Source organism: Blastococcus sp. CCUG 61487 (assembly GCF_005222955.1).
Taxonomy (GTDB): domain Bacteria; phylum Actinomycetota; class Actinomycetes; order Mycobacteriales; family Geodermatophilaceae; genus Blastococcus.
Map to the genome: position 1 here is coordinate 1 of NZ_LWUA01000012.1, position 53,289 is coordinate 53,289.

Genomic DNA, 53,289 nt, shown 5'->3' on the forward strand with positions numbered 1-53,289 from the left:
CAGCCTCACAGTCACCTGATCCCAGCCGGGCGGCTCAGTGGCTGTGGCCGTGCCCGTGCGAGTGGCCGTGCGTGTGGTGCCCGCCGGCGTGCTCGTGCTCCTCCTCGGGGGCCTCCACGACCGCCGAGTCGGTGGTGAGCACCATCGCCGCGATCGAGACGGCGTTGCCCAGCGCGGCCTTGGTGACCTTGACCGGGTCGATGACGCCCTGCTTGGCCAGGTCGCCGTACTCACCGGTCGCGGCGTTGAAGCCCTGACCGCTCCCGGCCTCGCGGATCTTGCTGACGACGACGCGGCCCTCGAAGCCGGCGTTCTCGGCGATCTGCACGGCCGGGGCGTCCAGCGCGGTGCGGACGGCGCGCGCACCGGTCAGCTCGTCCCCGGACAGGTCCAGGGCGTCGATCGCCGTCGCCGCGTGCACCAGGGCCGAGCCGCCGCCGGCGATGACCCCCTCCTCGACCGCCGCGCGGGTGGCCGCGATGGCGTCCTCGATGCGGTGCTTGCGCTCCTTGAGCTCGACCTCGGTGGCCGCGCCGACGCGGATGACGCCGATGCCGCCGGCCAGCTTCGCGAGACGCTCCTGGAGCTTCTCGCGGTCCCAGTCGGAGTCGGTCGCGTCGATCTCGCGGCGGATCTGCGCCACGCGGTCGGAGATGGCCTCCGACGTGCCGCCGCCGTCGACGATCGTGGTGGCGTCCTTGGTGACGGTCACCCGCCGGGCGGTCCCGAGCACCTCGAGGCCGACGGACTCGAGCGACAGGCCGACGTCCTCGCTGACGACCTGGCCACCGGTGACGACGGCGAGGTCGGTCATGAACGCCTTCCGGCGGTCGCCGAAGTACGGCGACTTCACCGCGACGACCTTGATCGTCTTGCGGATGGAGTTGACGACGAGCGTGGACAGCGCCTCGCCCTCGACGTCCTCGGCGACGATGAGCAGCGGCCGCGCCCCGGAGCCGAGGACCTTCTCCAGCAGCGGGAGCAGGGTGGCCAGAGCGCTGATCTTGCCGCTGACCAGCAGCACGAGGGCGTCGTCCAGGACGGCCTCCATGGCCTCCTGGTCGGTGACGAAGTAGGGCGAGAGATAGCCCTTGTCGAACTGGACCCCCTCGGTCACGTCGAGGTCGGTCTCGAGGGTGTTGCTCTCCTCGACGGTGATGACGCCGTCGTTGCCGACCCGCTCCATGGCCTCGCCGATGAGCTCGCCGACGGTGGCGTCCTGGGCGGAGATGGTGGCGACGCCGGAGATGGCGGCGCGGTCCTCCACCGGGATGGCGGCGGCGTCGAGCGCGGCGTGGACCGCGTCGAGGGCGGCGCGCATGCCGCGGCCGAGGGCCATGGGGCTCGCGCCGGCGGCGACGTGCTTCATGCCCTCGTGCACCAGGGCCTGGGCCAGGACGGTGGCGGTGGTGGTGCCGTCGCCGGCGACGTCGTTGGTCTTGGTGGCGACGTTCTTCGCCAGCTGCGCACCGAGGTTCTCGTAGGGGTCCTCGAGATCGACCTCCCGGGCGATGGTGACGCCGTCGTTGGTGATCGTCGGTGCGCCGAACTTCTTGTCGAGGACGACGTTGCGGCCGCGGGGGCCGAGGGTCACGCGGACGGCGTCGGCGAGCTTGTCGACGCCGGTCTCGAGGGCCCGGCGGGCGTCCTCGTTGAACTTGATGATCTTGGCCATGGGCTTGTCCGATCAGTAAGGCAGGGCGAAAGACGACCGCCCCGGGACCCGGGATGCGGGCCGCCGGGGCGGTCGGAGTGCTTCGTGGAGAAGGGCTACTTCTCGACGACGGCGAGCAGGTCGCGGGCGGAGAGCACGAGGTACTCCTCGCCGCCGTACTTGACCTCGGTGCCGCCGTACTTGGAGTAGATGACGACGTCGCCCACGTTCACGTCGAGCGGAACGCGGTTGCCGTTGTCGTCGATGCGGCCGGGGCCGACGGCGACGACGGTGCCCTCCTGGGGCTTCTCCTTGGCGGTGTCCGGGATGACCAGACCGGAGGCGGTGGTGGTCTCGGCCTCGTTGGCCTGGACCACGACCCGGTCCTCCAGCGGCTTGATGCTGACCTTGGTAGCGGTCGTCACGTCGGTGACGCCCCCTTCGGTGTCGGACGGCAGGTGGCAGGTACTACTGGTGGTGCTGATGCTGTGGCACGGGATCCGGGCACCCGCCGTCGCGGGGGTCGGGTGCCAGCCCGTGTCGATTGGCACTCTACCTACGAGAGTGCCAACCACTCAACCGGGTCCCCGTGGTGGGTGACCGGCCGCCGATGGGCGACGCTGTTCCCGTGCACCCGTCCGAGGACCAGGCCGCCGACACGGTGCGGCAGCTGCGCGCCCTCGCGACATCCGAGGGCGCGGTCGCGCTGGCCCGGGCGGCGGAGCTGCTCGACGCGGGCAGCGATCCGGTCGCCGGGCTGACCCGGTTGCGCGCCGAGGTCGGCACCGACCTCGCGGGCCCCGCCTGGGGCATCGCCCGGCAGCGACGGAAGGCACGGTCGACCTTCGGGGCCGACGCCGACCGGCTGCTGTTCACCGCCGACACCCTCGAGCAGGCGGGCCGGCCTGAGCTCGCCGCCCGGCGCGCGGCCCGCCTGCTCGCCGGGGGCGCGGACTCCGTCGCCGACCTGGGCTGCGCGGCGGGCACCGACACGATCGCCCTCGCCCGCGCCGGGGCCCGGGTGCTCGCCGTCGACGTCGACCCGGTGGCCCGCGCGCTCACCGCGGCCAACGTGGCGGCCCTCGACCTGGCCGACGACGTCTGGGTGCTGCCCGGCGACGCCGTCGAGCTGGTGGCGGCCGCCCGGGGCGGCGAGATCGCGGGCTGTGCCGCCGCCGTCCTCGACCCCGCCCGTCGGGCCGACGGTCGACGCCTGCTCGACCCCGACACGTGGTCGCCGCCGTGGGCGACGGTCGTCGCGCTGCTGGAGAAGGTGCCGACGTCGGTGGTGAAGGTGGCGCCGGGGCTGGACCACGACCGCGTGCCCGCGGGCGTCGAGGCGGAGTGGGTGTCCGTCGGCGGCTCGATCGTCGAGGCGCTGCTCTGGGGCCCGGCGGTGGCGACGACGTGGCGGCGGGCGACCACCGTGCGGGACGGCGTCGTCTCCGAGCTCACCGCCGACGCCGACCCCGGTCGCGCCGCCGCCGGACCCGTCCGCGGGTGGCTGCACGAGCCCGACCCGGCGGTGATCCGCTCCGGCCTGGTCGCCCTCGTGGCCGAGGAGCTCGAGGCCACGCTGGTCGATCCGACGATCGCCTACCTGACCAGCGACCAGGCGGCCGACTCCCCCTGGGTCACCAGCTACCGGGTCGACGAGGTGCTGCCGTTCAACCTCAAGAAGCTCAAGGCACTGCTGCGCACCCGGGGCGTGGGCCGCGTGGTGGTCAAGAAACGCGGCTCGCCGATCGAGCCCGAGACCCTGTCCCGGCAGCTCCGCGGTGCGGGCAGCGGGACCGCGACGGTCGTCGTCACCCGCGTGGCCGGCGCCCCCACCGTGCTCGTCTGCGACGTCGTGGCGTGACGAGGCGCCGCCGGCGGTCCCGCTAGCGTGCGGACGTGATCATGGCCGTCGCGGTAGCGGGTGTCGTCGTCCTCGGGTGCCTGGCGGTCTTCCAGGCACTGCTCGTGGCCGGAGCCCCGCTGGGCAGGTTCGCCTGGGGCGGTGGCCACGTCGTGCTGCCGGTGATCCTGCGCATCGGCAGCGCCGCCTCCATCGGGCTCTACGCCTTCGTCGCGCTGCTCGTGCTCCAGGCAGCCGGCGCCGTGGACGTGTTCCCGGCCGGCGTCGTCGACATCGGCATCTGGGTGCTGACCGCGTACTTCGCGATCGGCGTCGCCATGAACGCCGTCTCGCGCAGCCGCGCGGAGCGGATGGTCATGACGCCGGTCGCCCTCGCCCTGGCCGTCATCTGCCTGGTGCTGGCCCTGCAGTGAGCTCCGACAGTCCTGGTGTGCGACGTGAGCCGGGGGGCCAAAAGCGCGCTTGTGGCCCTAGGGGGTCAGCGGGAGACGACGTCGACCGGCAGGGAGCTGTCCGCGCCGAGGTCCGGTGCCGACGGCGCGACGCCGGCGGCGACCAGCCGCGACCCGAGCGCGGCCACCATGGCGCCGTTGTCGGTGCACAGCTTCGGGCTCGGCACCCGCAGCACGATGCCGGCCGCGGCGCAGCGCTCCTCGGCCAGCGCCCGCAGCCGCGAGTTGGCCGCCACTCCCCCGCCGAGCACCAGGTGGTCGACGCCGTGGTCGCGGCACGCGCGCACGGCCTTGGCGGTGAGGACGTCGGCCACCGCCTCCTGGAACGAGGCGGCGACGTCGGCCACCGGCACCGGTTCCCCCGCCCGCTCGCGCGCCTCGATCCACCGGGCGACGGCGGTCTTCAGGCCGGAGAAGGAGAAGTCGTAGGGCGCATCGCGCGGGCCGGTGAGCCCGCGGGGGAAGGCGATCGCGTCCGGGTCGCCCTCGCGGGCGGCGCGGTCGATCGGCGGTCCACCCGGGAAGGGCATCCCCAGCACCCGCGCGACCTTGTCGAAGGCCTCACCCGCGGCGTCGTCGATGGTGCGGCCGAGCGGCTGCACGTCCTGGGCCAGGTCGGGCACGAGCAGCAGCGAGCTGTGCCCGCCCGAGACGAGCATCGCGATCGACGGCTCGGCCAGCGGGCCGTGCTGCAACTCGTCCACGGCCACGTGCGCGGCCAGGTGGTTGACCCCGTACAGCGGCTTGTCCAGCGCCAGCGCGTACGCCTTGGCGGCGGCGACGCCGACCAGCAGCGCGCCGGTCAGCCCCGGGCCGGAGGTGACCGCGACGGCGTCGACGTCGGAGGCCTGGATGCCGGCCTCGGCCAGCGCCCGGTGCACCGTCGGCACCATCGCCTCCAGGTGCGCCCGGGAGGCGATCTCGGGCACCACCCCGCCGAAGCGCTCGTGCTCCGCCATCGACGTGGCCAGCGCGTCGGCGAGCAGGGTGTGCCCGCGGACGATGCCGACGCCCGTCTCGTCGCACGAGGTCTCGAACCCCAGCACCAGCGGCTCCTGCGTCACCGCCGCTCCCTCCTCATGACCACGGCATCGGTGCCGCTCGGTTGGTAGTAGCCGCGCCGGCGGCCGATCTCGGCGAACCCGCGCCGCCGGTACAGCCCCTGCGCGAGCTCGTTGTCCGCCCGGACCTCGAGGAGCACCACCGGGCTGCGCCGCCGGTCGGCCTCGGCGAGCAGCGCGTCGAGCAGCTGCGCGCCGATCCGCTCGCCCTGGCGGGTGCCGGTGACGCCGATCGTGGCCACGTGCGCCTCGTCGTCGTAGGCGATGAGGCCGGCGTACCCGACCACCTGCCCGTCGTCGTCGGCCACGAGGTAGTGGCGGGTGTCGGTCTGCGCCAGCTCGTCGCGGTACATGGCCGCGGTCCAGGTGTCCGGCGCGAAGAGCTCCTCCTCGAGCGCCATCACCGCCGGCAGGTCGGTCGGCTGCATCGGGCGCAGCCGGATCACTGCGACACGGCCTTGATCGCCGCCGGTGGGGTGGCGTCCGGGCGGCGCAGGTACAGCGGCACGAGGGGCGCGGCCGACGACGGATCGGCCAGCTGGGGGGCGGCCGCGCGGAGCAGCCCCGCCGTCGTCACCTCCGCCGGCTCCACCTGGGCGTCCAGCCGGGCCGCGAAGGCGGGGTCCCCCACGAAGGGGCCGGGGCGGCCGAGCTCCTCCGGCCGGACGACTCCCGGCCCGTCCACGCGGGCCCCCCGGCCGTCGTAGGCGGCCCAGTAGACCTCCTTGCGGCGCGCGTCGGTGACCACGGTGCGGGCGCCGGAGCCGATCGCGTCCAGGGAGCACACCCCGACCACCGGCAGGCCGCGCGCGTCGGCCAGCGCGGCGGCCGTCACGATGCCGACCCGCAGCCCGGTGAACGGCCCCGGCCCCAGGCCGGTGACCATCGCCTGCACCTCGGCCAGCGCGAGCCCGGCGTCGGCCAGCACGGCCTCGATCGCCGGGGTGAGCAGCTCGGCGTGCCTGGTCCCGGACGGGACGGCGCGCTCGGCCAGGACGTCGACGCCGTCGGGCGACCAGCGGGCCACACCGGCGACCAGGGTCGGGGTGGCGGTGTCGAGCGCGAGGACGAGCACGAGAGGCCAGGGTAGTGCGCGGGAGCGGACGGGAGAGAATGCACGGGACGCCGGCAGGAGGCCGGAACCCGGACGAGGGTCGGGTACGGCTCACGGGGAGGACACGAGGGTGTCGGCGGACGGCGCGACGGGACCGGCGCGGCCGGGTCTGCGGACCCAGCTGGTCCGCTTCGTCCTGGTGGGCGGCTTCAGCGCCGTCGTCGACCTGACGGTGTACTCGCTCGGCCTGCACCTGGGGCTGGCCACCTACGTCGCCCGGGCGCTGAGCTTCGTCGTCGGCACGACCACCGCGTACGCGCTCAACCGGCGCTGGGCCTTCCAGGTGGACGGCGGTGCCCGGCGGGCCGGGGGGTTCGCGCTGCTCTACGGCACGACGTTCTTCCTGATCCTCGGCGTGAACGCCCTCGCGCTGGCGGTCCTCCCGGACTCCTCGTGGCGGGTCACCCTGGCGTGGGCGTTCTCGCAGGGGCTCGGCACGGCCTGGAACTTCGTCATGCTGCGGTTGGTCGTCTTCCGCTCCTGACGGCCGACATCGCGGTGCTCGACCACATCGGCCACCCCACGAGCAACGCACCGTCACATCAAGAGCACGCTGCGTCGATACGTAACGGTACGGTCCGGTAGCGCTCCCCCGCAGCTGCTCGGGGACGACCGATCCCGAGATTGCGAGCCATCGATGCCCGACGCAGCCAGCGGCGCGCAGCACCCGTGACCGTTCTCGACCCGACGGTCCGGTTCACCCCGACGACGGCGGTGCGCCCGGTCCCGCCACCGGTTCGCGCACCTCGACCTGCCGCGGAACACGCCACGGAACCGGCGGGGCCGGCGAGCCACTTCCGCGCGGACATCCAGGGGCTGCGCGCGATCGCTGTCGGCCTGGTCGTCCTCAACCACGTCACCGGCTGGCCCGGGGGCGGCTACGTGGGCGTCGACGTCTTCTTCGTCATCTCGGGCTTCCTCATCACCGGGTTACTCCTCCGGGAACGGGAGCGGTCGGGCCGGATCTCCTTCCGCGACTTCTACGTGCGCCGGGCCCGCCGCATCCTCCCGGCGGCGATCGTCGTCCTGGCCGTGACGAGCGTCGCCAGCCAGGTGCTGTTCCTCGGCGACCGCGCGAACAGGGTCGTGGAGGACAGTCTCTGGTCGCTGGCCTTCGCCGCCAACGTCGGCTTCGCCCTGCAGGGGACCGACTACTCCGACAGCAGCACCGCCCACTCACCGATGCAGCACTTCTGGTCGCTCTCGGTGGAGGAGCAGTTCTACGTCGCCTGGCCGCTGCTCATCCTCGCGGTGACGGCGCTCGTGGTGGGTCGGCGCCGCCGGGTCGCGCTGGGGGGCGCGATGCTCGCCGTCTGCACCGCATCGTTCGCCTGGTCGGTGCACGCCACCGCCGCGTCCCCCACCACCGCCTACTTCTCCACGTTCACCCGCGCCTGGGAGCTGGGGGTGGGCGCGCTGGTCGCGGTGTCCGCCGCGTCCCTGCACCGGCTCCCGGACGCCGTGCGCGCCGTCGCGGCGTGGGCCGGGCTGGGCGGCATCGTCGTGGCGGCGCTCGCCTACTCCTCGCAGACGCCCTTCCCCGGCGCCGCGGCGGCGCTACCCGTCCTGTCGGCCGCCGCGCTGGTGGCGTTCGGGAACGCCCCGGGCGGGCCCGGCCGTCCGTGGCTGCTCACCAGCCGGCCCATGCGCTTCGTCGGGGACGTCTCCTACTCGCTGTACCTGTGGCACTGGCCGGTCGTGGTGCTCCTCGGCGTCGTGATCAGCACGGGCACCTGGACGTTCGCCGCGACGGCGATCGCGCTGTCGGTGCTCCTCGCGGTCGCCTCCTACCTGCTGATCGAGCGCCCCCTGCTCACCGCGGGTTCCCGGCGGGCCGTGCCCGCCGGTGCGCAGCCGCGCGGGGCCGTCGTCGCGCACCGGGTGAGGAGTGCCGCAGCGCTGACGGTGATCGGCGCCGTGACCGCCGTCGCCTGCGTCGCGCTGCTCCCCGACCGCCGCCCGACCGGCGGTGCCCTCGGCGCGATGCCGGCAGCGGCCGATGCCTCTCTCGCCCCGCTCGCCGAGCAGATCCGGAACTCGCTCGAGGCCACCGAGTGGGGTCCGCTGCACCCCGCGCTCAGCGACCTGTCGACGGCGCGGGCGCCGGAGTGGGGCATCGACCTGTGCCTCGACGTCGACGGGAGCAACGTCGCGCGGTGCAGGTACGGGAGCCCGACCGCTCCACGACGCGTCGCCGTCCTCGGTGACTCGATCGCCCTCAGCTGGGTCCCCGGTCTGCGTGCCGCACTACCGGCGGACCAGTGGGCCGTCCAACTGCTGACCTGGCGCGAGTGCCCCAACATCACCGCCCCGACGCGGGGCATGAAGGAGCCGGTGCACACCTCGTGCATGGAGCACCGGGAGTGGGCGCTGGACCGGATCGCCGAGGATCCACCGGACCTGGTCGTGATGAGCAACAACTACGGCGCACCGCTGGTGGACCCCGTCGCCGACCCCTCCGCCGTGTGGCGAGCGGGCACGGAGGAGATCGTCGCCCGGGTGCACGCGACCGGCGCGAGGGCGCTCGTGCTCGCCGCGCCCCCGACCTCGGTGGCACTCGAGGAGTGCGCCACCGCGCTGAACTCTCCGGCCGACTGCGTCCTGCCCGTCCCGGACGCGTACGACCTGAGCGCCTCCGTCGAGCGTCGTGCCGCGGAGACGCAGGGCGCCACGTGGGTCGACACCAGGGACTGGTTCTGCTTCGAGGGCCGATGCCCCGCCGTCGTCGGGTCCACGCCGGTCTACATCGACCACATGCACCTGACGGCCGAGTACTCGCGCAGGCTGGCTCCGCAGCTCCTCCAGGCGCTGCTCGGCACGGCCTGACGGGGCGTCAGCCGATCCGCTCGTCCCAGCCGGGGCCGTGCGGCACGAGGACGACGGTGCGGATATCGTCGTCCCGGCGCTCGAGCCGCACCTCGAGGTGCTCGTCGGCGAGCTGCTCGACCAGACCCTGCCCCCACTCGACGACGGTCACCGAGTCGGCGACGGTGACGTCGAGATCCAGGTCGTCGACGTCGGCCATCCCGCCGAGCCGGTAGGCGTCGACGTGCACCAGCGGGAGCCGCCCTCCCTGGTGCACCCGGGCGATCACGAACGTCGGCGAGGTGACCGGCTCGCGCACGCCGAGCCCGCGGCCGATACCGCGGGTGAGCGCGGTCTTGCCGGCACCCAGCGGCCCGACGAGCACGACGAGGTCGCCGGGGCGGAACAGCGCCGCCAGCTGCTCGCCCAGCCGCTCGGTGTCCTCGACCGTCGGCAGCTCGTGCGCGGCCTTCACGTGTCCTCCTCCAGCGACCGGGCGACGGCGGTGAGGTCGGCGAGCAGCCCCGCCCGCGGTGCGCCGTTCGGTCCGAACCTGATCGCCGCCGACGGATGGTAGGTCGCCCAGACCGCTCGGCCGTCGACGTCGTGCGGGCGCCCGCGCGCGGCGGCGAGCACGGTCTTCGGTCCGAGGAACCACTTCGCCGACGAGAGCCCCAGCGCGACCACCACCCGGGCGTCCAGCAGCCTCAGCTGGCGGTGCAGCCATCCGCTGCAGCGAGCCACCTCCGGCGCCCGCGGCGTCCGGTTGGCCGGGGGCCGGCACTTCACGACGTTGAGCACCGCGGCCTGCACCCGGTCCAGCCCGGCCGCGGCGAGCAGCTCGTCGAGCAGCATCCCCGACTTCCCGACGAAGGGCCGGCCGGTCTCGTCCTCGCTCGCCCCCGGCGCCTCGCCGACCAGCACCAGCCGGGGCCGGCCGGCCGCCGGTACGTCGCCGACGACCACGTGCTGCCGGGTGGCCGCCAGCTCGGGGCAGGCGACGCAGCCGCTCGCGACCTCGGCCAGCCCCGGCCAGTCGGCGGCGGCCGCCGCGGCGCGCGCTACCTCCTCGGGCGGGGCATCCGGTCCGGGCGGCCGGGGTGCGGCCACCGTCAGCGCTCCGCCGACTGGGCGGCCGCGACGCGCCGCACCAGGCGGGCGAGGGCGTCGTCGACCACGTCGGGCTTCTCCAGCAACACCATGTGCCCGGCCTCGGGGACGACGACGAACTCGGCCTCCGGGAGCCGCTCGACGATCAGCTCGCTGTGCTCCTTGGGGATCATCCGGTCGGCGTCGCCGGTGAGCACCAGCGTGGGGATGCGGCGCAGCGGCGCCAGGGAGCCGGTCTCGTCGAGCCCGGCGAGCGCCGGGTAGAACTCCGCGATCACGTCGACCGGCGTCCCGGCGATCATCGCGTCGACGTAGTGCACCAGCGCAGGGTCGACGTCGGCCGAGGCGAACGACAGCGACCGGGTGAGGACCGAGACGAGGTCGGCGGCCACGCGCCGGGCGCCCTCGGCGAACGCGGGGCGGCGCCGCATCGTCCAGGCCGCGAGCGGCAGCGTCACCGCGCGCACCCGGGTGAGGAACTCGGGGAGCCCGAAGTTCAGGTCGGCCAGGTTTCCGCTGGAGGTGGACAGCAACGCCGCGCCGACGACGCGGCTGCCGAACAGCTCGGGGCGCAGTGCGGCCAGCCCCATGATCGTCATGCCGCCCATCGAGTGCCCGACCAGCACGACGGGGCCGTTGGGCACCCGCGCCTCGAGCACCGCGGCGAGGTCGCGGCCCAGCTGCTCGATGGTGGAGCGCTCGCTGCTGCCGCGCTCCGAGGCCCCGTGCCCGCGCTGGTCGTAGAAGACCAACCGGGCAGCCGGCCGGTGCCCGTTCGCGGTGGCCAGCTGCGCGCCCAGGGTGCGCCGTTGGAACGCCCAGGAGTGCAGCGACAACGTGTAGCCGTGCACGAAGACGATCGTCATCGGGGCGTCCTGGGGGCCGACCTCCTCGACGTGCAGCAGCACGCCGTCGTCGGTGCGCACCCGTGCGGTGCGGTCGGCGCGCAGCGCCCGCGTGCCGAGCGGATCGCTGGCGAGGAGCTCCGCGTCCGGGACCTCGGCGAGGTCGGCGGGCCGGGGACCGGCGACGTCCAGACGGCGGCGGGCCATCCGGGTGAGCGCGACCCCCGCCGCCGTGCCGGCAGCGGCCAGGCCGACGACGGCGCCCACGACGCCGACCCTCTGCGCGGTGGGGTGGGCACGCCGCGACTCCCCCGCCATCAGACCGACCCCACCATCACACCGACCCCGCCGAGCCGACGTAGCGCCGGACGAAGCGGCCACCGATCCGGGTGACCAGCTCGTAGTGGATGGTCTCCGCGACGTCGGCCCACTGCTGGGCGGTCGGTTCGCCCTCGTCGCCGGGGCCCCACAGGACCACCTCGTCGCCGGGCGCGACGTCGTCGTCACCGACGTCCAGCACGAACTGGTCCATGCACACCCGGCCCGCGATCGTGCGCTGCGCGCCCGCGGCCAGGACCGGCGCGCGGTTGCCCATCGCGCGGGGCACGCCGTCGGCGTACCCGACCGGCACCAGGGCCAGGGTGGTCTCGCGCTGCGCGGTGTAGGTGTGGCCGTAGGAGATCCCTGCGCCGGCGGGCACCCGCTTGGTGAGGGCGACCCGGGCGCGCACCGTCATCGCCGGCCGCAGGCCGTGGCGGGCCGGGTCCCCGCCCAGCGGGTCGAGGCCGTAGAGGGCGATGCCGGGGCGGACGAGGTCGTACCAGGTCTCGGGCAGGGCGAGGGTCGCCGCCGAGTTGGCCAGGTGCCGACGGGCGTCGGTGAGCCCGGCCCCGCGGGCGAGCTCCACCGCCTCCTCGAAGACCCGCACCTGCGCACCGATCGTGGGGTGGGTCGGGGCGTCGGCGTAGGCCATGTGGCTCCACAGCCCGACGACGGCGATGTCCCCGTCGGCCTGCGCGCGCGCCGCGGCCGCGACGAGGTCCGGCCACTCCCCCGGCGGAGCGCCCTCCCGGGAGAGCCCGGTGTCGACGGCCAGGTGCACGCGGGCCGTCCGGCCACCGGCGCGCGCCGCGGCGAGGACCTCGGCCAGCCCCCACCGGGCGTTGACCGACAGCTCGACGTCCGCGGCCAGGGCGGCGGCGACGTCGGCGCCCGGCCCGTTGAGCCAGGCGAGGACCGGTGCGGTGATGCCGGCCGACCGCAGGGCCAGGGCCTCCTCGATGACGGCGACACCGAGGCTGTCGGCGCCACCGGCGAGCACGGCGCGGGCGGCAGGCACCAGACCGTGCCCGTAGCCGTCGGCCTTCACGACCGCCATCAGCGGCCGCCCCACCCGCCCGCGCAGCACCGCGGTGTTCGCGGCGATCGCGTCGAGGTCGACCACCACCTCGGCGCGGGCGGCGCCCGGAATCGCGTTCGTCACCCGGCCGAGTCTTCCAGCCCGGAGCCCGCGCGCCCCTGCACGCGGCCGATCGCCTCGGGCAGGTGCCGGATCAGGTCACCGGCCACCAGCGGCCCGCGCCGCGCGGCGAGCTGCCCGGCGCGCCCGTGCAGATGGGCGGCGACGGCGGCCGCCACCGCCGTGTCCAGGCCCGTCGTCCCCTGGGTGGCGAGCACCGCACCGGCGATCCCGCTGAGCACGTCACCGGTGCCCGCCGTGGCCAGCCACGGCGTCCCCGTGGCGTTGACGTAGGCCGTCCCGCCGGGATCCGCGACGACGGTGGCGTCGCCCTTGAGCAGGACGACCGCGCCGAGGTCGGCGGCCAGCCGGCGGGCGGCGCCGATGCGGTCGGGGCCGACCGGCTCGCCGAACCGCTCGAACTCGCGGTCGTGCGGGGTCAGCACCGTGGGCGCCGCGCGGCGGCGCACCAGCTCGGGCTCGGCGGCCAGCAGCGTGAGGGCGTCCGCGTCGACGAGCACCGGCAGATCGGTGGCGAGCACCTGCACCAGGGCATCCCGGGCCGCGTCGTCGGTGCCCGCCCCGGGGCCGATCACCCACGCCTGCACGCGCCCCGCCTCGGCCGGCGCGCCGTCGGTGACGATCGCCTCGGGCCAGGCGGCGCGCACCCCCTCGGCGGCACTGCCGGCGTAGCGGACCAGGCCCGGCCGGGTGCGCAGCGCGGCGCCGGTGCACAGCACCCCGGCGCCGGGATAGGTGGCCGATCCGGCGACGACCCCGACGACCCCCTGCGAGTACTTGTCGTCGCCCGCCGACGGCGGCTCGAGGCGGGCGGCGACGTCGGGGTCGGTGAGCTGCCACGCCGTGGCGGGCGGCAGGTGTGGGCCGAGCCCGATGTCGACCAGGTGGACCCGGCCCGCGTGGCTCCTGCCCTCGCCGACCACCAGGCCGCGCTTGACCGCCCCGAACGTCACCGTGTGCATCGCGGGGAAGGCCACTCCGTCGACCGCGCCGGTCGAGGCGTCGATGCCGCTGGGCACGTCGACGGCCACGGTGATGCCGGCGCCGTCCGCGGCGGCCCAGGTCAGCTCGACGGCCTCGCGGCGCAGCCCACCGCGCCCGCCGATGCCGAGCATCCCGTCGAGCACGAGCTCGGCCCGGCCGACGACGCGCTCCACCTCGCGCTCGGCTGCGGGCAGCGCGCGTCCACCCGCACGCCGGAGCGCCGCCAGCCCCGCGGGATGCGCCCTGTCGGGGTCCAGGAGCACCGCGGTGACCCGCGCCCCGCGGGCGGCCAGGGCGGCGCCGGCGAAGAGGGCGTCCCCGCCGTTGTTGCCGGTGCCGACCAGCAGGGCGACCCGGCGTCCGTAGACCCGGCCGAGCAGCCGCACGCAGAGGCCGGCCAGCCCCGCGGCGGCGCGGTGCATGAGCGTGCCGTCGGGGGTGGCGGCCAGCAGCGGCGCCTCGGCAGCTCGCACCTCGTCGGCCGTGTAGAGCCCGATCATCCGGCGCCCCCGCGGGGCACGCCCTCCGCGATCACCACGGCCGACGCGATGCCGCCGTCGTGGCTGAGCGAGACGTGCCAGCTCTGCACCCCGAGCTGGGCGGCGCGGCCGGCGACGCTGCCGCGCACCTCCAGGTGGGGTCTGCCGTGCTCGCCGACGATCACCTCGGCGTCGTGCCAGCGCAGGTCGCCCGGCGCGCCGAGGGCCTTGGCCAGCGCCTCCTTGGCGGCGAACCGGGCAGCCAGCGACTCCCCGGTGCGCGGGTTGCCGGAAGGGGTGACCTGCTCGGCCGGCGTGAACAGCCGGTCCCGCAGTCCCGGTGTGCGGACGAGCGTCGCGGCGAACCGCTCGACGGGCACGACGTCGATCCCGACCCCGATGATCACGCGCTCAGTGTGCCGCGCCGCCGTCGGCAGCGCTCCGGCGACGTCGGCACTACGAGTGAAGGCCCCTTCCTACCTCGCCGTCCAGGGACCTCCCTCCCGGTCCACCACGAGGGAGGACCCGTGATGATCAGGTTCCCTGATCATCACGGGGGTCACTCGACGGTGACGGACTTCGCCAGGTTGCGGGGCTGGTCGACGTCCAGACCGCGGGAGTCGGCGATCTCGCACGCCAGCACCTGCAGCGGCACCGTGGTCACCACCGGCGCGAGCAGCGTCGGCGTCCGCGGCACCCGGATGAGGTGGTCGGCGTAGGGCACGACGTCGTCGTCGCCCTCCTCCGCGATCACGATGGTGCGGGCGCCCCGGGCGCGGACCTCCTGGATGTTGGAGACGACCTTGCCGTGCACGGACTCGCGGCTGCGCGGCGACGGGACGACGACGACCACCGGCGTGCCCTGGTCGATGACCGCGATGGGGCCGTGCTTGAGCTCCCCGGCGGCGAAGCCCTCGGCGTGGATGTAGGCCAGCTCCTTGAGCTTCAGCGCACCCTCGAGCGCGACCGGGAACCCGACGTGCCGGCCGAGGAACAGCATCCGGTCCTCGCCCGCCAGCGACCGCGCCAGCCCGCGCACCGGCTCCATCTCGGCCAGCACGCTGGCGACGGCGTCGGGCAGCGCGCGCAGGTCGTCGACGACCGCGGCCACCTCGTCCTCGAACTTCATCCCGCGCACCTGCGCGAGGAACAGCCCGACGAGGTAGCAGGCCACGACCTGGGTGAGGAAGCCCTTGGTCGAGGCGACGGCGATCTCGGGTCCGGCGTAGGTGTAGAGGACGGCGTCGGACTCGCGGGGGATCGTCGAGCCGTTCGCGTTGCAGATCGCCAGCACCCGGGCCTTCTGGTCCTTGGCGTGCCGCAGCGCCATGAGCGTGTCCATCGTCTCGCCGGACTGGCTGATGACGATGACCAGCGTGGAGCGGTCCAGGACCGGGTCGCGGTAGCGGAACTCGCTGGCCACCTCGACCTCGACGGGGATGCGGGTCCAGTGCTCGATGGCGTACTTGGCGATGAGCCCCGCGTGGTAGGCGGTGCCGCACGCGACGACGAAGATCTTGTCGACGTCGCGCAGCTCCTGGTCCGACAGCCGCACCTCGTCGAGGGCGAGCTCCCCGTTCGGGCCCAGCCGCCCCAGGAGCGTGTCGGCGATCGCCTGCGGCTGCTCGGCGATCTCCTTGAGCATGAACCAGTCGTAACCGCCCTTCTCGGCGGCGGCGGCGTCCCAGTCGACGGTGTAGGCGGTGGGCTCGACCGGGGCGCCGTGGAAGTCGGTGACCGTCACGCCGCGCGCCCGGTCGATCTCGACGACCTGGTCCTGGCCCAGCTCGAGGGCGTTGCGGGTGTGGCCGATGAAGGCGGCGACGTCGGAGCCCAGGAAGTACTCGGCGGCGCCGTCGTCGGTCTCGCCGATGCCGACGACCAGCGGGCTGCTGCGGCGGGCGGCCACGAGCGTGTCGGGCGCGTCGACGTGCGTGGCGACGAGGGTGAAGGCGCCCTCGAGGCGGCGGCAGACCGCGCGCATCGCGTCGGCCAGCCGCGTCTCCCCCTCCGGCGCCTCCCGGTAGGCGGCGGCCAGCAGGTGGGCGGCCACCTCGGTGTCGGTCTCGGAGGCGAACTCGATCCCGGTGGCCTCGCACTCGGCGCGCAGCGGGGCGAAGTTCTCGATGATCCCGTTGTGGATCACCGCGACGCTGCCGTCGGCGGAGACGTGCGGGTGGGCGTTGGCGTCACTCGGACCGCCGTGCGTGGCCCAGCGCGTGTGCCCGATCCCCGTGGTCGCCGCCGGGAGGGGCCGGTCGGCGAGCACCTTCTCCAGGTTGGCCAGCTTGCCGGCCTTCTTCGCCGTCGACAGGGCGCCGTCGGCCAGCACCGCGATGCCCGCGGAGTCGTAGCCGCGGTACTCCAGTCGGCGCAGCCCCTCGAGGACGACGTCCCGGGCGTCCTGCGGACCGACATAACCCACGATTCCGCACATTCGTCCGAGAGTACCGGCGTCGGCGGGCCCGGCGGGCCGGACGCCCGGGACCGGACACCCGTCGGAGGCAGGGGCCGAACCGGCCCGTGAGGGCTACTCCACGCGGGCGACGACGCCGGCCAGCCGCTCGGCCACCGCCTCGGCCTGGTCCTTCGTGGGCGCCTCGACCATGACGCGCACCAGCTGCTCGGTGCCCGACGGGCGCAGCAGCACCCGCCCGTCCTCGCCGAGCTCCGCCTCGACCGCGTTGACCGCCTCGGCGACCTCGGTGCTCTCCGCCACGGCGATGCGATCGGCGACCGGCACGTTGACGAGCACCTGCGGCAGCTTCTGCACGACCGCGGCCAGCTCGGCCAGCGGGGCGCCCGTGGCGGCCATCCGCGACATCAGCGCCAGGCCGGTGAGCAGGCCGTCGCCGGTCGTGGCGCGGTCGAGGAAGACCAGGTGCCCGCTCTGCTCGCCGCCCAGGCTCAGCCCGCGGGCGCGCAGCGCCTCGAGCACGTAGCGGTCGCCCACGGCGGTGGTGTGGACGGCGATGCCGGCGTCGCGCATCGCGTGGTGGAAGCCGAGGTTGCTCATCACCGTCGCGACGACGGTCGCGTCGGTGAGCGCCCCCCGCTCGTGCATCGCCAGCGCGCAGATCGCGAGGATTGCGTCACCGTCGACGACGTCGCCCTCGGCCGTCACGGCCAGGCAGCGGTCGGCGTCGCCGTCGTGGGCCAGGCCCAGGTCGGCGCCCCGGGCCCGCACCTCCGCGATCAGCGGCTCGAGATGCGTGGAGCCGATGCCGTCGTTGATGTTCCAGCCGTCGGGGGCGCAGCCGATGGCGTGCACTGTCGCGCCGGCCCGCCGGTAGACCTCCGGCGCGATCTCGGCGGCCGCGCCGTGCGCGCCGTCGACCACGAGGGTCAGCCCGTCCAGCGGGTGCTCCACCGAGTCCAGCAGGTGCGCGACGTAGTCGTCGGCCGCTGCTGGCAGGTCGCGCACCCGGCCGATCCCCGCGCCGGTGGGCCGGTGGTCGGCGGCGGGACCGGCCGCCATCGACTCCTCGATGGCCGCCTCGACGGCGTCGGGCAGCTTGTGCCCGCCCCGGCTGAACAGCTTGATGCCGTTGTCCGGCATCGGGTTGTGGCTGGCCGAGATCATGACGCCGAGGTCGGCGCCGGTCGAGCCGGCGAGGTGCGCGAGGGCCGGCGTGGGGACGACGCCCGCGCGCAGCACCTCCGCGCCGGCGCTGGCCAGGCCCGCCACGACCGCGGCCTCGAGCATCTCCCCGCTGGCGCGCGGGTCACGGCCGACGACCGCGACGGGACGCGAGGTCCCGTCGCGGTCGGCGAGCACGCCCGCGGCCGCGTGGGCCAGCGAGAGCGCGAGCTCCGGCGTGAGGTCGGCGTTGGCCAGACCCCTGACGCCGTCGGTCCCGAAGAGGCGACCCACGGAGGTGCCGGTCAGCGCTTGGAGTACTGAGGCGCCTTGCGGGCCTTCTTCAGCCCGTACTTCTTGCGCTCGGTGACGCGGGCGTCACGGGTGAGGAAGCCGGCCTTCTTCAGCGTCGGGCGGTCCTCGGCCTCGATCTCGACCAGCGCGCGGGCGATCGCCAGGCGCAGCGCGCCGGCCTGGCCGGTGACGCCGCCGCCCTTGAGCAGGCCGACGACGTCGTACTGCTCGCCCTTCTCGAGCATGACGAGCGGCTCGCGGATGAGCTGCTGGTGCACCTTGTTCGGGAAGTAGTCCTCGAGGGTGCGGCCGTTGAGCTTGAACTGTCCGGTGCCGGGCAGGAGCCGCACGCGGACGATGGCCTCCTTGCGGCGACCGACGGTCTGGATCGGACGCCCGTCGGCGTCGGTCACGGTCTGCGCGCTGGTCACTGGGCCACCTGCTTGATCTCGAAGGTCTGGGGCTGCTGCGCAGCGTGGGGGTGCTCCGGTCCGGCGTAGACCTTGAGCTTCTTGAGCATCTGACGGCCCAGGCTGTTGTGCGGCAGCATCCCCTTGACGGCGCGCTCGATGACGCGGTCGGGGTGCGTGCGCAGCTGGTCGCCGACGTTGATGGTCTTCAGCCCACCCGGGTGACCGGAGTGGCGGTAGGCCACCTTGTCGTCCCGCTTCGACCCGGTCAGCGCGACCTTGCCGGCGTTGACGATGACGACGAAGTCGCCGACGTCCACGTGCGGGGCGTACTGGGGCTTGTGCTTGCCGCGCAGGAGCTGCGCGGTCTGGCTGGCCAGTCGACCGAGCACCACATCGGTGGCGTCGATGACGAGCCAGGCCCGGTCGACCTGACCGGGCTTAGGGGTGTACGTGCGCACGGCGCTCGTGTCCTCCGTCGTCGTCGGGATGGCTGGTGGTTCGCCTCACCGAGCACGGGAGACGGATCTGCACGCGCGGCACCAGCCGGCACACGCGCCAACAGGGCACCTTACCAGCCGCCGGCGCGCCTCTTCCGGGCGGAACGAGGACCGCCCGCCGACGTTGACAGCCTGCCGCCGCGACGATGCGATGAGCGCTCCGACCCCGGGACGAGAGGCGGGCAGGACATCGTGCGGTGGGTGACGTACCTGTCGGCAACCGACGGAGCCGAGCGGGTCGGCCTGGTCGACGGCGAGGAGATCCGGGGACTGCGCCGGCCGGGCCGGCTGGTCGACCTCCTCGGTGACGACGGCGAGCGGCTGGCCCGCGCCGCCGAGGACGCCCGGCGGGACCCGCTCGAGGTCCTCCCCCTGTCCTCCGCGACCCTGCGGGCGCCGGTTCCCGTGCCGCCGTCGATCCGCGACTTCATGGCGTTCGAGGCGCACGTCCGCAACGCCCGCGGCGGGAGCGAGCTGGACCCGGCGTTCTACGACGCCCCGGTCTTCTACTTCACCAACCCGGCCGCGGTGCTCGGTCCGCACGACGACGTCCCGGTGTCCCCCGGCTCGGTGGCCTTCGACTACGAGCTGGAGCTGGGGGCGGTGGTCGGCCGCGCCGGAGCCGACCTCGATCCCGCCGAGGCCGAGCAGCACATCGCCGGCTACCTCGTCTTCTGCGACTGGAGCGCCCGCGACCTCCAGCGCGCCGAGATGCGCCACGGGCTCGGCCCCGCCAAGGGCAAGGACGGCGCCACCACGCTGGGGCCGGTGCTCGTCACCCCCGACGAGCTCGCCCCGTACCGGCGCGGCAAGGGATTCGAGTTGCGGGCCTCCGTGACGGTGAACGGCCGGCCGTTCACGACGTCGAGCGCCGAGGACCCGCTCTGGTCGTTCGGCGAGATGCTGGCCTACGCCTCGCGCGGCACCCGGCTGGTCCCGGGCGACGTCGTCGGCAGCGGCACGGTCGGGACGGGCTGCATCCTCGAGCTGTCGACGCTGCACGGCGCGGAGGCCTATCCGTGGCTGCGGCCCGGCGACGAGGTGCACGTCTCCGTCGAGGTGCTCGGGGACCTCCGGGTGACCGTGGTCGAGGGTGCCCCGGTACGGCCGCTGCCCCGCGCCGCCGGGCGGGGCTGAGAGGAACCGACGTGTCCGGACACGGCATCGACGCGGCGTTGCCCGATCCGCGGGTGGAGGAGGTGGCCGACGGCACGTTCGCCTACATCCAGCCCGACGGCAGCTGGTGGATCAACAACACCGGCTTCGTCGTCGGGAGCTCCCGCGTGTTCGCCATCGACGCCTGCTCCACGGAGCGGCGCACCCGCGGCCTGCTGGCGGCGATGCGGCGGGTGACCGACGCCCCTGTGCGCACCCTGCTCAACACCCACCACCACGGCGACCACACCTTCGGCAACGGGTACTTCCCCGAGGCGACGATCCTCGGCCACGAGGAGACCCGCCGGCTGGTGCTCGGCCAGCAGCCACCGCCCGACGGGGTCGTGTTCGAGCCCGTCCAGTGGGGCGAGCTGCCACCCGCCGCACCGTTCGTCACCTACCGCGACGGGGTCGACGTGTGGGTCGACGACCGCCGCGTCGAGGTCCGCCACGTCGGCACGGCCGCGCACACCACGAACGACTCGATCGCCTGGTTGCCGGAGCAGCGGGTGCTGTTCACCGGCGACCTCGTGTTCAACGGCGGCACCCCGTTCCTGCTGGCCGGCTCGATCGCCGGGGCGCTGGACGCCCTCGACCGGCTCCGGGCGCTGTCGCCGGAGGTCGTCGTCCCCGGTCACGGAGCCGTGTGCGGACCGGAGATCTTCGACCGGACCGAGGGCTACCTGCGGTTCGTCCAGCGCACCGCGGAGCAGGCGCGGGCCGCCGGACTCTCCGCGCTGGACGCCGCCCGGGAGACCGATCTGGGCGAGTACGCCGAGTGGCTGGACCCGGAGCGGATCGTCGGGAACCTGCACCGCGCCCTGCTGGAGGCCGACGGCGGCGAGCGCGGCGCGGACCTCGACGTGCTCGGGGCGCTGCGTGACATGGTCACCTACAACGGCGGCCCGCTGCGCTGCTACGCCTGACCGAGAGCGAGTTCCATGACCGAGCCGACCGACAGCCAGGACCTCACGCCCGGACAGGTGCTGTGGCGGCCCGACCCGGAACGGGTCGAGGCGTCCCGGCTCACCGCGTTCGCGCGCGACGTGGAGGCGCGGTACGGCGTCTCGTTCGACGACTACGAGTCGCTGTGGCGCTGGTCGGTGGAGAACCTCGAGGAGTTCTGGGCCGAGGTGTGGCGCTTCTTCGACGTGGCGCCCGGGACCTCGTACGACACCGTGCTGGCCGACCGCCGCATGCCCGGCGCGACCTGGTTCCCCGGCGCCCGGCTGAACTACGCCGAGCACGTCCTGCGGGCCGGTGCCGGGCGCGGCGGCGACACGGTGCTGGTCGCCGTCGGCGAGGACGGCGACCAGCGCGAGCTGACCTGGGCGGAGCTCACCGAGCAGGTCGGCGCGGCCGCCGCATGGATGCGCCGGCTGGGCGTGCGGGAGGGCGAGCGGGTCGTCGGCTACCTGCCCAACGTGCCCGAGGCGATCGTGGCCGTCCTCGCCGCGGCGAGCATCGGCGCCGTGTGGTCGGCGTGCGGGCCGGAGATCGGGCTGCGCAGCGCCGTCGACAGGTTCGGCCAGCTCGAGCCGGTCCTGCTGATCGCGACCGACGGCTACCGCTTCGGCGGCCGCACGCACGACCGGCTTGAGCTCGTCGAGGAGCTCGCGGCCGCCCTGCCGTCCCTGCGCGCCGTCGTCCACGTGCCTGTCGTCGGAGGTGACCGGTCCGGTGGAGGCACGCCGTGGGCCGACGTCGTCGCCGAGCCGGCCGAGGTCGCCCCGGTCCAGGTGCCCTTCGACCACCCGCTCTGGATCGTCTACTCGTCGGGCACGACGGGCCTGCCCAAGGGCCTGGTGCACGGGCACGGCGGGGTCCTGCTCATGGCGTTGGCGCAGGGCGGCCTGCAGGGCGACGCCCGGCCCGGCGATCGCGGGATGTCGTACACCTCGACCACCTGGATCATGTGGAACTCCACGGTGAGCGGCCTGCTGCACGGCGGCACCGCGGTGCTCTACGACGGCAACCCGATGCACCCCTCGGTGGACCGGCTGTGGGAGCTGACCGCCGAGCACCGGCTCACGAGCCTCGGGGTCAGCCCCGGCTACCTGGCGGCCTGCGCGAAGGCCGGACTGCACCCCGGCCGCGACCACGACCTGTCCACCCTGCGCAGCATCGGCGTGACCGGGTCCCCGCTGCCGGCGACCTCCTACCGCTGGGTCCACGACGAGGTGGGCTCCGACGTCCGGCTGCGGGTGTTCAGCGGCGGGACCGACTTCGCCGCGACGCTCGTCGGCAGCGCGCCGTGGCTGCCGGTGTACCTCGGCGAGATGTCGGGCCGGCAGCTCGGCGTCCACGTCGAGGCGTGGGACGCCGAGGGCCGGCCGGTGGTCGACGAGGTCGGGGAGCTGGTCATCCGCTCCCCCATGCCGTCGATGCCCCTGCGCATCTGGGGTGACGACGACGGACGCCGCTACCACGAGGCGTACTTCGACACCTATCCCGGCGTGTGGCGGCACGGCGACTGGCTGACCGTCACCAGCCGCGGCACCTGCATCATCAGCGGCCGCTCGGACGCCACGCTCAACCGGCACGGCGTGCGCATGGGCAGCGCCGACATCTACCAGGCCGTGGAGGCGCTGCCCGAGGTCGCCGAGGCGCTCGTCGTCGGCGTCGAGCAGCCCGACGGCGGGTACTGGCTCCCGCTGTTCGTCAGGCCGGCCGAGGGCGCGGAACTCGACGACGCCCTGATCGACCGGATCCGGGAGGTCGTGCGGACGCAGGCCTCCCCGCGGCACGTGCCCGACGAGGTGCTGGCCGTGCCGGCGATCCCGCACACCACCACCGGCAAGAAGCTCGAGGTGCCCGTCAAGCGGATCCTCTCGGGCGTCCCCGTCGAGCAGGCGTGCAAGCTCGACGCCGTCGACGACCCGGCTGCGGTGCGCTGGTTCGCCGACCTCGCGGCGCGGCGCCGGTCCGGCTAGGAGGCCGTGACCTCGTGGAGCCGGCCGGTGTCGACGTCGTAGACGAAGCCGCGCACCTCGTGGGAGAGCAGGTACGGGCTCTCCTTGATCAGCATGATCGACTCGCGCACGTCGGCCTCGACGTCGGTGAAGGCCCGTGCCGCCCACGGCGGACGCCGGCCGGTCGCCGCCGTCACCGTGTCGGAGAACGTCACGTCGTCGGTGGTCGTCAGACCGCAGTTGGTGTGGTGGATCAGCACGATCTCGCGGGTGCCCAGCGCGTGCTGGCTGATGGTGAGCGACCTGATGACGTCCTCGGTGATGACGCCGCCGGCGTTGCGGATGACGTGCGCGTCGCCGATCTCGAGGCCCAGGACACCGAAGAGCGGGATGCGCGAGTCCATGCACGCCACCACGGCCACCTGGCGGGCGGGGCGCACCGGCTTGCTGCCGGGGAACTGCTGGGCCCACTCCTCGTTCGCCTCGAGCATCTTGTCGATCTCGGCCACGCGTCCTCCTCCGCCGTCGCTGGACGCTGGGGACACTAACGGGGCCGCCGCACATCCGCCGCGCGGGACCGCGGGCGCCGTCGTGCGCCGGATCAGCGAGGATGGCCCGGTGCGGACTGTCGAGCAGCACCAGGCGGCGGTGACGGCGCTGCTGCCCCTGCAGCCCGAGGAGTCGGTGCCGCTGGCCGCGGCGCACGGCCGGGTGCTGGCCCGCGACGTCGTCGCCGCCGTCTCCCTGCCCGGCTTCGACAACTCCGCGATGGACGGCTACGCGGCGCGCTGGGCCGAGGTGGGCGCGGCTGCGGACCGGCCCGTGGTGCTGCCCGTGGCCGAGGACATCCCCGCGGGGCGCACCGACGTCGTCCCCCTCGCGCCGGGGACCGTGCACCGGATCATGACCGGCGCCCCCCTGCCGCCGGGCGCCGACGTCGTGGTGCCGGTGGAGCTCACCGACGGTGGCACCGAGCAGGTGGAGATCCGGGACTGCCCGCCACAAGGGGCCCACCTCCGCCGGGCCGGAGAGGACATCGCCGCCGGCGCCGTCGCACTCTCGGCCGGATCGACGCTCGGCGCCGCCCAGCTGGGGCTCGCCGCCGCCGTGGGCGCCACGGAGCTGCCGGTGCGCCGCCGGCCGCGGGTGCTCGTCCTGTCGACCGGCAGCGAGCTGGTCGCCCCCGGCGAGGAGCTGGCCCCGGGGCAGATCTACGAGTCGAACTCGCTGCTGCTGGCCGCCGCGGTGGAGGAGGCCGGTGGCGTGGCCCGGCGGCTGCACTTCGTGCCCGACGACGTCGACCAGTTCCTCGACACGGTGCGGGCGGAGCTGCCGACCGCCGACCTCCTGGTCACCAGCGGCGGGGTCAGCGCGGGTGCCTACGAGGTCGTGAAGGACGCCTTCGCCGGCCTCGGCACCGTCGAGTTCGGCAAGGTCGCGATGCAGCCGGGCGGACCGCAGGGCGCCGGCACCGTCGACGGCGTCCCCGTCGTCACGCTGCCGGGCAACCCGGTCAGCTCGTTCGTCTCCTTCGAGGTCTTCGTCCGGCCGGCTCTGCGCCGTGCGCTCGGCCACGCCTCCCCCGACCGGCTGCGCGCCCGGGCCCGGCTCGAGGGCCCCCTGCGCTCGCCCGCCGGCCGACGGCAGTTCCTGCGCGGCCGCTTCGTCGACGGGGAGGTCTCCCAGGTCGGCGGGCCCGGTTCCCACCTGGTCGCCCACCTCGCCCGCGCCAACTGCCTGGTCGTCGTCCCCGAGGACGTCACCGAACTGCCCGCCGGCGCCGAGGTCGACGTCGTGCTGATCGAAGGAGCTCTCCAGTGAGGCGACAGCGAGTGAGCATCACAGCGAGGAACGAGCGAGGAGCGGAGCGAGCGCGGAGCCGGACGGGACGAGCACGGTGAGTGATGCCCGGCTGACCCACGTGGACGAGACCGGCGCCGCCCGCATGGTCGACGTCAGCGCCAAGGCGGTGACCGCCCGCGAGGCGACCGCCGCCGGTCGGGTGCTGGTCGCGCCCGAGGTGATCGACCTGCTGCGCGGCCGCGGCGTGCCCAAGGGCGACGCGGTGGCCGTGGCCCGGATCGCGGGGATCGCCGGCGCGAAGCGGACGCCGGACCTCGTCCCGCTGTGCCACCCGATCGCGTTGCACGGGGTCACCGTCGACATCGAGGTGGCCGACGACGCCGTGGAGATCACCGCGACGGCCCGCACCGCGGACCGGACAGGGGTCGAGATGGAGGCGCTGACCGCGGTGACCGTGGCCGGCCTGACGATGATCGACATGGTCAAGGCGGTCGACCCGCGCGCCACGATCAGCGACGTGCGGCTGCTGCGGAAGTCCGGCGGCAAGAGCGGCGAGTGGACCCGGTGAGCGAGCTCCCGACCGGGGCCCAGGCGCTGGTCGTCACCGCCTCCAACCGCGCCGCCGCCGGCGTGTACGAGGACCGCAGCGGCGCGGCGCTGGCCGCCGGGCTCGCCGAGCTGGGGTTCGAGGTGGAGGGCCCCAAGGTCCGTCCCGACGACGTCGACGAGCTGGAGGACGTGCTCCGGGCCGCGGTGGACGCGCACATCGACGTCGTCCTCACCACCGGCGGCACCGGGCTCTCCCCCACCGACGTCACGCCCGAGGCCACCCGGCGGGTGCTGGAGCGCGAGGCGCCCGGCCTCGCCGAGGCGGTCCGCCGGTACGGCGCGGAGAACGGCGTCCCGACGTCGGTCCTCTCCCGCGGGGTGGCCGGCACCGCCGGCCGCACGCTGATCGTGAACCTGCCCGGCTCGACCGGCGGCGTGCAGGACGGCCTCGCCGTGCTGGGCCCGCTGCTCCCCCACGTGGTCAGCCAGCTGCGAGGCGGCGACCACTGACCCGAGGCCGTCAGTCCAGCGGGATGCGCTCGGTGCCGGTGTAGACGTTGCAGCCGTCGCCGCGGAGGAAGCCGACCAGGGTGATGCCGACCTCGCGAGCGAGCTCCACCGCCAGCGACGACGGCGCCGACACCGCCGCGAGCACCGGGATGCCGGCCATCGCCGCCTTCTGCGTGAGCTCGAAGCTGGCCCGGCCGCTGACCATGAGCACCTGCCCGGACAGCGGGAGCCGGCCGGCGCGCACGGCGTCACCGACGACCTTGTCGACGGCGTTGTGCCGGCCGACGTCCTCCCGCAGCGCCAGCAGCTCGCCGTCGCCGCTGAACAGGCCCGCGGCGTGCAGCCCACCGGTCTTGTCGAAGACCTCCTGCGCTCCCCGGAGGCGGTCCGGCAGCGCCAGCAGGGTGGCGAGCTCCAGCCGGACGTCATCGGCGGCGACGTCGAAGGAGGTCTTGGTGCGGATGGCGTCGATGCTCGCCTTCCCGCAGACCCCGCAGGAGCTCGAGGTGTAGAAGTTCCGCTCCAGGCCGGTGTCCGGGATCGGCACCCCGGGGGCCAGGTCGACGTCGACCACGTTGTAGGTGTTGCGGCCGTCGGCGTCCACCGAGTCGCAGTACCGCAGCCCCGCGACGTCACCCGGGGTGCGGATGATCCCCTCGGTGGCCAGGAAGCCGTGCACGAGGTCGAAGTCGTCCCCAGGGGTGCGCATGGTGACGGCCAGCGGGCTGCCGTCCAGCCGGATCTCCAGCGGCTCCTCGGCCGCCACCGTGTCCGGCCGGGTGCTCCGGTGCTCCCCGCGGATGCGCAGGACCGGTGTCCGGCTCGTGACTCGCCCCACGAGGAGGACGGTACCCACGATCCCGGGCCTACGGTGACGGCGTGGACCAGCTGCCGCCGTATACCGCCGTCGTCCTCGCCGGCGGGCGGGCCGCGCGGCTCGGCGGCCAGGCGAAGCCGCAGCTGCGGGTCGGCGGCCGGGCGATGCTGGCCACCGTCCTCGCGGCGGTCGCCGACGCCGAGCACCGGATCGTCGTGGGCCCGCCGCAGCCGGTCCCGGAAGACGTCGTCGTGGTCCGCGAGCAGCCACCCGGCGGCGGACCGGTGGCGGCGCTGCGGGCCGCCCTCCCGGCCGTCGCCGACCCCGTCGTCGCGCTGCTCGCCGGCGACCTGCCCTTCCTCACCGGCGGGGTGGTCGCCGAGCTGCGCTCGGCACTGACCGACGACGGCGCGCTGGTCGTCGACGACGGCCGCCGCGACCAGTACCTGCTGGGCGTCTGGCGGACCGACGCCCTGCGCGGCGCCCTGCGCCCGACCGGCGGCCCGATGTCGCTGCGCCGGGTGCTCGCGCCGCTGACCGCGAGCCGGTTGCGCCCGACGGTGCCACCCGGGACGCCGCCACCCTGGTTGGACTGCGACACCCCGGCCGATCTCGCCAGGGCGCGGGCGGTAGCCGGCGGGATCGACGGGTAGGGGCCGGGGCATGCGCATCCTCGTCGCGGGGGCCCACGGTCAGGTCGCCCGCCGTCTCTCCCGCCTGCTGTCCGCCCGTGGCGACACCGTCGTCGGCCTGATCCGCAACCCCGACCACGAGGCAGATCTCCGGGACGACGGCGCCGAACCCGTCGTCCTGGACCTCGAGTCGGCGTCGGTCGACGAGCTCGCCGCGGTGGCCCGTGGCGCCGACGCGGTCGTGTTCGCCGCCGGTGCGGGCCCCGGCAGCGGCGAGGCGCGCAAGCACACCGTCGACCACGGCGCCGCGGTGCTGCTCGCCGAGGCAGCCGAGCGAGCCGGCGTGCGCCCGTACGTGCTGCTCTCCTCGATGGGCGTCGAGCAGGCCCGCGAGGGGACCCCGCCGGGGGTGGACCCGGTCATGGCGGTCTACCTGCAGGCCAAGCTGCGCGCCGAGGACGAGGTCCTGCCGCGCCCGGCGCTGGCCACGACGATCCTCCGTCCCGGCGGTCTGACCGACGAGCCCGGCACCGGGCGGGTCACCCTCGGGCACGGCCTCGACTTCGGCAGCGTCCCGCGGGACGACGTCGCCGCGGTTCTCGTCGCCCTGCTCGACGCACGCCGCGACGGCGCCGTCGTCGAGCTGGTCAGCGGCGACACCCCGATCACCGAGGCGGTCGCCCAGGTGGCGTGAGGGCGCGGCGGGCGCGGGTGAGCCGGCTGCGCGCGGCGAGCATGTCGTCGGGCGGGTAGTCCACCGCGACCAGCGTGAGCCCGTGCGCGGGCGCCACCGGGACCTCGCTGGCCCGCTCGTCCCGGGCGAGCAGCGAGGCCGGCCACTCCGGCGCCCGGCGTCCCTCGCCCACCGCGGTGAGCGCACCCACCAGGCTGCGCACCATCGAGTGGCAGAACGCGTCGGCCGAGGCGGCGATCGTCACGAGGTCGCCGTCGCGGACGACGTCGAGCGCGAGCAGCGTGCGGATCGTGGTGGCGCCCTCGCGACGCCGGCAGAAGGCGGCGAAGTCGTGCTCGCCCAGCAGCAGCGCGGCCGCCGTCGCCATCGCCGTCGCGTCGAGCGGTCGCGGCCAGGCGACGGTGTCGGCCCGGCGCAGCGGCGGCGCGCCCCCCACCGCGTCGGTCAGGCGGTAGACGTAGTGCCGCCCCAGCGCGGCGAAGCGGGCGTCGAAGTCCGGGTGCGCCTCTGTCACGGCCGGAACGGCGATGTCGGGGGGCAGCACGCCGCGCAGCCGCCGGACCAGCCGGTCGCGGTGCTCCTCCCACACCCGCCGGGGGACGTCGCAGTGGGCGACCTGCGCGGTGGCGTGGACGCCGGCGTCGGTGCGGCCCGCGACGGTGAGCTCCACCGGCGTGCGCAGGACCGTGGCGAGGGCGTCCTCGAGATCGCCCTGCACGGTGCGCTGCTCCGGCTGGCGGGCCCACCCGTGCAGCGCCGTCCCGTCGTAGCTCACCGACAGGCGGAGACGCACGAGCCCGCCACCGTGCTCGGTGGCGGGCTCGTGCGACTGCTGCCGGCTGCTCAGCGAGGCGTCACTCGGGGTCGGGAGCGGACTCGCCACCGGGCGCCTGCAGGCTGGCCGTGGCGGCGTCGTCCACCTCGGCCGCGTTGATCTCCGCCGCGGCGGCGTCGGCGACGTCACGGGACAGCGTCGGGTCGTCGACGACGGCGGTGTTCTGCCGCGTCGGCTCCTCGGTGACGTCTCCGTCGTCCTGCCGCTCGCCGTCGGGGGTGAAGACGTCGGCGACGACCTCCTGCGCCTCGTCGGTGACCGACCCGTCGGTCACCGCCGGCGAGGTGTCGCCACCCGGACCGGTCGTGGTGCCCTCGGGATCGGTCACTTGTCGGCCTCGTCCGGGCTGTCGGCGCTGTCCTCGGAATCCGCGCTGTCCTCGGAGTCCGCGCTGTCCTCGGAGTCGGCGCTGTCCTCGGAGTCGGCGGCGGCGTCCGTGGTCTCGACGGCGTCCGCGGTCACCTCACCGGCGGCCGCGGCGGAGCCGGCGCCGGTCGCGAACTGCGTGCCGCGGGCGCGCTCGGCCTCGCCGACGGCCTGCTGCGCGACGGTCAGCGCCTCGACCAGCTCGATGACGGCCATCGGCGCGTTGTCGCCCTTGCGGGGGCCGACCTTGGTGATGCGGGTGTAGCCGCCCGGACGGTTCGCGAAGCGCGGGCCGATCTCGGCGAAGAGCGTGTGCACGACGTCCTTGTCGCGGATCGTCGTCATCACCTGACGGCGGGCGTGCAGGTCGCCTCGCTTGGCGAAGGTCACCAGCTTCTCGGCCAGGGGACGCAGCCGCTTGGCCTTGGCCTCGGTGGTGGTGATCCGCCCGTGCTCGAACAGCGAGGTGGCCAGGTTGGCCAGCATCAGCCGCTGGTGCGCGGGGGACCCGCCGAGACGGGGACCCTTGGTGGGGGTGGGCATGTCGGTCCTTCCTCAGGCGGCCGGCCGGTGCGGGGCGGCTGCGTTCGTGGTCGTGCTGTGCCGGCTGGAGCCGGGCCGGACGGTGGGAGCCCACCGTCCGGCCCAGGGCTCACAGCTGCTCGGTCTCCTGGTAGTTGCCCTCGTCGTACTGAGCCTGGTCATAACCCGCCGCGTACTCGCCGGTGCCCTGGTAGGCATCGGTCTCGTAGCCCTCGTCGTAGCTCTCGATCGAGGTGGGGATGAACCCGGGGGGGCTGTCCTTGAGCGCGAGGCCCATGGCCGCGAGCTTCATCTTGACCTCGTCGATCGACTTCGCACCGAAGTTGCGGATGTCGAGCAGGTCGGCCTCGGAGCGGGTCACGAGCTCACCGACGGTGTGCACGCCCTCGCGCTTGAGGCAGTTGTAGGAACGGACCGTGAGATCCATGTCCTCGATCGGCATCGAGAAGTTCGCGATGTCGGCGGCCTCGGCGGCGCTGGGCCCGACCTCGATGCCCTCGGCCTCGAGGTTCAGCTCCCGGAGCAGGCCGAAGAGCTCGACCAGCGTCGACCCGGCGGACGCGATCGCGTCGCGCGGGGCGATGGAGGGCTTGGTCTCGACGTCCACCACGAGGCGGTCGAAGTCCGTGCGCTGCTCGACACGGGTCGCCTCGACCGCGTAGGTCACCTTGAGCACGGGCGAGTAGATCGAGTCGACGGGGATGCGGCCGATCTCCTGGCCGGGCTGCTTGTTCTGCGGCGCCGGCACGTAGCCGCGGCCACGCTCGACGACGAGCTCGACCTCGAGGCGGCCCTTGCCGTTGAGGGTGGCGATGTGCAGCTCGGGGTTGTGCACCTCGACACCGGCCGGCGGCGCGATGTCCGCGGCGGTCACCTCACCAGGGCCCTGCTTGCGCAGGTACATGGTCACCGGCTCGTCGGAGTCGGAGCTGACGACCAGGCCCTTGAGGTTGAGGATCAGCTCGGTCACGTCCTCCTTCACGCCCGGCACGGTGGTGAACTCGTGCAGGGTGCCCTCGATCCGGATGCTGGTGACAGCAGCGCCGGGGATCGACGACAGGAGCGTGCGGCGCAGGGAGTTGCCGAGGGTGTAGCCGAAGCCGGGCTCGAGGGGCTCGATGACGAACCGCGAGCGCTGCTCGGTGATCGTCTCCTCGGTCAGCGTCGGGCGCTGTGCGATGAGCATGTCTTGTCTCCTTCAGGTCCTCCGACGACCGCCATATGACGCCGTGAGGGGTGGTGCTGGCTCCGGCGGGCATCTGTCCGCCCGCCGGAACCTGTCCCTGAGGGCGGAAATGGCCATTTCCGCCCTCAGGGGCGAGCCGTTACTTGGAGTAGAGCTCCACGATCAGCTGCTCCTGGACCGGGGTGTCGATCACCTGACGGGCCGGGATGCTGTGCACGAGCACGCGCAGCTGGCTGCTGATGACCTCGAGCCACGGGGGCACGGGGCGCTCGCCGGCGCGGGCCTGGGCGATCTCGAACGGCAGCATCGTGCGCGACTTCTCGGCCACCTCGACGATGTCGTTCTCCGACACCCGGTAGGACGGGATGTCGACCTTGCGGCCGTTCACCCGGATGTGGCCGTGGCGCACCAGCTGGCGGGCCATGTCACGGGACTCGGCGAAACCGGCCCGGTAGACCACGTTGTCCAGGCGCGACTCCAGGATCTGGAGCAGGACCTCACCGGTCTTGCCGGCCTTGCGGTTGGCCTCTTCGTAGTAGCCGCGGAACTGCTTCTCGAGCACGCCGTAGATGCGGCGGGCCTTCTGCTTCTCGCGCAGCTGCAGCAGGTACTCGCTGTCCTTGGTGCGGCCGCGGCCGTGCTCGCCCGGCGGGTAGGGCCGGATCTCGATCGGGCACTTCGCGGACTCGCACTTGCTGCCCTTGAGGAACAGCTTCATCTTCTCGCGCCGGCAGAGGCGGCAATCGGCTCCGGTGTAACGGGCCACGTCAATTACTCCTGTTTCGTCTCGTCAGTGACCGGTCAGACCCGGCGGCGCTTCTTGGGCCGGCAGCCGTTGTGCGGCTGCGGCGTCACGTCCTGGATCTGCCCGACCTCGAGGCCGGTGGCCTGCAGGGAGCGGATGGCCGTCTCGCGACCGGAGCCAGGGCCCTTCACGAAGACGTCGACCTTGCGCATGCCGTGCTCCTGCGCCTTGCGCGCGGCGTTCTCGGCAGCCATCTGCGCCGCGAACGGCGTGGACTTGCGCGAGCCCTTGAAGCCGACGTGGCCGGCGGAGGCCCAGCTGATCACGTTCCCGTTCGGGTCGGTGATCGACACGATCGTGTTGTTGAACGTGCTCTTGATGTGCGCGGCGCCGTGGGCGACGTTCTTCTTCTCCTTGCGGCGGACCTTCTTGGCACCGGCCGCGGTGCGAGCCCTGGGAGGCATGTCTCTCCGGTTTCCTTCAGTTGCTGTGGCCTGGGGGTGCTGCCGGGAGGCAGCGCACGTGCCGTGCTGTCACGCCCGCCCTCACGGGACGCTGTGACCGCACATCGACGTGCTGTGGGTCAGCGGGCCTTCTTCTTGCCCGCGATGGTCTTGCGCGGGCCCTTGCTCGAGCGCGCGTTGGTCTTGGTGCGCTGCCCCCGCACGGGGAGCCCGCGGCGGTGCCGCAGGCCCTGGTAGCTACCGATCTCCACCTTGCGGCGGATGTCGGCGGCCACCTCACGGCGGAGGTCACCCTCGACGCGGAAGTGCTCGTCGATGTAGTCACGCAGCTTCAGCAGGTCCTCGTCGCCGAGGTCCTTGACGCGCAGGTCCGGGCTCACGCCCGTCGCGGCCAGGGTCTCCTTGGCGTGGGTCCTGCCGATGCCGTAGATGTAGGTGAGCGCGACCTCCATCCGCTTCTCGCGGGGAAGGTCGACGCCTGCCAGTCGTGCCATGTCCTTGGTGCTCCCTGTGTGTTCGACTCAGCCCTGACGCTGCTTGTGCCGGGCGTTGTCGCAGATGACCATGACCCGGCCGTGCCGGCGGATCACCTTGCACTTGTCGCAGATCTTCTTCACCGACGGCTGGACCTTCACCGGTGCCGCCCCTCATTCCTCGATCGTGTGCCGACCGCGCGCTGCCGGTGGGCAGTCGCTGGCCGAGCGGTTACTTGTAGCGGTAGACGATGCGACCGCGCGTCAGGTCGTAGGGCGACAGCTCCACGACGACGCGGTCTTCGGGCAGGATGCGGATGTAGTGCTGGCGCATCTTGCCGCTGATGTGGGCGAGCACCCGGTGTCCGTTCTGCAGTTCGACCCGGAACATCGCGTTGGGCAGCGGCTCGACGACGCGACCCTCGACCTCGATGGCCCCGTCCTTCTTCGCCATGCCCTACACGCACTCCTCGACTCGGTGGTTCGTCCCGGGCACCCCGCCCACGGGACACCCACGGACGACGAGCTCGGTGATTGCAGAACAGGTGGTGCAGGCGCTCTCGCAGAGGGCGTTCCCCGTCACGCGGCCACAGCACGACGAAAGAACGGCGCTAGCGCCATCGGAGACTGTACCCCGGCCCGGCGCGCCTCTCCAACCCGGCCTATCTCACAACGGCAGGCTGGCACGTCGGCCCCGCTGCAGGGGCCCGCCGCGAGCCTGCGAGCGGTGGGGGCAGCGGGCGGAAGGACCCCCTCCTCCTCGACCCTCGCACGCTCGGGCCGAGCCTCGGGAGGGGGCCGTCAGGTGCGGGGGGTGACGTCGAACGGCGCGAGACCGGCGACGCCGCCGTCCTCGGCCGTGAGGACCCAGGGGCCCTCCGGGGTGACGGCGACGGTGTGCTCGAAGTGGGCGGCCCGGGAGCCGTCCTTGGTCACCACGGTCCAGCCGTCGTCGAGCTCGACCGTCGCCGGATCGCCGACGGTGACCATCGGCTCGATGGCGAGCACGAGCCCGGGCACGAGCTTGGGGCCGCGGCCGGGACGCCCGTAGTTGAGGACGTGGGGGTCCTGGTGCATCTCGGTGCCGATGCCGTGGCCACCGTAGTGGTCGACGATGCCGTACGGGTGGGCCTCGGCGGTGATCACCTGCTCGACGGCGTGGCTGATGTCGGTGAGCCGCCCGCCGGCGACCGCCTTCGCCAGCCCGGCCCACATCGAGCGCTCGGTGACCTCGAGGAGCGCGGCGTCCTCGGCGGTGGGCTCCCCCACCGTCACGGTGATCGCCGAGTCGCTGTGCCAGCCGTCGAGGATCGCACCGCAGTCGATCGAGATGTTGTCGCCCTCGGCCAGCCGACGGTCGGGGTTCGGGATGCCGTGCACGATCTCGTCGTTGATCGACGCGCAGATGGTGCCGGTGAACCCGTGGTAGCCGAGGAAGTTCGGCACCGCGCCCTTCGAGCGGATGTGGTCCTCGGCGACGGCGTCGAGCTCACCGGTGGTGACGCCCGGCCGGATCGCCGCCCTGACCGCGGCGAGCGCGCCGGCGGTCACCAGTCCCGAGGCCCGCATGAGCTCGATCTCCTGCGGCGTCTTGATCTGGATCATGCGTCCACTCCACTTCGCGAGCAGCGGGAGGCGGCCGAGGATGCCTGCCGTCATCTGCCGTGCATCTCCTCGGTCCGGGCTCGCGCCCCGGTGATCAGTCCGCGTCCGGGCGACCGGCTCCGGCGGAGTCCTGGATGCCGAGCGCCTGGAGCGCCCGGGACGTGACCTCCTCGACCGAGCCGATGGCGTCGATGCGGGCCAGCAGGCCCGCCTCCTCGTAGAAGCCGGACAGCGGTGCCGTCTGTTCCCGGTAGACCACCAGACGACGTCGGACCGTCTCGGGCTTGTCGTCCTCGCGCTGGACCATCTGCCCGTCGACGAGCATGCGGCGCCCGGAGAGCCGGCGGACGAGCTCCTCCTCGTCGACGACGAGCTCGAGGACCCGGTCCAGGCCGTGCCCCAGCTCGGTCAGCGAATCGCGCAGCTGCTCGGCCTGGGCGATGGTGCGCGGGAAGCCGTCGAGCAGGAAGCCGGCCTCGGCGTCGGGCTCGGCGAGACGGTCCTTGACCATCGCGACGGTGATCTCGTCGGGGACGAGCTCGCCGGCGTCCATGAAGACCTTGGCCTTCTTGCCGAGCTCGGTCTGCCCGCTCACGTTGGCGCGGAAGATGTCACCGGTGGAGATCGCCGGCACGTTCATCCGGGCGGCGATTATCTGAGCCTGGGTGCCCTTGCCCGCTCCGGGCGGCCCCAGCAGCACGACGCGCACTACTTCAAGAACCCTTCGTAGTTCCGCTGGTTGAGCTGGGTCTCGATCTGCTTGACCGTCTCCAGCCCCACTCCGACCATGATGAGCACCGCCACGCCACCGAACGGGAAGTTCTGGTTCTGACCCGGCTGCGTGACGGCGAGGAAGAAGTTCGGCAGCACGGCGACGACGCCGAGGTAGATCGAGCCCGGCAGCGTGATCCTCGACAGCACGTACTGCAGGTACTCCGCCGTCGGCCGGCCCGGGCGGATACCCGGGATGAAGCCGCCGTAGCGCTTCATGTCGTCCGCGCGCTCCTCGGGGTTGAACGTGATCGACACGTAGAAGTACGTGAAGAAGACGATCAGACCGAAGAACACCACGATGTGGACCGGGCTGCTCTGGTCGATGACGTAGTCCTCGAAGAACTGCCGGACCCCGCCGGACGAGTCGCCCTGGAGCTGCACGATCAGCTGAGGCAGGTAGAGCAGCGACGAGGCGAAGATGACCGGGATGACGCCGGCCTGGTTCACCTTCAGCGGCAGGTAGGTCGAGGTGCCGCCGTACATGCGGCGGCCGACCATCCGCTTGGCGTACTGCACCGGGATGCGGCGCTGCGCCTGCTCGACGAAGACCACCGCGCCGATGATCAGGACGGCGAAGAGGCAGACGACGGTGAAGACCACGCCGCCGCGGGACTGCAGGATCGAGCCGCCCTCGGCCGGGATGCGCGCGGCGATCGAGGTGAAGATCAGCACGGACATGCCGTTGCCGATCCCCTTCTCCGTCAGCAGCTCGCCGAGCCACATGATCAGCGCGGTGCCCGCGGTCAGGGCGATGACCAGGATGACCGTCGTCCAGACGGAGTCGTCCGGGATGATCGGCTGGTTGCACCCGGGGAACAGCTGCCCGCTGCGGGCCAGGGCGATGATGCCGGTGCTCTGCAGGACGGCCAGCGCGATGGTCAGGTACCGCGTGTACTGGGTCAGCTTGGCCTGACCCGACTGGCCTTCCTTCTTCAGCTGCTCGAACCGCGGGATGACCACGACCAGCAGCTGGACGATGATGCTCGCCGTGATGTACGGCATGATGCCGAGCGCGAAGACCGACAGCCGCAGCAGCGCGCCGCCGGAGAAGAGGTTCACCAGCGAGTAGATGTCCCGCTGGGCGCCCTGCTGGGCGGCCTCCAGACAGCTGTTGATGGCCTCGACGGAGACGCCGGGCCCGGGGATCTGCGCCCCCAGCCGGTAGACCGCGATGATCCCCAGGGAGAACAGCAGCTTGCGCCGGAGGTCTGGCGTCCGGAACGCCGCGGCGAACGCCTGCAGCACGTGCCCTCCCCTTCTAGGTCGGCCGAGAGTAGCAATGGCAGAAAGACCCCCCTGCCCCCGCCGCTCGCGATCTCGCGGCGAAACCCTCGGAGAGGGTAGAGGCAGAGGGGTCCTGTCTACGTTCAGAGGACGGTGGTGCTGCCCCCGGCGGCGCCGATCTTCTCGGCAGCGGACGAGGAGAAGGCGTGCGCCGAGACGTCGACCTTGACGCCGCCGAGCTCGCCGGTGCCGAGGACCTTGACCGGCTGGTTGCGGCGGACCGCACCCACCTCGGCGAGGGTCTCCGGGGTGACCGCGCCGCCCTCGGGGAAGAGCGCCGCGATCCGGTCGAGGTTGACGACCTGGAAGACGACCTTGTTCGGGGGCTTGAAGCCCGAGAGCTTCGGCAGCCGCATGTGCAGCGGGGTCTGCCCACCCTCGAACCGCGCGGAGGTGTTGCCGCGGGCACCGGTGCCCTTGGTGCCGCGACCGGCGGTCTTGCCCTTGGAGCCCTCACCGCGACCCACGCGGGTCTTCGCGGTGTGAGCGCCCGGGGCCGGACGCAGGTGGTGAACCTTCAGAGTCATAGCGAGTCTTTCCTCAGACTTCTTCGACGGTGACCAGGTGCGGCACCGTGGCGACCATCCCGCGGATCTCGGGACGGTCCTCCTGGACGACCGAGTCGTGGATCCCCTTGAGGCCCAGCGAACGCAGCGTCTGGCGCTGGTTGGGCTTCGTGCCGATGGCCGACTTGATCTGGGTGACCTTCAGCTGGCTTGCCTTCTTCTCGGCCATCTCAGACTCCCTGGCCCGCGCGCGCACGGAGCATGGCGGCCGGGGCGACGTCCTCGAGCGGCAGACCGCGGCGGGCCGCGATCTCCTCGGGGCGGACGAGGTCCTTCAGCGCCTGCATCGTGGCGTGCACGATGTTGATCGGGTTCGAGGACCCGAGGCTCTTGGAGAGCACGTCGTGGATGCCGGCGCACTCCAGGACGGCACGGACCGGTCCACCGGCGATGACACCGGTACCCGGGCTGGCCGGCTTGAGCAGCACGACACCGGCGGCCGCCTCGCCCTGCACCGGGTGCGGGATGGTGCTGGCGATGCGAGGCACCTTGTAGAAGTGCTTCTTGGCCTCCTCGACGCCCTTGGCGATGGCCGCGGGCACCTCCTTGGCCTTGCCGTAGCCGACGCCCACGGTGCCGTCACCGTCGCCCACGATCACCAGGGCGGTGAAGCTGAAGCGACGACCACCCTTGACGACCTTGGACACGCGGTTGATGGCGACCACGCGCTCGATGTAGTTGCTCTTCTCGGCGGGCGCGCCACCGGGGCCCCGCCCGCCGTCACGACGGTCGCGGCGGTCGCTGCCGCCGCCGGCGCCGCCGCCGCGTCGCTGTGGTCCTGGCATCAGACGTCCCTCTCGATCTGCTCGCTGGTGCTGCTGGTGTGGGTGGTCATCAGAAGTCCAGCCCACCCTCGCGGGCACCGTCGGCCAGGGCGGCGATCCGCCCGGCGTACCGGTTGCCGCCGCGGTCGAAGACGACCGCGGTGATGCCGGCGGCCTTCGCGCGCTCGGCCACGAGGGCGCCCACCTGGCGGGCCAGGGCGGACTTGTCGCCCTCGGCGCCACGCAGTCCGGCGTCCATCGTGGAGGCACTGATCAGCGTGCGGCCGACGGTGTCGTCGACGACCTGCACGTGGATGTGCCGCGAGCTGCGGTTGACCACCAGGCGCGGACGCTCGGGAGTGCCCGCGACCCGCTTGCGCAGCCGGTTGTGGCGGCGCAGCCGCGAGACGCGACGCGCCGTGCTGATGTCGGTGCCGACGGGCTTGCGGCCCGCGGTCTTCTCTGCAGTAGCCATCACTTGCCCGTCTTCCCGACCTTGCGCTTGACGACCTCGCCCTGGTACCGCACGCCCTTGCCCTTGTACGGGTCGGGCTTGCGGATCTTGCGGATCTTGGCTGCGACCTCGCCGACGAGCTGCTTGTCGATGCCGGTGACCCGCAGGCGGGTCGGCGACTCGACGGCGAAGGTGATGCCGGCCGGTGCCTTCACCGGCACGGGGTGGCTGAAGCCCAGGGCGAACTCGAGGTCCGAGCCGCGCGCCTGGACGCGGTAGCCGACACCGACGATCTCGAGGGTCTTCGTGTACCCCTCCGTGACGCCGGTGATCATGTTGGCGATCAGGGTCCGCGAGAGCCCGTGCAGGGCGCGGTTCTGCCGCTCGTCGTTGGGGCGCAGGACGCGCAGGGTGCCGTCCTCGTCGCGCTCGACGGTGATGGGGGCCGCGACGGTGTGGGTCAGCTCGCCCTTGGGGCCCTTCACGCTGACCGTCTGACCGTCGACGGCGACGTCCACACCGCTCGGCACGGCGATCGGGAGTCGTCCGATCCGTGACATCGTTGCTCGCTCCCTTACCAGACGTAGGCGAGGACTTCCCCACCCACGCCCTTCTTGTTCGCCTGCTTGTCGGTGAGCAGCCCGGTGGACGTCGAGATGATCGCCACGCCCAGGCCGCCGAGGACCTTGGGCAGCGAGTTCGACTTCGCGTACACGCGCAGGCCGGGCTTGGAGACGCGGCGGACGCCGGCGATGCTGCGCTCGCGGCTGGGGCCGTACTTCAGGTCGACCACCAGCTGCTTGAAGGTGCTGCCGTCCTTCTCCACGTCGTCGACGCGCCAGCCGGCGATGTACCCCTCCTGCTTGAGGATCTCGGCGATGTGCGTCTTGAGCTTCGAGGACGGCATGACCGCGGAGTCGTGGTACGCCTGGTTGGCGTTCCGCAGACGCGTCAGCATGTCCGCGATCGGGTCGGTCATGGTCATGGCGTGTGGTGCCTCTCTCGCCGCGGTTCCACATGCGCTGGGTCTCGGAGACTTGGCGCGGGGCCTATCGGCGATCAGTGGTGCTTCGGTGAGGGGTGGAGCGGGGTCCTGCTACCAGCTGGCCTTCCGGACACCGGGGAGCTCCCCGGCGTGGGCCATCTCCCGCAGGCAGATCCGGCACAGGCCGAACTTGCGGAAGACCGAGTGCGGACGACCGCACCGCTGGCAGCGGGTGTAACCACGGACCGCGAACTTCGGCTTGCGGGCCGCCTTGTTGATCAGCGCCTTCTTGGCCATTGCTTCTCTCCTGCCCGACTCAGCGGACGGTCGTGACGACGGGCTGGCCGGCGAAGGGGAAGCCGAGCTGGCGGAGCAGCTCGCGACCCTCCTCGTCGGTCGTGGCGGTGGTGACGAGCGTGATGTCCATGCCGCGCGGACGGTCGATCTTGTCCACGTCGATCTCGCGGAACATCGACTGCTCGGTCAGGCCGAACGTGTAGTTGCCGTTGCCGTCGAACTGCTTGGCGTTCAACCCGCGGAAGTCGCGGATTCGGGGCAGCGCCAGCGAGAGCAGGCGGTCGAGGAACTCCCACATGCGGTCGCCGCGGAGGGTCACCTTCGCGCCGATTGGCATGCCCTCGCGGAGCTTGAACTGCGCGATGGACTTGCGGGCCCGGACGACGGCCGGCTTCTGACCGGTGATGGCGGTGAGGTCGCGGACCGCGCCGTCCATCAGCTTCGCGTCGCGGGTGGCCTCGCCGACGCCCATGTTGACGACGATCTTCGTCAGGCGCGGGATCTGCATGACGTTCTCGTAGCCGAACTCGCTCTGCAGTGCCGGCACGATGTTCTCGCGGTAGTTGGCGAGCATGCGGGGCAGCTCACGGGTGGGTGCGCTCATGGTCAGAGGTCCTTACCGGTGCGCCGCGAGACCCGGATGCTGCGGCCTTCCTCGTCCTTGCGGTAACCGACCCGGGTCGGCTTGTCCTCGGAGTCGATCACCATCACGTTGCTCACGTGGATGGGCGCCTCCTGGGTGACGATCCCGCCCTGCTGGGCGCCGCGCTGGTTCGAGCTGATCCGGGTGTGCTTCTTCACCCGGCCGACGCCCTCCACGAGGACCTTCTGCAGCTTGGGGTAGGCAGCGATGACCCGGCCCTTGGCGCCCTTGTCCTTGCCGGCGAGCACCAGGACGGTGTCACCCTTCTTGACCTTCATCGACGGCGTCTTGCCGTTGCTGGCGGCAGCCATGATCACAGCACCTCCGGGGCGAGCGAGATGATCCGCATGAAGCGCTTGTCGCGCAGCTCCCGGCCCACCGGCCCGAAGATGCGGGTGCCGCGCGGGTCGCCGGTGTCGCGGATGATGACCGCGGCGTTCTCGTCGAAGCGGATGTAGGAGCCGTCCGGACGGCGACGCTCCTTCACCGTGCGGACGATGACGGCCTTGACGACGTCGCCCTTCTTGACGCCGGCGCCCGGCAGCGCGTCCTTCACGGTGGCGACGATGATGTCGCCGATGCCCGCGTAGCGTCGCCCCGAGCCGCCGAGCACCCGGATGCAGAGGATCTCCTTCGCACCGGTGTTGTCGGCGACACGCAGTCGCGACTCCTGCTGGATCACGTCCTACTCCCAAATACTTTGTGGTGACAGCCGGGCCGGAACGGTGAACCGGCTGTCCGGAACCCGCGTGCGGACGCACCGGCGGCGAGCCGCCGGTGCGTCCGAAGCGCGAGACCGGGATGGGGCGCGCGGCCGCCGATGACTAAGGCGGTGCGCGCCAGTCGACCAGCGTACCCGGTCGACCTTCGGCCCCGAGGGGCCGCCCTTGTTTACTTGGCCTTCTCGAGGACCGTCACGAGCCGCCACCGCTTGGTGGCCGACATCGGTCGGGTCTCCATGATCTGCACGCGGTCCCCGACGCCGGCGACGCCGGCCTCGTCGTGGACCTTGAGCTTGTTCGTGCGCCGGATGACCTTGCCGTAGAGGGCGTGCTTGACGCGGTCCTCGACCTCGACGACGACGGTCTTCTGCATCTTGTCGCTCACCACGAGGCCCTCGCGGACCTTGCGGAAGCCCCGGCCCTCGGCGGTCCGACCCGTGGTGGCCGACCCGGCGGCCTGGGCCTGCTTCGGCTCGCTCATGCCACACCCTCGTTCGGGGCGACCGAGAGACCCAGCTCGCGCTCGCGCATGATCGTGTAGATCCGGGCGATGTCGCGGCGGACCGTCTGCAGTCGCCGGTTGTTGTCCAGCTGGCCGGTGGCCACCTGGAAGCGCAGGTTGAACAGTTCTTCCTTGGACTCGCGCAGCCGCGTGGCGAGCTCGTCAGCGGAGAGCTCGCGCAGCTCGGGAGCGGTCAGACCGGCGGCCATCACACTTCTCCTTCACGCGTGATGAAGCGGCACTTCATCGGCAGCTTGTGGATCGCGCGGCGCATGGCCTCGCGGGCCACGGGCTCGGCGACACCGGACAGCTCGAACAGCACGCGACCGGGCTTGACGTTGGCCACCCACCACTCGGGCGAGCCCTTGCCGGAACCCATGCGGGTCTCGGCCGGCTTCTTGGTCAGCGGGCGGTCGGGGTAGATCGAGATCCACACCTTCCCGCCACGCTTGATGTGCCGGGTCATCGCGATACGTGCGGACTCGATCTGCCGGTTGGTCACGTAGGCAGGCTCGAGAGCCTGGATCGCGAACTCACCGAAGTTGATCTCGGTGCCGCCCTTGGCCCGACCCGAGCGGCTCGGGTGGTGCTGCTTGCGGTGCTTGACGCGCCGTGGGATCAGCACGTGTCAGCCCTCCGTCGGGGTCTCGGTCGCCGTGTTCTCAGCGGCGGCGGTGGCCTCGGGGCCGGCAGCTTCGGCGACGGTCTGCTCGGGAGCGACCTCGCCGGACGTCTGCGCGACCACGGCCGTGGTCGTGTCGGCGGGGGCCTCGGTGGCCGGTCCGGTCGTGGACTCGGCGGCGGCGCGGCCGGCCTCGGTCCCGCCGGCGGTCGTGCCCGAGGAGCCGGAGCGGCGCGGGCGCTGGGGGCGCTCGCGACGCTGACCCTGGCGGGCGGCGAGCGCCTCGAGGGCCTCGCGCTCCGCGCGGGAGCCGCTGACGTCACCCTTGTAGATCCACACCTTCACGCCGATGCGGCCGAAGGTGGTGCGGGCCTCGTAGATGCCGTAGTCGATGTTCGCGCGCAGCGTGTGCAGAGGCACGCGGCCCTCGCGGTAGAACTCCGACCGGCTCATCTCCGTGCCGCCCAGGCGACCCGAGCACTGGACCCGGATGCCCTTGACCTGCGGGCTGCGCTGGGCCGACTGCATCGCCTTGCGCATGGCGCGGCGGAAGCTGACCCGGCTGGAGAGCTGCTCGGCCACGCCCTGGGCGACCAGCTGCGCGTCCGACTCGGGGTTCTTGACCTCGAGGATGTTCAGCTGCACCTGCTTGCCGGTGAGCTTCTCGAGCTCGCCGCGGATCCGGTCGGCCTCCGCGCCGCGGCGGCCGATGACGATGCCCGGCCGGGCGGTGTGGATGTCGACGCGGACCCGGTCACGGGTGCGCTCGATCTCGACCTTGGAGATGCCGGCCCGCTCCATGCCCTTGGACATGAGCTTGCGGATCGCGACGTCTTCCTTGACGTAGTCCTTGTACAGCTTGTCCGCGTACCACCGGGACTTGTAGTCGGTGGTGATCCCGAGCCGGAACCCGTGCGGGTTGACCTTCTGACCCACTAGCGGGTCCCTCCCCTCGTGTTGTTCTGCTGGGTCGCCGGGCCGGACTGGCCGGTGTCCCGACGAGCCTTGCGCGACTTCTGCGCGAGGACGTCGCTGCCGGCGACCTCGCTCACCTCGACGGTGATGTGGCTGGTCCGCTTGTTGATGCGGAACGCCCGGCCCTGCGCACGCGGACGGATCCGCTTGAGCGTCGGGCCCTCGTCGACGTAGGCGGCGGAGACGACCAGCGCGGCCGGGTCCAGCTGCAGGTTGTGCTCGGCGTTGGCCACCGCGCTGGCGACGACCTTGGCCACCGGCTCGCTCGCGCTCTGCGGCGCGAAACGGAGCAGGGCGAGCGCCTCGTCGGTCGGCAGGTAGCGGATCAGGTCCACCACCCGGCGGGCCTTCATGGGGGTCACGCGGACGAACCGGGCCGTAGCCCGGGCGACCGGCGCCTCCTGTCCCAACTGGGAAGTCATCTGAATCTCTCTCTACCTGGTCAGCCCCGCCGCGAGCGGCGGTCGTCCTTGACGTGCCCACGGAAGGTGCGCGTGGGCGCGAACTCGCCGAGCTTGTGCCCGACCATCGCCTCGGTGATGAACACCGGGACGTGCTTGCGTCCGTCGTGCACGGCCAGGGTGTGACCGAGCATGTCGGGGATGATCGTCGAACGACGTGACCAGGTGCGGATCACGTTCTTGGTGCCCTTCTCGTTCTGCGCGTCCACCTTCTTGAGCAGGTGGTCGTCGACGAACGGGCCCTTCTTCAGGCTGCGTGGCATCTGTCGGCTCCTCTACCCGCTCAGCGCTTCTTGTTGGTGCGCCGGCGGCGCACGATCAGGGCGTCACTGGCCTTCCGCTTGCGCGTCCGGCCCTCCGGCTTGCCCTTCGGGTTCACCGGGTGGCGACCACCGGAGGTCTTGCCCTCACCACCACCGTGCGGGTGGTCGACCGGGTTCATGGCCACACCGCGGACGGTCGGGCGCTTGCCCTTCCACCGCATGCGGCCGGCCTTGCCCCAGTTGATGTTCGACTGCTCGGCGTTGCCCACCTCGCCGACCGTCGCGCGGCAGCGCACGTCGACGTTGCGGATCTCGCCCGACGGCATGCGCAGCTGGGCGTACCGACCTTCACGGGCGACCAGCTGGACGCTGGTGCCTGCGGAGCGGGCGATCTTGGCGCCGCCACCGGGACGGAGCTCGATGGCGTGAACCACCGTGCCGACGGGGATGTTCCGCAGCGGCAGGTTGTTCCCGGGCTTGATGTCGGCCGAGGGGCCGCACTCGACGGTGTCGCCCTGCTTGAGCCGGGCCGGGGCGAGGATGTAGCGCTTCTCCCCGTCGGCGTAGTGCAGCAGCGCGATGCGCGAGGTGCGGTTCGGGTCGTACTCGATGTGCGCGACCTTGGCCGGCACGCCGTCCTTGTCGGCCCGGCGGAAGTCGATCAGGCGGTAGGCCCGCTTGTGACCGCCACCCTGGTGCCGGGCGGTGACCTTGCCGTGGACGTTGCGTCCACCGCGGCCGTGCAGCGGCCGGACCAGCGACTTCTCGGGATGGTCGCGGGTGACCTCGGCGAAGTCGGCGACGCTGGAGCCGCGGCGGCCCGGCGTCGTCGGCTTGTACTTGCGGATAGCCATGGGTCGTGAGTCCCTGTCTGTTCTCTCTGGTCCGGTCGGGGGTCAGGCGCTTACGCGCCCGGGCCGCCGAAGATCTCGATGCGGTCGCCGGGGGCCAGCGAGACAATGGCGCGCTTGGTGTCCTTGCGCTTGCCCAGCTTCGTGCCCCGGCTGCGCTTGCGCTTGCCCTGGCGGTTGATCGTGTTCACGCCGGTGACCTTCACGTCGAAGATCTGCTCCACCGCGATCTTGATCTGCGTCTTGTTGGCCTCGGGCAGCACGATGAACGTGTACTGGTTCTCGTCCAGCAGCCCGTAGCTCTTCTCGGAGATGACCGGGGCGAGCAGGACGTCCCGGGGGTCGCGGACGCTCATGCCTTCTCCTCGGTGTTCTCGTCGGCGGCCTCGTCGGCGGACTTCGCCGAGTCGGCCTTCTTCGCGGGGGCCTTCTTGGCCGGTGCCTTCTTCGCGGCCGCCGCCTTCTTGGCCGGCTTCTCGGCCGCGACGTCGGCGTCGGTCGTGCCGTCGCCCTCGGCCGGAGCGATCGACGGGACGGCGCCCGGGATGTCGGGCGTGCTGAGGTCCGGCAGCTGCCGGCCCTTGCCCTTGACCGGTCCGGCCACGAACTCCGCCAGCGCGGCCTCGGTGAAGACCACCTCGTCGGCGACCAGCACGTCGTAGGTGTTCAGCTGCCCGGCCTCGATGAGGTGCACCTGCGGCAGGTTGCGCAGGCTGACCCAGTTGAGGACGTCGTCGCGGTCGAGCACGACCAGCACCCGCTTGGCCTGCGTGACGGCGCCGAGCGTGGCCAGGGCGGCCTTGGTCTTCGGGGCGTCCCCGTCGACGAAGGCGGAGACCACGTGGACGCGGCCTTCGCGGGCCCGGTCGGAGAGGGCACCGCGCAGGGCGGCGGCCTTCATCTTCTTGGGCGTCTTCTTCGAGTAGTCGCGCGGCGTCGGGCCGTGGACGATGCCACCGCCGGTGTACTGCGGCGCGCGGATCGAGCCCTGGCGAGCCCGGCCGGTGCCCTTCTGGCGATAGGGCTTGGCGCCACCACCGCGGACGTCGGCCCGGGTCTTGGTCGAGTGCGTGCCCTGGCGGGCCGCGGCCAGCTGGGCGACGACGACCTGGTGCATCAGCGAGACGTTCGCGTCGGCGTCGAAGAGCGCGCCGGGCAGCGTGACGCTGCCCGAGGTCGTCCCCGCCGGCGTGCGGACGTCGACCTGGCGGTCGGTACGTGCCTCGGTCACTTGGTGTCACTCCCCACGGGGCCGCCCTTGACGGCCGAACGGACGAGCACGAGGCCGCCCTTCGGACCGGGGATGGAGCCCTTGATCAGCAGCAGACCGCGCTCGGCGTCCACCTTGTGGACGTTGAGAGACAGGGTCGTCGTCTTGACCGCACCCATGCGCCCGGCCATGCGCAGGCCCTTGAAGACCCGGCCGGGGGTGGACGCGCCACCGATGGAGCCGGGCGAACGGTGCTTGCGCTGGGTGCCGTGCGCCGCGCCGAGGCCCTTGAAGCCGTGACGCTTCATGACGCCGGCGGTGCCCTTGCCCTTGCTGGTGCCGATGACGTCGACCTTGGCCACGCCGTCGAACACCTCGGTGGTCAGCTCCTGGCCGACCGTGTACTGCCCGGCGTCCTCCGTGCGGAGTTCCACCAGGTGGCGCCGCGGCGTCACGCCGGCCTTGGTGAAGTGCCCACCCTCGGGCTTGTTCACCTTGCGCGGGTCGATCTCGCCGAACCCGAGCTGGACGGCGGAGTAGCCGTCGACCTCGGGGGTGCGCACCTGGGTCACCACACAGGGGCCCGCCTTGACGACGGTCACCGGCACGAGGCGGTTGTTCTCGTCGAAGACCTGGGTCATCCCCAGCTTCTCGCCGAGGAGACCACGAAATGTGCTCGCCATGTCTGCTGACTGCCCTTACTGGATGTTGACGTCGACCGAGGCCGGCAGGTCGATGCGCATGAGCGCGTCCACCGTCTTCGGCGTCGGGTCGAGGATGTCGATGAGCCGCTTGTGCGTGCGCATCTCGAAGTGTTCGAACGAGTCCTTGTACTTGTGCGGCGAACGGATCACCGCGTACACGTTCTTCTCCGTCGGCAGAGGCACCGGGCCGACCACACGCGCTCCGGTCTTGGTGACCGTCTCCACGATGCGCCGCGCCGAGGCGTCGATGGCCTCGTGGTCGTAGGCCTTCAGCCGGATGCGGATCTTCTGTCCCGCCATCGCTGTCTTCTGCTCCTGCCGATCGGTTGTGAAAGTTCGAGTGGGTCTGCTGACCCGGGTCCGGGCGTGTGCCCGGGACCTGGCCGGGCGGCGGCCGGCTGGCGGCCGCCGCCCGTCAGGGGAACTACTTGATGATCTTGGTGACGCGACCGGCGCCCACGGTCCGACCACCCTCGCGGATGGCGAACTTCAGGCCCTCCTCCATGGCGATGGGCTGGATGAGCTCCACCGTCATCTCGGTGTTGTCGCCGGGCATGACCATCTCGGTGCCCGAGGGCAGCGTGACCACGCCGGTGACGTCCGTCGTCCGGAAGTAGAACTGGGGACGGTAGTTGTTGAAGAACGGCGTGTGACGGCCACCCTCGTCCTTCGAGAGGATGTAGACCGAGCCCTCGAAGTTGGTGTGCGGGGTGATCGAGCCGGGCTTCACGACGACCTGGCCGCGCTCCACGTCCTCGCGCTTGATGCCGCGCAGCAGCAGACCGACGTTGTCACCGGCCTGGCCCTGGTCGAGCAGCTTGCGGAACATCTCGACGCCGGTGACCGTGGTGCGGGTCGACTCGGGGCGGATGCCGACGATCTCGACCTCCTCGTTCACCTTGACGATGCCGCGCTCGACGCGACCGGTGACGACGGTGCCACGACCGGTGATGGTGAAGACGTCCTCGACGGGCATGAGGAACGGCTTGTCGATGTCGCGCTCCGGCTCCGGGATCGCGGTGTCGACGGCGTTCATCAGCTCCATGAGGCGGTCGCCCCACTCGGCGTCGCCCTCGAGCGCCTTGAGCGCGGAGACGCGGACCACGGGGACGTCGTCGCCGGGGAACTCGTACTCGCTGAGCAGCTCGCGGACCTCGAGCTCGACGAGCTCCAGGATCTCCTCGTCGTCCACCATGTCGGCCTTGTTCAGGGCCACCACGATGTAGGGGACGCCGACCTGGCGGGCCAGGAGCACGTGCTCCTTGGTCTGCGGCATCGGGCCGTCGGTCGCCGCGACCACCAGGATCGCACCGTCCATCTGGGCGGCACCGGTGATCATGTTCTTGATGTAGTCGGCGTGACCCGGGCAGTCGACGTGCGCGTAGTGGCGCGACTCGGTCTGGTACTCGACGTGCGAGATCGAGATCGTGATGCCGCGGGCCTTCTCCTCGGGCGCCTTGTCGATCTTGTCGAAGGCGGACGCCTCGTTGAGGTCCGGGTACTTGTCGTGCAGGACCTTGGTGATCGCCGCGGTGAGCGTCGTCTTCCCGTGGTCGATGTGCCCGATCGTGCCGATGTTGACGTGCGGCTTGGTCCGCTCGAACTTGGCCTTGGCCACTGGGTTCCTCTCCTCGTGGTTACGCAGGTGGTGCGTGCTCTGGGGGTGGGCTGTGCTCGGGAGCGCGGGCCGGTCGGCCCGCATTCCGGTTACTCGCCGGTCGCCTTGGCGATGATCTCCTTGGCGACGTTGGCCGGGACCTCGGCGTACGAGTCGAAGACCATCGAGTAGCTCGCCCGTCCCTGGGTGCGGCTGCGCAGGTCGCCCACGTAGCCGAACATCTCCGACAGCGGGACCAGGGCCCGGACGACACGGGCGCCGGAGCGCTCGTCCATCGCCTGGATGGTTCCGCGGCGGGAGTTCAGGTCGCCGATGACATCGCCCATGTTCTCCTCGGGCGTGGTCACCTCGACCGCCATGAGGGGCTCCAGCAGGGCCGGGCTGGCCTGGCGTGCAGCCTCCTTGAAGGCGATCGAACCGGCGATCTTGAAGGCCATCTCCGAGGAGTCGACCTCGTGGTACTGGCCGTCGAGCAGGGTGGCCTTGACGCCGACCATCGGGTAGCCGGCCAGCACGCCGTACTGCATGGCGTCCTGCATGCCCTGGTCGACCGAGGGGATGTACTCCTTCGGGACCCGGCCACCGGTGACCTTGTTCTCGAACTCGTAGGTCGCCGCGTCGCCGCCCATCTCGAGCGGCTCGAGGGCGATCTGCACCTTCGCGAACTGGCCGGAGCCACCGGTCTGCTTCTTGTGCGTGTAGTCGTAGCGCTCGACGGACTTGCGGATCGTCTCGCGGTAGGCCACCTGCGGCTTGCCGACGTTGGCCTCGACGTTGAACTCGCGGCGCATGCGGTCCACGAGGATCTCGAGGTGGAGCTCGCCCATGCCGGAGATGACGGTCTGGCCGGTCTCCTCGTCCAGCTTGACCTGGAAGGTGGGGTCCTCCTCGGCCAGCTTCTGGATCGCGGTGCCCAGCTTCTCCTGGTCGCTCTTGGTCTTCGGCTCGATCGCGACCGAGATGACCGGAGCGGGGAAGGTCATCGACTCGAGGATCACCGGCTTCTGCGGGTCGCAGAGGGTGTCACCCGTCGTCGTCTGCTTGAGGCCGTTGACGGCGACGATCTCGCCGGCGCCGACGCCCATGCGCTCCTCACGCTTGTTCGCGTGCATCTGGTAGATCTTGCCGACGCGCTCCTTGCGGTCCTTGGTGCTGTTCAGCACCGGGGAACCGGCGTCGAGCTTGCCCGAGTACACGCGGACGTAGGTCAGCTTGCCCAGGTGCTGGTCGGTCTGGACCTTGAACGCCAGCGCGGCGAACGGCTCGTCCTCGTCGGCGTGCCGGAGGACCTCGGTCTCGCCGTCGAGCGCAGTGCCGACGATCGCCTCGATGTCCAGCGGGCTGGGCAGGTAGTCGATGACGGCGTCGAGCATGGGCTGGATGCCCTTGTTCTTGAACGACGTCCCCGTGACGACGGGGTTGACCTGACCGGCGATGGTGGCCTTGCGGATCGCGGCCTTGAGCCGGTCGACGGGGATCTCCTCGCCGCCGAGGTAGGCCTCCATGAGCTCGTCGTCGAAGTCGGCGATGCCCTCGAGGAGCTTCTCGCGGTACTCGGCCGCCTGGTCGGCGAGCTCGGCCGGGATCTCCTCGACCTCGTAGTCCTCGCCCATCTTGGTCTCGCCGCGCCAGGTCAGCGCCCGCATCTGGACGAGGTCGACGACGCCGATGAAGTCGGCCTCGGCACCGATCGGCAGCTGCAGGACCAGCGGGTTGGCGCCGAGGCGCTCGACCATCATGTCGACGCAGCGGAAGAAGTTCGCACCCGTGCGGTCGAGCTTGTTGACGTAGCACATCCGCGGGACGCCGTACTTCTCCGCCTGGCGCCACACCTGCTCGGTCTGCGGCTCCACGCCAGCGACGCCGTCGTAGACCGCCACGGCACCGTCGAGCACCCGCAGCGACCGCTCCACCTCGACGGTGAAGTCGACGTGTCCGGGGGTGTCGATGATGTTGATGGTGTGGTCTTTCCAGAAGCACTTCGTCGCGGCCGACGTGATCGTGATGCCGCGCTCCTGCTCCTGCTCCATCCAGTCCATCGTGGCGGCGCCGTCGTGGACCTCACCGATCTTGTACGTGATACCGGTGTAGAAGAGGATGCGCTCCGTCGTCGTGGTCTTGCCGGCGTCGATGTGCGCCATGATCCCGATGTTGCGGGTCTTGGCGAGCTCGGCCTTGCTGGCCATCTCTTACTCCACTTCGTTCGGGTCCGCGTGCGGGGTCCGGGGATCGCCCGGTGGTCCCGCCGACGGCGGGCGCTGGAGGTTCATCACCAGCGGTAGTGCGCGAAGGCCTTGTTCGACTCGGCCATCTTGTGCGTGTCCTCGCGCCGCTTGACGGCGGCACCGAGGCCGTTGCTCGCGTCGAGCAGCTCGTTCATCAGACGCTCGGTCATCGTCTTCTCGCGACGGGCGCGGCTGTACTGGATCAGCCAGCGCAGGCCCAGCGTGGTGCTGCGGGAGGCGCGCACCTCGACCGGGACCTGGTAGGTCGCGCCACCGACGCGGCGGCTGCGGACCTCGAGGGCCGGCTTGACGTTGTCCAGCGCGCGCTTGAGCGTCACGACGGGGTCGGTGTCGGTCTTCGCGCGGGTGCCCTCGAGGGCGCCGTAGACGATCGCCTCGGCGACCGAGCGCTTGCCGTCGACGAGCACCTTGTTGACCAGCTGCGTCACCAGCGGGGACTGGTAGACCGGGTCGACGACCAGGGGTCGCTTCGGCGCGGGGCCCTTGCGCGGCATCAGCTCTTCTCCTTCTTCGCGCCGTAGCGGCTGCGAGCCTGCTTGCGGTTGCGGACGCCCTGGGTGTCCAGCGAGCCGCGGATGATCTTGTAGCGCACGCCGGGGAGGTCCTTCACCCGGCCGCCACGCACGAGCACCATGGAGTGCTCCTGGAGGTTGTGGCCGACACCCGGGATGTAGGCGGTCACCTCGATGCCACTGGTGAGGCGGACACGAGCGACCTTGCGCAGCGCCGAGTTCGGCTTCTTCGGCGTCGTCGTGTACACGCGCGTGCACACTCCGCGGCGCTGGGGCGAACCCTTCAACGCGGGAGTGCTGGTCTTCGTGACCTTGTCCTCGCGGCCCTTGCGGACCAGCTGCTGGATCGTGGGCATGGGTGGCCTGGATCTCCTACCTGCGCTGGGGTGGTGCTCTGGTTCCTGCTGATGTCTGGGGCTTGCTGTGGTGCTCGGGTGCCGGACCTCCGGGGAGGTCCACCCGAGCGCGGGTGTCAGGCATCGTCCGGTCCACGCGGTCGGGCGTGTTGCCCTTCCCGGGACCGATCCGCTGTCGGACCGAACTCGGATGCCCCTCGCGACTCGGCGCCGTCACCCCTCGACCTCAGGTCGGAGGGCGATACCCGATGACCGAATCGGTCACCCAGGCGCACCGCGAACGGGAGCTGGCCCAGGGCACCCTGGGCACGGCTGACCACGATACCCGTGGGTCAGAACGCGGTCAAAGCCGGGTCCCTCACACCTGTCGCGCGTGGTCGACCGTCGTCCGCGCGGGGCCGACGACGGCGGGGCGACCGCGCTCGCGTCGACCGATGCCCGACCCGGCGACGGCGCCCGCGGCGACCCTACTCCCGAGGCGGCCGGCCGTCACCGGTCGACGCGCGGATCCGGTCGGAGCATCAGGCCCCGCCGAAGGCCGCGTGCAGGGCCCGTCGCGCGCTCGCGAGCGGCCGGGGTCGGAGGACCCCCCTACCGATAGCGTGCCTCTCCAGGGGCGCGCCGCGCGCCCGGACACTAGGGAGGGCACGTGCGCATCGGCACCCAAGCCAGCTACAGCGGAGGATTCGCGCAGACCGCGGCGGAGGTCCGCGACCTGGAGGCCGCCGGCCTCGATCTCATCTCGGTCGCCGAGGTCTACACCTTCGACGCGGTCAGCCAACTGGGCTACCTCGCCGCGGTGACCGAGCGGGTGGAGCTGCTCAGCGGCATCTTCCCCATCTACAGCCGGACGCCGGCGCTGACGGCGATGACAGCCGCCGGCCTGGACTTCGTCTCCAACGGCCGGTTCACCCTCGGCCTGGGAGCATCCGGTCCGCAGGTCATCGAGGGCTGGCACGGCGTCCCCTACGACGCGCCGCTGCAGCGCACCCGCGAGGTCGTCGAGATCTGCCGCCAGGTGTGGCGCCGGGAGCGGCTCCAGCACGAGGGGAAGAAGTACACGGTGCCCCTGCCGGCCGACCAGGGCACCGGGCTGGGCAAGCCGCTGAAGCTGATCAACACCCCGGTGCGCGACCGGATCCCGGTCATGCTCGCCGCGCTCGGCCCCAAGAACGTCGAGATGTGCGCCGAGATCGCCGAGGCCTGGGAGCCGATCTTCTTCCTGCCGGAGCGCGCGCAGTCGGTCTGGGGCGAGGCGCTGGCCGCGGGCAAGGCCAAGCGCGCCCCGGAGCTCGGTGAGCTGCAGGTCGTCAACGGCGTCTCGGTGGCCATCGGCGAGAACCTGGACGAGGCCGCGCTCCTGGACCGGGTCCGCCCCGGCCTCGCGCTCTACATCGGCGGGATGGGTGCGCGCGGCAAGAACTTCTACAACGACCTCGCCGTCCGGTACGGGTACGAGCAGGAGGCGAAGACGATCCAGGACCTCTACCTGGACGGGAAGAAGGACGAGGCGGCGGCCGCCGTCCCCGACGAGCTGGTGCGACTGACCTCGCTCATCGGGCCGGAGTCCTGGGTCGCCGAGCGGATCGCGGCGTTCCGCGAGGCCGGCGTGACCACGCTGATGGTGCAGCCGCTCGACGGCAGCCCCGAGGGCCGGCTGAAGACCGTGGAGACCATGAAGCGTCTGGCGGGCTGACCTCCGGACCGCGGATCGCTGTTGCCATGCAGGAAACTCGTCACTAGTGTTTCCTGCATGGCAACAGACCGCGACCCCTCCCCCGCCGAGGCCCGCGAGACGCTCGCGCAGCTCTCCGCCGACGCGGGCGCCGTCCGCTACCCACCGCTGCCCCGGTGGTTCTTCGCGGTCCAGTCGCTGCTGGTAGCCGGCTTCTTCCTCGCCCAGCTGCTCCCCCCGGACGACGCACCGAAGGCGTCGATCGCCCTCGCCCTGTGCGCCGTCGTCCTCGGCGCGCGGTACTGGATCTACCGGGACGACGTCTCCGGGGTGACCCCTTCGCTACGGGACATGCGCTGGTACCTGGCCGGGATCCTGGGCGTGACCCTCGCCTGCGTCGTCGTCGACGCGACCACGGACGCCCGGTGGGTCTGGGCCGTCGGGGCGGTCGTCGTGGCGACGATCGTGCTGTGGACCGGCCGCACCTACGTGGCGACCTACGGCCGTGCCTGAGGCCGCGGCCTTCGACCAGGTCATCCACGCCCCGCACCGGCTGCGGATCTGCGCGGCCCTGAGTGCGGCGCAGAAGGTGGAGTTCGGGTTCCTGCAGGAGCGGCTGGCGCTGTCGAAGTCAGCGCTGAGCAAGCACCTGTCCCAGCTCGTCGACGCCGGCTACGTCAGCCAGGAGCGGGGCGTACGGGACAGCCGCAGCCGGTTGTGGCTCTCCCTGACCCCCGCGGGCAGGCGGGCCTACGACGACCACGTGCGGGCGCTGCAGGAGATCGTCGGCGGCTGACGTCCGCCGTCGTCCTCCCCCACCGTGCGGCGTCCTCCCTCACCGCCCACCACGAGGGAGGAGTCGCCATGATCAGGACGCTCCTATGACG

69 protein-coding genes are annotated in these 53,289 nt (G+C 72.4%); 15 read left to right on the forward strand and 54 right to left on the reverse strand.

Annotated elements, in window-relative coordinates; translation table 11 throughout:
- Positions 1-34: 34 nt before the first annotated feature.
- Both groL and groES read right to left on the reverse strand, forming a co-directional pair.
- Complete coding sequence (gene groL, locus A6V29_RS00960) at positions 35-1,675, reverse strand: chaperonin GroEL (RefSeq protein ID WP_137158544.1); 1,641 nt, start codon at positions 1,673-1,675, stop codon at positions 35-37.
- A gap of 95 nt (positions 1,676-1,770) precedes the next feature.
- A complete protein-coding gene (gene groES, locus A6V29_RS00965) occupies positions 1,771-2,079 on the reverse strand; it encodes a co-chaperone GroES (protein WP_040338505.1) in 309 nt (102 codons plus the stop codon).
- Positions 2,080-2,282: 203 nt separating this feature from the next.
- On the opposite strand from groES, the gene A6V29_RS00970 reads away from it, so the two are divergent.
- Both A6V29_RS00970 and A6V29_RS00975 read left to right on the forward strand, forming a co-directional pair.
- On the forward strand, positions 2,283-3,515 hold the full coding sequence (locus A6V29_RS00970) for a class I SAM-dependent methyltransferase (protein WP_249932905.1): 1,233 nt from the start codon (positions 2,283-2,285) through the stop codon (positions 3,513-3,515).
- Between the two features lie 41 nt (positions 3,516-3,556).
- Positions 3,557-3,928, forward strand: a complete 372-nt coding sequence (locus tag A6V29_RS00975; protein ID WP_137158599.1) for a hypothetical protein — start codon at positions 3,557-3,559, stop codon at positions 3,926-3,928.
- Between the two features lie 65 nt (positions 3,929-3,993).
- Here the strand turns inward: A6V29_RS00975 and tsaD are convergent, their stop codons facing one another.
- Genes tsaD through tsaB form a run of 3 tightly spaced genes read right to left on the reverse strand, consistent with a single transcriptional unit; the run spans position 3,994 to position 6,103 of the window.
- Positions 3,994-5,031 (reverse strand): tRNA (adenosine(37)-N6)-threonylcarbamoyltransferase complex transferase subunit TsaD, encoded by a 1,038-nt coding sequence (gene tsaD, locus A6V29_RS00980; RefSeq protein WP_137158546.1) that lies wholly within the window; start codon positions 5,029-5,031, stop codon positions 3,994-3,996.
- Entirely contained in the window at positions 5,028-5,456 is a 429-nt protein-coding gene (gene rimI / locus A6V29_RS00985; protein ID WP_137158547.1) for a ribosomal protein S18-alanine N-acetyltransferase, read from the reverse strand. Before rimI ends, tsaD begins: the two co-directional genes overlap by 4 nt.
- A 14-nt stretch (positions 5,457-5,470) precedes the next feature.
- Complete coding sequence (tsaB, locus tag A6V29_RS00990) at positions 5,471-6,103, reverse strand: tRNA (adenosine(37)-N6)-threonylcarbamoyltransferase complex dimerization subunit type 1 TsaB (protein ID WP_137158548.1); 633 nt, start codon at positions 6,101-6,103, stop codon at positions 5,471-5,473.
- Positions 6,104-6,212: 109 nt separating this feature from the next.
- On the opposite strand from tsaB, the gene A6V29_RS00995 reads away from it, so the two are divergent.
- On the forward strand, positions 6,213-6,626 hold the full coding sequence (locus tag A6V29_RS00995) for a GtrA family protein (RefSeq protein WP_137158549.1): 414 nt from the start codon (positions 6,213-6,215) through the stop codon (positions 6,624-6,626).
- A gap of 185 nt (positions 6,627-6,811) precedes the next feature.
- Positions 6,812-8,968: an acyltransferase family protein gene (locus A6V29_RS01000; protein WP_137158550.1), complete on the forward strand. Its 2,157-nt coding sequence runs from the start codon at positions 6,812-6,814 to the stop codon at positions 8,966-8,968.
- A gap of 7 nt (positions 8,969-8,975) precedes the next feature.
- Here the strand turns inward: A6V29_RS01000 and tsaE are convergent, their stop codons facing one another.
- The 10 genes from tsaE to rplM all read right to left on the reverse strand — a co-directional run bounded on the left by tsaE (position 8,976) and on the right by rplM (position 18,590).
- Positions 8,976-9,422 carry a tRNA (adenosine(37)-N6)-threonylcarbamoyltransferase complex ATPase subunit type 1 TsaE gene (gene tsaE, locus A6V29_RS01005; protein WP_137158551.1) on the reverse strand — a complete coding sequence of 149 codons (447 nt, stop codon included), beginning with the start codon at positions 9,420-9,422 and terminating at the stop codon, positions 8,976-8,978.
- Complete coding sequence (locus A6V29_RS01010; protein WP_137158552.1) at positions 9,419-10,057, reverse strand: uracil-DNA glycosylase; 639 nt, start codon at positions 10,055-10,057, stop codon at positions 9,419-9,421. Before A6V29_RS01010 ends, tsaE begins: the two co-directional genes overlap by 4 nt.
- Before the next feature lie 2 nt (positions 10,058-10,059).
- Entirely contained in the window at positions 10,060-11,169 is a 1,110-nt protein-coding gene (locus A6V29_RS01015; RefSeq protein ID WP_249932906.1) for an alpha/beta fold hydrolase, read from the reverse strand.
- Positions 11,170-11,236: 67 nt separating this feature from the next.
- On the reverse strand, positions 11,237-12,385 hold the full coding sequence (gene alr / locus A6V29_RS01020) for an alanine racemase (protein ID WP_249932907.1): 1,149 nt from the start codon (positions 12,383-12,385) through the stop codon (positions 11,237-11,239).
- Complete coding sequence (locus A6V29_RS01025; protein WP_137158554.1) at positions 12,382-13,866, reverse strand: NAD(P)H-hydrate dehydratase; 1,485 nt, start codon at positions 13,864-13,866, stop codon at positions 12,382-12,384. Before A6V29_RS01025 ends, alr begins: the two co-directional genes overlap by 4 nt.
- Positions 13,863-14,252, reverse strand: a complete 390-nt coding sequence (locus A6V29_RS01030; RefSeq protein WP_137158555.1) for a holo-ACP synthase — start codon at positions 14,250-14,252, stop codon at positions 13,863-13,865. Before A6V29_RS01030 ends, A6V29_RS01025 begins: the two co-directional genes overlap by 4 nt.
- Positions 14,253-14,404: 152 nt before the next feature.
- Complete coding sequence (gene glmS, locus A6V29_RS01035; RefSeq protein WP_137158556.1) at positions 14,405-16,282, reverse strand: glutamine--fructose-6-phosphate transaminase (isomerizing); 1,878 nt, start codon at positions 16,280-16,282, stop codon at positions 14,405-14,407.
- Between the two features lie 93 nt (positions 16,283-16,375).
- Positions 16,376-17,719, reverse strand: coding sequence for a phosphoglucosamine mutase (glmM, locus tag A6V29_RS01040; protein ID WP_137158557.1), 1,344 nt, complete (start codon positions 17,717-17,719; stop codon positions 16,376-16,378).
- Between the two features lie 11 nt (positions 17,720-17,730).
- Positions 17,731-18,150 (reverse strand): 30S ribosomal protein S9, encoded by a 420-nt coding sequence (gene rpsI, locus A6V29_RS01045; RefSeq protein WP_137158558.1) that lies wholly within the window; start codon positions 18,148-18,150, stop codon positions 17,731-17,733.
- Positions 18,147-18,590 (reverse strand): 50S ribosomal protein L13, encoded by a 444-nt coding sequence (rplM, locus tag A6V29_RS01050; RefSeq protein WP_137158559.1) that lies wholly within the window; start codon positions 18,588-18,590, stop codon positions 18,147-18,149. The genes rpsI and rplM overlap by 4 nt, the downstream gene beginning before the upstream one ends.
- 240 nt (positions 18,591-18,830) lie before the next feature.
- Here rplM and A6V29_RS01055 point away from each other — a divergent pair, with 240 nt between their 5' ends.
- Genes A6V29_RS01055 through A6V29_RS01065 form a run of 3 tightly spaced genes read left to right on the forward strand, consistent with a single transcriptional unit; the run spans position 18,831 to position 22,717 of the window.
- Complete coding sequence (locus A6V29_RS01055; protein WP_212718913.1) at positions 18,831-19,766, forward strand: fumarylacetoacetate hydrolase family protein; 936 nt, start codon at positions 18,831-18,833, stop codon at positions 19,764-19,766.
- 11 nt (positions 19,767-19,777) lie between these two features.
- Positions 19,778-20,710 carry an MBL fold metallo-hydrolase gene (locus A6V29_RS01060; RefSeq protein ID WP_137158561.1) on the forward strand — a complete coding sequence of 311 codons (933 nt, stop codon included), beginning with the start codon at positions 19,778-19,780 and terminating at the stop codon, positions 20,708-20,710.
- 15 nt (positions 20,711-20,725) lie between these two features.
- The gene (locus tag A6V29_RS01065) at positions 20,726-22,717 is read left to right on the forward strand and encodes an acetoacetate--CoA ligase (protein WP_137158562.1); all 1,992 of its coding nucleotides are present in this window, start codon (positions 20,726-20,728) and stop codon (positions 22,715-22,717) included.
- Here A6V29_RS01065 and A6V29_RS01070 read toward each other — a convergent pair.
- Positions 22,714-23,205 carry a beta-class carbonic anhydrase gene (locus tag A6V29_RS01070; RefSeq protein ID WP_137158563.1) on the reverse strand — a complete coding sequence of 164 codons (492 nt, stop codon included), beginning with the start codon at positions 23,203-23,205 and terminating at the stop codon, positions 22,714-22,716. The genes A6V29_RS01065 and A6V29_RS01070 overlap by 4 nt on opposite strands.
- Positions 23,206-23,314: 109 nt before the next feature.
- On the opposite strand from A6V29_RS01070, the gene moeA reads away from it, so the two are divergent.
- The 3 genes from moeA (at position 23,315) to A6V29_RS01085 (ending at position 25,558) form a co-directional block, all read left to right on the forward strand.
- Positions 23,315-24,517 (forward strand): molybdopterin molybdotransferase MoeA, encoded by a 1,203-nt coding sequence (gene moeA, locus A6V29_RS01075; RefSeq protein WP_137158564.1) that lies wholly within the window; start codon positions 23,315-23,317, stop codon positions 24,515-24,517.
- Positions 24,518-24,593: 76 nt separating this feature from the next.
- On the forward strand, positions 24,594-25,067 hold the full coding sequence (gene moaC, locus A6V29_RS01080; protein ID WP_137158565.1) for a cyclic pyranopterin monophosphate synthase MoaC: 474 nt from the start codon (positions 24,594-24,596) through the stop codon (positions 25,065-25,067).
- On the forward strand, positions 25,064-25,558 hold the full coding sequence (locus A6V29_RS01085) for a MogA/MoaB family molybdenum cofactor biosynthesis protein (protein ID WP_137158566.1): 495 nt from the start codon (positions 25,064-25,066) through the stop codon (positions 25,556-25,558). Before moaC ends, A6V29_RS01085 begins: the two co-directional genes overlap by 4 nt.
- 10 nt (positions 25,559-25,568) lie before the next feature.
- Here the strand turns inward: A6V29_RS01085 and fdhD are convergent, their stop codons facing one another.
- Positions 25,569-26,396 (reverse strand): formate dehydrogenase accessory sulfurtransferase FdhD, encoded by an 828-nt coding sequence (gene fdhD / locus A6V29_RS01090; RefSeq protein WP_137158567.1) that lies wholly within the window; start codon positions 26,394-26,396, stop codon positions 25,569-25,571.
- Positions 26,397-26,437: 41 nt separating this feature from the next.
- On the opposite strand from fdhD, the gene mobA reads away from it, so the two are divergent.
- Together mobA and A6V29_RS01100 are read left to right on the forward strand one after the other, a co-directional pair.
- Positions 26,438-27,028 (forward strand): molybdenum cofactor guanylyltransferase, encoded by a 591-nt coding sequence (gene mobA, locus A6V29_RS01095; RefSeq protein WP_137158568.1) that lies wholly within the window; start codon positions 26,438-26,440, stop codon positions 27,026-27,028.
- A gap of 10 nt (positions 27,029-27,038) precedes the next feature.
- Positions 27,039-27,701 (forward strand): SDR family oxidoreductase, encoded by a 663-nt coding sequence (locus tag A6V29_RS01100; protein ID WP_137158569.1) that lies wholly within the window; start codon positions 27,039-27,041, stop codon positions 27,699-27,701.
- On the opposite strand, the gene truA is transcribed toward A6V29_RS01100, so the two are convergent.
- From truA to rpsL, 37 genes are all read right to left on the reverse strand, one after another.
- Entirely contained in the window at positions 27,673-28,494 is an 822-nt protein-coding gene (truA, locus tag A6V29_RS01105) for a tRNA pseudouridine(38-40) synthase TruA (protein ID WP_249932908.1), read from the reverse strand. The two genes, A6V29_RS01100 and truA, sit on opposite strands and share 29 nt — an antisense overlap.
- A gap of 61 nt (positions 28,495-28,555) precedes the next feature.
- Complete coding sequence (locus A6V29_RS01110; RefSeq protein WP_249932909.1) at positions 28,556-28,864, reverse strand: hypothetical protein; 309 nt, start codon at positions 28,862-28,864, stop codon at positions 28,556-28,558.
- Entirely contained in the window at positions 28,861-29,445 is a 585-nt protein-coding gene (gene rplQ / locus A6V29_RS22090) for a 50S ribosomal protein L17 (protein WP_137158571.1), read from the reverse strand. Before rplQ ends, A6V29_RS01110 begins: the two co-directional genes overlap by 4 nt.
- 109 nt (positions 29,446-29,554) lie before the next feature.
- Positions 29,555-30,631 carry a DNA-directed RNA polymerase subunit alpha gene (locus tag A6V29_RS01120; RefSeq protein ID WP_137158572.1) on the reverse strand — a complete coding sequence of 359 codons (1,077 nt, stop codon included), beginning with the start codon at positions 30,629-30,631 and terminating at the stop codon, positions 29,555-29,557.
- Positions 30,632-30,770: 139 nt separating this feature from the next.
- Positions 30,771-31,397 carry a 30S ribosomal protein S4 gene (rpsD, locus tag A6V29_RS01125; protein WP_137158573.1) on the reverse strand — a complete coding sequence of 209 codons (627 nt, stop codon included), beginning with the start codon at positions 31,395-31,397 and terminating at the stop codon, positions 30,771-30,773.
- A gap of 35 nt (positions 31,398-31,432) precedes the next feature.
- Complete coding sequence (rpsK, locus tag A6V29_RS01130) at positions 31,433-31,840, reverse strand: 30S ribosomal protein S11 (protein WP_026857037.1); 408 nt, start codon at positions 31,838-31,840, stop codon at positions 31,433-31,435.
- Between the two features lie 119 nt (positions 31,841-31,959).
- Positions 31,960-32,334: a 30S ribosomal protein S13 gene (gene rpsM / locus A6V29_RS01135; RefSeq protein WP_137158574.1), complete on the reverse strand. Its 375-nt coding sequence runs from the start codon at positions 32,332-32,334 to the stop codon at positions 31,960-31,962.
- Between the two features lie 27 nt (positions 32,335-32,361).
- Entirely contained in the window at positions 32,362-32,475 is a 114-nt protein-coding gene (rpmJ, locus tag A6V29_RS01140) for a 50S ribosomal protein L36 (protein WP_012950458.1), read from the reverse strand.
- Between the two features lie 70 nt (positions 32,476-32,545).
- On the reverse strand, positions 32,546-32,767 hold the full coding sequence (gene infA, locus A6V29_RS01145) for a translation initiation factor IF-1 (protein WP_012950459.1): 222 nt from the start codon (positions 32,765-32,767) through the stop codon (positions 32,546-32,548).
- Positions 32,768-33,114: 347 nt separating this feature from the next.
- Entirely contained in the window at positions 33,115-33,972 is an 858-nt protein-coding gene (gene map / locus A6V29_RS01150; protein ID WP_249932910.1) for a type I methionyl aminopeptidase, read from the reverse strand.
- Between the two features lie 40 nt (positions 33,973-34,012).
- The gene (locus A6V29_RS01155; protein WP_283956331.1) at positions 34,013-34,618 is read right to left on the reverse strand and encodes an adenylate kinase; all 606 of its coding nucleotides are present in this window, start codon (positions 34,616-34,618) and stop codon (positions 34,013-34,015) included.
- Positions 34,619-34,626: 8 nt separating this feature from the next.
- The gene (secY, locus tag A6V29_RS01160; protein WP_137158576.1) at positions 34,627-35,937 is read right to left on the reverse strand and encodes a preprotein translocase subunit SecY; all 1,311 of its coding nucleotides are present in this window, start codon (positions 35,935-35,937) and stop codon (positions 34,627-34,629) included.
- 122 nt (positions 35,938-36,059) lie between these two features.
- Positions 36,060-36,503 (reverse strand): 50S ribosomal protein L15, encoded by a 444-nt coding sequence (gene rplO / locus A6V29_RS01165; RefSeq protein WP_137158577.1) that lies wholly within the window; start codon positions 36,501-36,503, stop codon positions 36,060-36,062.
- Between the two features lie 13 nt (positions 36,504-36,516).
- Positions 36,517-36,711 carry a 50S ribosomal protein L30 gene (gene rpmD / locus A6V29_RS01170; protein WP_137158578.1) on the reverse strand — a complete coding sequence of 65 codons (195 nt, stop codon included), beginning with the start codon at positions 36,709-36,711 and terminating at the stop codon, positions 36,517-36,519.
- A gap of 1 nt (position 36,712) precedes the next feature.
- Positions 36,713-37,327 carry a 30S ribosomal protein S5 gene (gene rpsE, locus A6V29_RS01175; RefSeq protein ID WP_137158579.1) on the reverse strand — a complete coding sequence of 205 codons (615 nt, stop codon included), beginning with the start codon at positions 37,325-37,327 and terminating at the stop codon, positions 36,713-36,715.
- A 49-nt stretch (positions 37,328-37,376) separates the two neighbouring features.
- Positions 37,377-37,781 carry a 50S ribosomal protein L18 gene (rplR, locus tag A6V29_RS01180; protein WP_137158580.1) on the reverse strand — a complete coding sequence of 135 codons (405 nt, stop codon included), beginning with the start codon at positions 37,779-37,781 and terminating at the stop codon, positions 37,377-37,379.
- Positions 37,781-38,320: a 50S ribosomal protein L6 gene (gene rplF, locus A6V29_RS01185; RefSeq protein WP_137158581.1), complete on the reverse strand. Its 540-nt coding sequence runs from the start codon at positions 38,318-38,320 to the stop codon at positions 37,781-37,783. Before rplF ends, rplR begins: the two co-directional genes overlap by 1 nt.
- 14 nt (positions 38,321-38,334) lie before the next feature.
- Positions 38,335-38,739: a 30S ribosomal protein S8 gene (gene rpsH, locus A6V29_RS01190; RefSeq protein ID WP_502700046.1), complete on the reverse strand. Its 405-nt coding sequence runs from the start codon at positions 38,737-38,739 to the stop codon at positions 38,335-38,337.
- Between the two features lie 117 nt (positions 38,740-38,856).
- Positions 38,857-39,042 carry a type Z 30S ribosomal protein S14 gene (locus tag A6V29_RS01195; protein ID WP_135096872.1) on the reverse strand — a complete coding sequence of 62 codons (186 nt, stop codon included), beginning with the start codon at positions 39,040-39,042 and terminating at the stop codon, positions 38,857-38,859.
- Positions 39,043-39,061: 19 nt separating this feature from the next.
- Complete coding sequence (rplE, locus tag A6V29_RS01200; RefSeq protein ID WP_137158583.1) at positions 39,062-39,646, reverse strand: 50S ribosomal protein L5; 585 nt, start codon at positions 39,644-39,646, stop codon at positions 39,062-39,064.
- 2 nt (positions 39,647-39,648) lie between these two features.
- Entirely contained in the window at positions 39,649-39,996 is a 348-nt protein-coding gene (rplX, locus tag A6V29_RS01205) for a 50S ribosomal protein L24 (RefSeq protein WP_502700047.1), read from the reverse strand.
- A gap of 2 nt (positions 39,997-39,998) precedes the next feature.
- Positions 39,999-40,367, reverse strand: coding sequence for a 50S ribosomal protein L14 (gene rplN / locus A6V29_RS01210; RefSeq protein WP_040338543.1), 369 nt, complete (start codon positions 40,365-40,367; stop codon positions 39,999-40,001).
- A gap of 209 nt (positions 40,368-40,576) precedes the next feature.
- Positions 40,577-40,888, reverse strand: a complete 312-nt coding sequence (gene rpsQ, locus A6V29_RS01215; RefSeq protein ID WP_137158584.1) for a 30S ribosomal protein S17 — start codon at positions 40,886-40,888, stop codon at positions 40,577-40,579.
- Positions 40,885-41,118: a 50S ribosomal protein L29 gene (gene rpmC, locus A6V29_RS01220; protein ID WP_040338545.1), complete on the reverse strand. Its 234-nt coding sequence runs from the start codon at positions 41,116-41,118 to the stop codon at positions 40,885-40,887. The genes rpsQ and rpmC overlap by 4 nt, the downstream gene beginning before the upstream one ends.
- Positions 41,118-41,534: a 50S ribosomal protein L16 gene (gene rplP / locus A6V29_RS01225; RefSeq protein WP_104523783.1), complete on the reverse strand. Its 417-nt coding sequence runs from the start codon at positions 41,532-41,534 to the stop codon at positions 41,118-41,120. The genes rpmC and rplP overlap by 1 nt, the downstream gene beginning before the upstream one ends.
- A gap of 3 nt (positions 41,535-41,537) precedes the next feature.
- Positions 41,538-42,467: a 30S ribosomal protein S3 gene (gene rpsC, locus A6V29_RS01230; RefSeq protein WP_137158585.1), complete on the reverse strand. Its 930-nt coding sequence runs from the start codon at positions 42,465-42,467 to the stop codon at positions 41,538-41,540.
- Entirely contained in the window at positions 42,467-42,928 is a 462-nt protein-coding gene (gene rplV, locus A6V29_RS01235; protein ID WP_137158586.1) for a 50S ribosomal protein L22, read from the reverse strand. The genes rpsC and rplV overlap by 1 nt, the downstream gene beginning before the upstream one ends.
- Before the next feature lie 20 nt (positions 42,929-42,948).
- A complete protein-coding gene (gene rpsS / locus A6V29_RS01240; protein WP_137158587.1) occupies positions 42,949-43,230 on the reverse strand; it encodes a 30S ribosomal protein S19 in 282 nt (93 codons plus the stop codon).
- A gap of 20 nt (positions 43,231-43,250) precedes the next feature.
- Complete coding sequence (gene rplB, locus A6V29_RS01245; RefSeq protein WP_137158588.1) at positions 43,251-44,084, reverse strand: 50S ribosomal protein L2; 834 nt, start codon at positions 44,082-44,084, stop codon at positions 43,251-43,253.
- A gap of 50 nt (positions 44,085-44,134) precedes the next feature.
- Positions 44,135-44,437 carry a 50S ribosomal protein L23 gene (gene rplW / locus A6V29_RS01250; protein WP_137158589.1) on the reverse strand — a complete coding sequence of 101 codons (303 nt, stop codon included), beginning with the start codon at positions 44,435-44,437 and terminating at the stop codon, positions 44,135-44,137.
- A complete protein-coding gene (gene rplD / locus A6V29_RS01255) occupies positions 44,434-45,312 on the reverse strand; it encodes a 50S ribosomal protein L4 (protein WP_137158590.1) in 879 nt (292 codons plus the stop codon). The genes rplW and rplD overlap by 4 nt, the downstream gene beginning before the upstream one ends.
- Positions 45,309-45,974 carry a 50S ribosomal protein L3 gene (gene rplC, locus A6V29_RS01260; protein ID WP_137158591.1) on the reverse strand — a complete coding sequence of 222 codons (666 nt, stop codon included), beginning with the start codon at positions 45,972-45,974 and terminating at the stop codon, positions 45,309-45,311. Before rplC ends, rplD begins: the two co-directional genes overlap by 4 nt.
- Positions 45,975-45,989: 15 nt before the next feature.
- The gene (rpsJ, locus tag A6V29_RS01265) at positions 45,990-46,295 is read right to left on the reverse strand and encodes a 30S ribosomal protein S10 (protein ID WP_014377994.1); all 306 of its coding nucleotides are present in this window, start codon (positions 46,293-46,295) and stop codon (positions 45,990-45,992) included.
- A gap of 124 nt (positions 46,296-46,419) precedes the next feature.
- Complete coding sequence (tuf, locus tag A6V29_RS01270; protein ID WP_137158592.1) at positions 46,420-47,613, reverse strand: elongation factor Tu; 1,194 nt, start codon at positions 47,611-47,613, stop codon at positions 46,420-46,422.
- An 89-nt stretch (positions 47,614-47,702) separates the two neighbouring features.
- Positions 47,703-49,799, reverse strand: a complete 2,097-nt coding sequence (gene fusA, locus A6V29_RS01275; protein ID WP_137158593.1) for an elongation factor G — start codon at positions 49,797-49,799, stop codon at positions 47,703-47,705.
- Between the two features lie 83 nt (positions 49,800-49,882).
- Positions 49,883-50,353, reverse strand: a complete 471-nt coding sequence (rpsG, locus tag A6V29_RS01280; protein ID WP_137158594.1) for a 30S ribosomal protein S7 — start codon at positions 50,351-50,353, stop codon at positions 49,883-49,885.
- Positions 50,353-50,727: a 30S ribosomal protein S12 gene (gene rpsL / locus A6V29_RS01285; protein ID WP_137158595.1), complete on the reverse strand. Its 375-nt coding sequence runs from the start codon at positions 50,725-50,727 to the stop codon at positions 50,353-50,355. Before rpsL ends, rpsG begins: the two co-directional genes overlap by 1 nt.
- A 649-nt stretch (positions 50,728-51,376) precedes the next feature.
- Between rpsL and A6V29_RS01290 the strand changes: the two genes are divergently transcribed.
- Genes A6V29_RS01290 through A6V29_RS01300 form a run of 3 tightly spaced genes read left to right on the forward strand, consistent with a single transcriptional unit; the run spans position 51,377 to position 53,198 of the window.
- On the forward strand, positions 51,377-52,423 hold the full coding sequence (locus A6V29_RS01290; RefSeq protein ID WP_137158596.1) for an LLM class F420-dependent oxidoreductase: 1,047 nt from the start codon (positions 51,377-51,379) through the stop codon (positions 52,421-52,423).
- A 57-nt stretch (positions 52,424-52,480) separates the two neighbouring features.
- Positions 52,481-52,915, forward strand: a complete 435-nt coding sequence (locus A6V29_RS01295; protein ID WP_137158597.1) for a hypothetical protein — start codon at positions 52,481-52,483, stop codon at positions 52,913-52,915.
- A complete protein-coding gene (locus tag A6V29_RS01300; protein WP_137158598.1) occupies positions 52,908-53,198 on the forward strand; it encodes a transcriptional regulator in 291 nt (96 codons plus the stop codon). The genes A6V29_RS01295 and A6V29_RS01300 overlap by 8 nt, the downstream gene beginning before the upstream one ends.
- The last annotated feature ends 91 nt before the right edge of the window (positions 53,199-53,289 follow it).

Bases quoted from the DNA above. Each gene is read 5' to 3' on its own strand.
- groL (WP_137158544.1), bottom strand. From the start codon at position 1,675: ATGGCCAAGATCATCAAGTTCAACGAGGACGCCCGCCGGGCCCTCGAG.
- A6V29_RS00975 (WP_137158599.1), top strand. From the start codon at position 3,557: ATGGCCGTCGCGGTAGCGGGTGTCGTCGTCCTCGGGTGCCTGGCGGTC.
- rimI (WP_137158547.1), bottom strand. From the start codon at position 5,456: ATGCAGCCGACCGACCTGCCGGCGGTGATGGCGCTCGAGGAGGAGCTC.
- A6V29_RS01025 (WP_137158554.1), bottom strand. From the start codon at position 13,866: ATGATCGGGCTCTACACGGCCGACGAGGTGCGAGCTGCCGAGGCGCCG.
- glmS (WP_137158556.1), bottom strand. From the start codon at position 16,282: ATGTGCGGAATCGTGGGTTATGTCGGTCCGCAGGACGCCCGGGACGTC.
- A6V29_RS01065 (WP_137158562.1), top strand. From the start codon at position 20,726: ATGACCGAGCCGACCGACAGCCAGGACCTCACGCCCGGACAGGTGCTG.
- A6V29_RS01100 (WP_137158569.1), top strand. From the start codon at position 27,039: ATGCGCATCCTCGTCGCGGGGGCCCACGGTCAGGTCGCCCGCCGTCTC.
- rplQ (WP_137158571.1), bottom strand. From the start codon at position 29,445: ATGCCCACCCCCACCAAGGGTCCCCGTCTCGGCGGGTCCCCCGCGCAC.
- A6V29_RS01120 (WP_137158572.1), bottom strand. From the start codon at position 30,631: ATGCTCATCGCACAGCGCCCGACGCTGACCGAGGAGACGATCACCGAG.
- rpsK (WP_026857037.1), bottom strand. From the start codon at position 31,840: ATGCCTCCCAGGGCTCGCACCGCGGCCGGTGCCAAGAAGGTCCGCCGC.
- rpsM (WP_137158574.1), bottom strand. From the start codon at position 32,334: ATGGCACGACTGGCAGGCGTCGACCTTCCCCGCGAGAAGCGGATGGAG.
- infA (WP_012950459.1), bottom strand. From the start codon at position 32,767: ATGGCGAAGAAGGACGGGGCCATCGAGGTCGAGGGTCGCGTCGTCGAG.
- map (WP_249932910.1), bottom strand. From the start codon at position 33,972: ATGACGGCAGGCATCCTCGGCCGCCTCCCGCTGCTCGCGAAGTGGAGT.
- rplO (WP_137158577.1), bottom strand. From the start codon at position 36,503: ATGACTCTGAAGGTTCACCACCTGCGTCCGGCCCCGGGCGCTCACACC.
- rpmD (WP_137158578.1), bottom strand. From the start codon at position 36,711: ATGGCCGAGAAGAAGGCAAGCCAGCTGAAGGTCACCCAGATCAAGTCG.
- rpsE (WP_137158579.1), bottom strand. From the start codon at position 37,327: ATGCCAGGACCACAGCGACGCGGCGGCGGCGCCGGCGGCGGCAGCGAC.
- rplR (WP_137158580.1), bottom strand. From the start codon at position 37,781: ATGGCTACTGCAGAGAAGACCGCGGGCCGCAAGCCCGTCGGCACCGAC.
- rplF (WP_137158581.1), bottom strand. From the start codon at position 38,320: ATGTCACGGATCGGACGACTCCCGATCGCCGTGCCGAGCGGTGTGGAC.
- rpsH (WP_502700046.1), bottom strand. From the start codon at position 38,739: ATGACCGACCCGATCGCGGACATGCTGACGCGTCTGCGGAACGCCAAC.
- A6V29_RS01195 (WP_135096872.1), bottom strand. From the start codon at position 39,042: ATGGCCAAGAAGGCGCTGATCAACAAGGCGGCCCGCAAGCCGAAGTTC.
- rplE (WP_137158583.1), bottom strand. From the start codon at position 39,646: ATGAGCGCACCCACCCGTGAGCTGCCCCGCATGCTCGCCAACTACCGC.
- rplX (WP_502700047.1), bottom strand. From the start codon at position 39,996: ATGGCTGCCGCCAGCAACGGCAAGACGCCGTCGATGAAGGTCAAGAAG.
- rpsQ (WP_137158584.1), bottom strand. From the start codon at position 40,888: ATGAGCGAGCCGAAGCAGGCCCAGGCCGCCGGGTCGGCCACCACGGGT.
- rpmC (WP_040338545.1), bottom strand. From the start codon at position 41,118: ATGGCCGCCGGTCTGACCGCTCCCGAGCTGCGCGAGCTCTCCGCTGAC.
- rplV (WP_137158586.1), bottom strand. From the start codon at position 42,928: ATGACTTCCCAGTTGGGACAGGAGGCGCCGGTCGCCCGGGCTACGGCC.
- rpsS (WP_137158587.1), bottom strand. From the start codon at position 43,230: ATGCCACGCAGCCTGAAGAAGGGCCCGTTCGTCGACGACCACCTGCTC.
- rplB (WP_137158588.1), bottom strand. From the start codon at position 44,084: ATGGCTATCCGCAAGTACAAGCCGACGACGCCGGGCCGCCGCGGCTCC.
- rplW (WP_137158589.1), bottom strand. From the start codon at position 44,437: ATGAGCGTCCGCGACCCCCGGGACGTCCTGCTCGCCCCGGTCATCTCC.
- rplC (WP_137158591.1), bottom strand. From the start codon at position 45,974: ATGGCGAGCACATTTCGTGGTCTCCTCGGCGAGAAGCTGGGGATGACC.
- rpsJ (WP_014377994.1), bottom strand. From the start codon at position 46,295: ATGGCGGGACAGAAGATCCGCATCCGGCTGAAGGCCTACGACCACGAG.
- fusA (WP_137158593.1), bottom strand. From the start codon at position 49,799: ATGGCCAGCAAGGCCGAGCTCGCCAAGACCCGCAACATCGGGATCATG.
- rpsG (WP_137158594.1), bottom strand. From the start codon at position 50,353: ATGCCGCGCAAGGGCCCCGCGCCGAAGCGACCCCTGGTCGTCGACCCG.
- rpsL (WP_137158595.1), bottom strand. From the start codon at position 50,727: ATGCCCACGATCCAGCAGCTGGTCCGCAAGGGCCGCGAGGACAAGGTC.
- A6V29_RS01295 (WP_137158597.1), top strand. From the start codon at position 52,481: ATGGCAACAGACCGCGACCCCTCCCCCGCCGAGGCCCGCGAGACGCTC.